The sequence below is a fragment of the Amycolatopsis sp. NPDC005232 genome (assembly GCF_040607795.1).
Lineage (GTDB): Bacteria > Actinomycetota > Actinomycetes > Mycobacteriales > Pseudonocardiaceae > Amycolatopsis.
The window spans coordinates 1-55,167 of sequence record NZ_JBEXHL010000048.1 but is presented as its reverse complement, the minus strand read 5'-3'; the positions used below and the strand labels follow the sequence as shown (position 1 = coordinate 55,167).

General features: G+C 69.7%; 60 protein-coding genes (1 of these 60 only partly in view). 15 read left to right on the top strand and 45 right to left on the bottom strand.

Annotation, left to right across the window (positions count from 1 at the left end):
• A protein-coding gene (locus ABZU76_RS46880; RefSeq protein WP_354883508.1) for a nucleotide pyrophosphatase/phosphodiesterase family protein crosses the window boundary here: on the bottom strand, positions 1-1,023 show its 5' portion. 99 nt of this gene lie to the left of the window's left edge; the window shows 1,023 of its 1,122 coding nt (coding positions 1-1,023); it begins with the start codon at positions 1,021-1,023; the stop codon falls past the left edge of the window.
• A 44-nt stretch (positions 1,024-1,067) separates the two neighbouring features.
• Here ABZU76_RS46880 and ABZU76_RS46875 point away from each other — a divergent pair, with 44 nt between their 5' ends.
• The gene (locus tag ABZU76_RS46875; protein WP_220243781.1) at positions 1,068-1,271 is read left to right on the top strand and encodes a zinc ribbon domain-containing protein; all 204 of its coding nucleotides are present in this window, start codon (positions 1,068-1,070) and stop codon (positions 1,269-1,271) included.
• 3 nt (positions 1,272-1,274) lie between these two features.
• On the opposite strand, the gene ABZU76_RS46870 is transcribed toward ABZU76_RS46875, so the two are convergent.
• On the bottom strand, positions 1,275-2,387 hold the full coding sequence (locus ABZU76_RS46870) for a PLP-dependent transferase (protein ID WP_354883505.1): 1,113 nt from the start codon (positions 2,385-2,387) through the stop codon (positions 1,275-1,277).
• 59 nt (positions 2,388-2,446) lie between these two features.
• On the opposite strand from ABZU76_RS46870, the gene ABZU76_RS46865 reads away from it, so the two are divergent.
• Positions 2,447-2,932, top strand: coding sequence for an Lrp/AsnC family transcriptional regulator (locus tag ABZU76_RS46865; RefSeq protein WP_220243783.1), 486 nt, complete (start codon positions 2,447-2,449; stop codon positions 2,930-2,932).
• Here the strand turns inward: ABZU76_RS46865 and ABZU76_RS46860 are convergent.
• Positions 2,913-3,725: a hypothetical protein gene (locus ABZU76_RS46860; protein WP_354883502.1), complete on the bottom strand. Its 813-nt coding sequence runs from the start codon at positions 3,723-3,725 to the stop codon at positions 2,913-2,915. The two genes, ABZU76_RS46865 and ABZU76_RS46860, sit on opposite strands and share 20 nt — an antisense overlap.
• Before the next feature lie 180 nt (positions 3,726-3,905).
• Here ABZU76_RS46860 and ABZU76_RS46855 point away from each other — a divergent pair, with 180 nt between their 5' ends.
• The gene (locus ABZU76_RS46855) at positions 3,906-4,085 is read left to right on the top strand and encodes a hypothetical protein (RefSeq protein ID WP_220243785.1); all 180 of its coding nucleotides are present in this window, start codon (positions 3,906-3,908) and stop codon (positions 4,083-4,085) included.
• A 102-nt stretch (positions 4,086-4,187) separates the two neighbouring features.
• On the opposite strand, the gene dhaM is transcribed toward ABZU76_RS46855, so the two are convergent.
• From dhaM to nucS, 7 genes are all read right to left on the bottom strand, one after another.
• Positions 4,188-4,862 (bottom strand): dihydroxyacetone kinase phosphoryl donor subunit DhaM, encoded by a 675-nt coding sequence (gene dhaM, locus ABZU76_RS46850; protein WP_354883498.1) that lies wholly within the window; start codon positions 4,860-4,862, stop codon positions 4,188-4,190.
• On the bottom strand, positions 4,859-5,485 hold the full coding sequence (dhaL, locus tag ABZU76_RS46845; protein WP_354883495.1) for a dihydroxyacetone kinase subunit DhaL: 627 nt from the start codon (positions 5,483-5,485) through the stop codon (positions 4,859-4,861). Before dhaL ends, dhaM begins: the two co-directional genes overlap by 4 nt.
• The gene (dhaK, locus tag ABZU76_RS46840) at positions 5,485-6,486 is read right to left on the bottom strand and encodes a dihydroxyacetone kinase subunit DhaK (protein WP_354883492.1); all 1,002 of its coding nucleotides are present in this window, start codon (positions 6,484-6,486) and stop codon (positions 5,485-5,487) included. Before dhaK ends, dhaL begins: the two co-directional genes overlap by 1 nt.
• Before the next feature lie 71 nt (positions 6,487-6,557).
• Positions 6,558-7,538, bottom strand: a complete 981-nt coding sequence (locus tag ABZU76_RS46835; RefSeq protein ID WP_354883489.1) for a hypothetical protein — start codon at positions 7,536-7,538, stop codon at positions 6,558-6,560.
• A gap of 47 nt (positions 7,539-7,585) precedes the next feature.
• A complete protein-coding gene (locus ABZU76_RS46830; RefSeq protein WP_354883486.1) occupies positions 7,586-7,882 on the bottom strand; it encodes a hypothetical protein in 297 nt (98 codons plus the stop codon).
• Positions 7,883-7,895: 13 nt separating this feature from the next.
• A complete protein-coding gene (locus ABZU76_RS46825; protein WP_354883483.1) occupies positions 7,896-9,596 on the bottom strand; it encodes a sodium:solute symporter family protein in 1,701 nt (566 codons plus the stop codon).
• A 275-nt stretch (positions 9,597-9,871) separates the two neighbouring features.
• Complete coding sequence (gene nucS / locus ABZU76_RS46820) at positions 9,872-10,531, bottom strand: endonuclease NucS (RefSeq protein ID WP_220243791.1); 660 nt, start codon at positions 10,529-10,531, stop codon at positions 9,872-9,874.
• Positions 10,532-10,568: 37 nt separating this feature from the next.
• Here nucS and ABZU76_RS46815 point away from each other — a divergent pair, with 37 nt between their 5' ends.
• Positions 10,569-11,108, top strand: a complete 540-nt coding sequence (locus ABZU76_RS46815; RefSeq protein WP_354883480.1) for an NUDIX hydrolase — start codon at positions 10,569-10,571, stop codon at positions 11,106-11,108.
• A 16-nt stretch (positions 11,109-11,124) separates the two neighbouring features.
• Here the strand turns inward: ABZU76_RS46815 and ABZU76_RS46810 are convergent, their stop codons facing one another.
• Together ABZU76_RS46810 and ABZU76_RS46805 are read right to left on the bottom strand one after the other, a co-directional pair.
• Positions 11,125-11,898 carry an enoyl-CoA hydratase-related protein gene (locus tag ABZU76_RS46810; RefSeq protein WP_354883477.1) on the bottom strand — a complete coding sequence of 258 codons (774 nt, stop codon included), beginning with the start codon at positions 11,896-11,898 and terminating at the stop codon, positions 11,125-11,127.
• Positions 11,871-12,869, bottom strand: coding sequence for a helix-turn-helix domain-containing protein (locus tag ABZU76_RS46805; RefSeq protein WP_354883474.1), 999 nt, complete (start codon positions 12,867-12,869; stop codon positions 11,871-11,873). Before ABZU76_RS46805 ends, ABZU76_RS46810 begins: the two co-directional genes overlap by 28 nt.
• 72 nt (positions 12,870-12,941) lie before the next feature.
• Between ABZU76_RS46805 and ABZU76_RS46800 the strand changes: the two genes are divergently transcribed.
• Positions 12,942-13,484: a cysteine hydrolase family protein gene (locus tag ABZU76_RS46800; RefSeq protein WP_354883471.1), complete on the top strand. Its 543-nt coding sequence runs from the start codon at positions 12,942-12,944 to the stop codon at positions 13,482-13,484.
• On the opposite strand, the gene ehuA is transcribed toward ABZU76_RS46800, so the two are convergent.
• From ehuA to ABZU76_RS46770, 6 genes are all read right to left on the bottom strand, one after another.
• Positions 13,481-14,245 (bottom strand): ectoine/hydroxyectoine ABC transporter ATP-binding protein EhuA, encoded by a 765-nt coding sequence (ehuA, locus tag ABZU76_RS46795; protein WP_220247071.1) that lies wholly within the window; start codon positions 14,243-14,245, stop codon positions 13,481-13,483. The two genes, ABZU76_RS46800 and ehuA, sit on opposite strands and share 4 nt — an antisense overlap.
• A 7-nt stretch (positions 14,246-14,252) precedes the next feature.
• A complete protein-coding gene (gene ehuD, locus ABZU76_RS46790; protein WP_354883468.1) occupies positions 14,253-14,909 on the bottom strand; it encodes an ectoine/hydroxyectoine ABC transporter permease subunit EhuD in 657 nt (218 codons plus the stop codon).
• Positions 14,906-15,616: an ectoine/hydroxyectoine ABC transporter permease subunit EhuC gene (gene ehuC / locus ABZU76_RS46785; RefSeq protein ID WP_354883465.1), complete on the bottom strand. Its 711-nt coding sequence runs from the start codon at positions 15,614-15,616 to the stop codon at positions 14,906-14,908. Before ehuC ends, ehuD begins: the two co-directional genes overlap by 4 nt.
• Before the next feature lie 13 nt (positions 15,617-15,629).
• The gene (gene ehuB, locus ABZU76_RS46780; RefSeq protein WP_354883464.1) at positions 15,630-16,523 is read right to left on the bottom strand and encodes an ectoine/hydroxyectoine ABC transporter substrate-binding protein EhuB; all 894 of its coding nucleotides are present in this window, start codon (positions 16,521-16,523) and stop codon (positions 15,630-15,632) included.
• Positions 16,524-16,660: 137 nt separating this feature from the next.
• On the bottom strand, positions 16,661-16,951 hold the full coding sequence (locus tag ABZU76_RS46775; RefSeq protein WP_354883461.1) for a DUF6191 domain-containing protein: 291 nt from the start codon (positions 16,949-16,951) through the stop codon (positions 16,661-16,663).
• A 15-nt stretch (positions 16,952-16,966) separates the two neighbouring features.
• The gene (locus ABZU76_RS46770) at positions 16,967-17,530 is read right to left on the bottom strand and encodes a hypothetical protein (protein WP_354883459.1); all 564 of its coding nucleotides are present in this window, start codon (positions 17,528-17,530) and stop codon (positions 16,967-16,969) included.
• A gap of 121 nt (positions 17,531-17,651) precedes the next feature.
• On the opposite strand from ABZU76_RS46770, the gene ABZU76_RS46765 reads away from it, so the two are divergent.
• Positions 17,652-18,278, top strand: a complete 627-nt coding sequence (locus ABZU76_RS46765) for a LysE family translocator (RefSeq protein WP_354883456.1) — start codon at positions 17,652-17,654, stop codon at positions 18,276-18,278.
• A 20-nt stretch (positions 18,279-18,298) separates the two neighbouring features.
• Positions 18,299-18,925: a LysE family translocator gene (locus ABZU76_RS46760; protein ID WP_354883453.1), complete on the top strand. Its 627-nt coding sequence runs from the start codon at positions 18,299-18,301 to the stop codon at positions 18,923-18,925.
• Here the strand turns inward: ABZU76_RS46760 and ABZU76_RS46755 are convergent.
• A complete protein-coding gene (locus ABZU76_RS46755; protein WP_354883450.1) occupies positions 18,922-20,139 on the bottom strand; it encodes an alpha/beta fold hydrolase in 1,218 nt (405 codons plus the stop codon). The genes ABZU76_RS46760 and ABZU76_RS46755 overlap by 4 nt on opposite strands.
• Positions 20,140-20,230: 91 nt before the next feature.
• Between ABZU76_RS46755 and ABZU76_RS46750 the strand changes: the two genes are divergently transcribed.
• Positions 20,231-20,833 carry a TetR/AcrR family transcriptional regulator gene (locus tag ABZU76_RS46750; protein ID WP_354883447.1) on the top strand — a complete coding sequence of 201 codons (603 nt, stop codon included), beginning with the start codon at positions 20,231-20,233 and terminating at the stop codon, positions 20,831-20,833.
• Here the strand turns inward: ABZU76_RS46750 and murA are convergent, their stop codons facing one another.
• Positions 20,834-22,108 (bottom strand): UDP-N-acetylglucosamine 1-carboxyvinyltransferase, encoded by a 1,275-nt coding sequence (gene murA, locus ABZU76_RS46745; protein WP_354883444.1) that lies wholly within the window; start codon positions 22,106-22,108, stop codon positions 20,834-20,836.
• A gap of 61 nt (positions 22,109-22,169) precedes the next feature.
• Between murA and ABZU76_RS46740 the strand changes: the two genes are divergently transcribed.
• Positions 22,170-22,736 (top strand): cob(I)yrinic acid a,c-diamide adenosyltransferase, encoded by a 567-nt coding sequence (locus tag ABZU76_RS46740; protein WP_354883441.1) that lies wholly within the window; start codon positions 22,170-22,172, stop codon positions 22,734-22,736.
• A gap of 4 nt (positions 22,737-22,740) precedes the next feature.
• Here the strand turns inward: ABZU76_RS46740 and ABZU76_RS46735 are convergent, their stop codons facing one another.
• From ABZU76_RS46735 to prmC, 16 genes are all read right to left on the bottom strand, one after another.
• Positions 22,741-22,902, bottom strand: a complete 162-nt coding sequence (locus ABZU76_RS46735; protein WP_354883438.1) for a hypothetical protein — start codon at positions 22,900-22,902, stop codon at positions 22,741-22,743.
• A gap of 20 nt (positions 22,903-22,922) precedes the next feature.
• Positions 22,923-23,357, bottom strand: coding sequence for a DUF2550 domain-containing protein (locus ABZU76_RS46730; RefSeq protein WP_220243810.1), 435 nt, complete (start codon positions 23,355-23,357; stop codon positions 22,923-22,925).
• Between the two features lie 25 nt (positions 23,358-23,382).
• Complete coding sequence (locus ABZU76_RS46725; protein ID WP_220243811.1) at positions 23,383-23,748, bottom strand: F0F1 ATP synthase subunit epsilon; 366 nt, start codon at positions 23,746-23,748, stop codon at positions 23,383-23,385.
• 114 nt (positions 23,749-23,862) lie between these two features.
• Positions 23,863-25,290, bottom strand: coding sequence for a F0F1 ATP synthase subunit beta (atpD, locus tag ABZU76_RS46720; RefSeq protein WP_354883434.1), 1,428 nt, complete (start codon positions 25,288-25,290; stop codon positions 23,863-23,865).
• A complete protein-coding gene (locus ABZU76_RS46715; RefSeq protein ID WP_354883431.1) occupies positions 25,290-26,225 on the bottom strand; it encodes a F0F1 ATP synthase subunit gamma in 936 nt (311 codons plus the stop codon). Before ABZU76_RS46715 ends, atpD begins: the two co-directional genes overlap by 1 nt.
• A gap of 11 nt (positions 26,226-26,236) precedes the next feature.
• Positions 26,237-27,874 (bottom strand): F0F1 ATP synthase subunit alpha, encoded by a 1,638-nt coding sequence (gene atpA, locus ABZU76_RS46710; RefSeq protein ID WP_354883429.1) that lies wholly within the window; start codon positions 27,872-27,874, stop codon positions 26,237-26,239.
• A 62-nt stretch (positions 27,875-27,936) separates the two neighbouring features.
• On the bottom strand, positions 27,937-28,761 hold the full coding sequence (locus ABZU76_RS46705) for a F0F1 ATP synthase subunit delta (protein WP_354883426.1): 825 nt from the start codon (positions 28,759-28,761) through the stop codon (positions 27,937-27,939).
• Between the two features lie 6 nt (positions 28,762-28,767).
• Complete coding sequence (locus ABZU76_RS46700; protein WP_220243816.1) at positions 28,768-29,325, bottom strand: F0F1 ATP synthase subunit B; 558 nt, start codon at positions 29,323-29,325, stop codon at positions 28,768-28,770.
• Between the two features lie 35 nt (positions 29,326-29,360).
• Positions 29,361-29,615 carry an ATP F0F1 synthase subunit C gene (locus ABZU76_RS46695; protein ID WP_304504310.1) on the bottom strand — a complete coding sequence of 85 codons (255 nt, stop codon included), beginning with the start codon at positions 29,613-29,615 and terminating at the stop codon, positions 29,361-29,363.
• A gap of 58 nt (positions 29,616-29,673) precedes the next feature.
• Positions 29,674-30,471, bottom strand: a complete 798-nt coding sequence (atpB, locus tag ABZU76_RS46690; protein ID WP_354883422.1) for a F0F1 ATP synthase subunit A — start codon at positions 30,469-30,471, stop codon at positions 29,674-29,676.
• 521 nt (positions 30,472-30,992) lie between these two features.
• Positions 30,993-31,442, bottom strand: coding sequence for a hypothetical protein (locus ABZU76_RS46685; RefSeq protein ID WP_354883419.1), 450 nt, complete (start codon positions 31,440-31,442; stop codon positions 30,993-30,995).
• Between the two features lie 666 nt (positions 31,443-32,108).
• A complete protein-coding gene (locus ABZU76_RS46680; protein ID WP_220243819.1) occupies positions 32,109-33,266 on the bottom strand; it encodes an MraY family glycosyltransferase in 1,158 nt (385 codons plus the stop codon).
• A gap of 94 nt (positions 33,267-33,360) precedes the next feature.
• Positions 33,361-34,011, bottom strand: coding sequence for an L-threonylcarbamoyladenylate synthase (locus tag ABZU76_RS46675; RefSeq protein ID WP_354883417.1), 651 nt, complete (start codon positions 34,009-34,011; stop codon positions 33,361-33,363).
• Positions 34,012-34,075: 64 nt separating this feature from the next.
• Entirely contained in the window at positions 34,076-36,082 is a 2,007-nt protein-coding gene (locus ABZU76_RS46670) for a M6 family metalloprotease domain-containing protein (RefSeq protein WP_354883414.1), read from the bottom strand.
• A gap of 214 nt (positions 36,083-36,296) precedes the next feature.
• Positions 36,297-36,695 carry a VOC family protein gene (locus ABZU76_RS46665; RefSeq protein WP_354883411.1) on the bottom strand — a complete coding sequence of 133 codons (399 nt, stop codon included), beginning with the start codon at positions 36,693-36,695 and terminating at the stop codon, positions 36,297-36,299.
• A gap of 31 nt (positions 36,696-36,726) precedes the next feature.
• Complete coding sequence (gene prmC / locus ABZU76_RS46660) at positions 36,727-37,593, bottom strand: peptide chain release factor N(5)-glutamine methyltransferase (RefSeq protein WP_220243823.1); 867 nt, start codon at positions 37,591-37,593, stop codon at positions 36,727-36,729.
• A gap of 204 nt (positions 37,594-37,797) precedes the next feature.
• On the opposite strand from prmC, the gene ABZU76_RS46655 reads away from it, so the two are divergent.
• From ABZU76_RS46655 to ABZU76_RS46640, 4 genes are all read left to right on the top strand, one after another.
• Positions 37,798-38,865 (top strand): glycosyltransferase family 2 protein, encoded by a 1,068-nt coding sequence (locus ABZU76_RS46655; protein WP_354883408.1) that lies wholly within the window; start codon positions 37,798-37,800, stop codon positions 38,863-38,865.
• A complete protein-coding gene (locus tag ABZU76_RS46650) occupies positions 38,865-39,302 on the top strand; it encodes a GtrA family protein (protein ID WP_354883405.1) in 438 nt (145 codons plus the stop codon). Before ABZU76_RS46655 ends, ABZU76_RS46650 begins: the two co-directional genes overlap by 1 nt.
• Positions 39,299-40,561, top strand: a complete 1,263-nt coding sequence (locus tag ABZU76_RS46645) for a hypothetical protein (RefSeq protein WP_354883402.1) — start codon at positions 39,299-39,301, stop codon at positions 40,559-40,561. Before ABZU76_RS46650 ends, ABZU76_RS46645 begins: the two co-directional genes overlap by 4 nt.
• A gap of 92 nt (positions 40,562-40,653) precedes the next feature.
• A complete protein-coding gene (locus ABZU76_RS46640) occupies positions 40,654-42,096 on the top strand; it encodes a hypothetical protein (RefSeq protein ID WP_354883400.1) in 1,443 nt (480 codons plus the stop codon).
• A gap of 57 nt (positions 42,097-42,153) precedes the next feature.
• On the opposite strand, the gene prfA is transcribed toward ABZU76_RS46640, so the two are convergent.
• The 8 genes from prfA to argS all read right to left on the bottom strand — a co-directional run bounded on the left by prfA (position 42,154) and on the right by argS (position 52,631).
• Positions 42,154-43,224: a peptide chain release factor 1 gene (prfA, locus tag ABZU76_RS46635; RefSeq protein ID WP_354883397.1), complete on the bottom strand. Its 1,071-nt coding sequence runs from the start codon at positions 43,222-43,224 to the stop codon at positions 42,154-42,156.
• Positions 43,225-43,326: 102 nt separating this feature from the next.
• Positions 43,327-43,551 carry a 50S ribosomal protein L31 gene (gene rpmE, locus ABZU76_RS46630; RefSeq protein WP_220243829.1) on the bottom strand — a complete coding sequence of 75 codons (225 nt, stop codon included), beginning with the start codon at positions 43,549-43,551 and terminating at the stop codon, positions 43,327-43,329.
• 219 nt (positions 43,552-43,770) lie between these two features.
• On the bottom strand, positions 43,771-45,834 hold the full coding sequence (rho, locus tag ABZU76_RS46625) for a transcription termination factor Rho (protein WP_354883393.1): 2,064 nt from the start codon (positions 45,832-45,834) through the stop codon (positions 43,771-43,773).
• Between the two features lie 418 nt (positions 45,835-46,252).
• Positions 46,253-47,161: a homoserine kinase gene (thrB, locus tag ABZU76_RS46620; protein WP_354883390.1), complete on the bottom strand. Its 909-nt coding sequence runs from the start codon at positions 47,159-47,161 to the stop codon at positions 46,253-46,255.
• Complete coding sequence (thrC, locus tag ABZU76_RS46615; RefSeq protein ID WP_354883388.1) at positions 47,158-48,213, bottom strand: threonine synthase; 1,056 nt, start codon at positions 48,211-48,213, stop codon at positions 47,158-47,160. The genes thrB and thrC overlap by 4 nt, the downstream gene beginning before the upstream one ends.
• Positions 48,210-49,520, bottom strand: coding sequence for a homoserine dehydrogenase (locus ABZU76_RS46610; RefSeq protein WP_220247074.1), 1,311 nt, complete (start codon positions 49,518-49,520; stop codon positions 48,210-48,212). The genes thrC and ABZU76_RS46610 overlap by 4 nt, the downstream gene beginning before the upstream one ends.
• A 12-nt stretch (positions 49,521-49,532) precedes the next feature.
• Positions 49,533-50,963, bottom strand: a complete 1,431-nt coding sequence (lysA, locus tag ABZU76_RS46605) for a diaminopimelate decarboxylase (RefSeq protein ID WP_354883385.1) — start codon at positions 50,961-50,963, stop codon at positions 49,533-49,535.
• A 3-nt stretch (positions 50,964-50,966) separates the two neighbouring features.
• Positions 50,967-52,631, bottom strand: a complete 1,665-nt coding sequence (argS, locus tag ABZU76_RS46600) for an arginine--tRNA ligase (RefSeq protein ID WP_354883382.1) — start codon at positions 52,629-52,631, stop codon at positions 50,967-50,969.
• Between the two features lie 252 nt (positions 52,632-52,883).
• Here argS and ABZU76_RS46595 point away from each other — a divergent pair, with 252 nt between their 5' ends.
• Positions 52,884-53,708 (top strand): DUF3105 domain-containing protein, encoded by an 825-nt coding sequence (locus tag ABZU76_RS46595; protein WP_255638744.1) that lies wholly within the window; start codon positions 52,884-52,886, stop codon positions 53,706-53,708.
• Between the two features lie 7 nt (positions 53,709-53,715).
• Complete coding sequence (locus ABZU76_RS46590) at positions 53,716-54,435, top strand: DUF305 domain-containing protein (RefSeq protein ID WP_354883379.1); 720 nt, start codon at positions 53,716-53,718, stop codon at positions 54,433-54,435.
• 46 nt (positions 54,436-54,481) lie between these two features.
• On the opposite strand, the gene ABZU76_RS46585 is transcribed toward ABZU76_RS46590, so the two are convergent.
• Positions 54,482-55,087 (bottom strand): flavin reductase family protein, encoded by a 606-nt coding sequence (locus ABZU76_RS46585; protein WP_354883376.1) that lies wholly within the window; start codon positions 55,085-55,087, stop codon positions 54,482-54,484.
• Positions 55,088-55,167: the final 80 nt, after the last annotated feature.

Here is a 55,167-nt window from a genome sequence, read left to right as displayed (position 1 = left end):
GACCATGCCGAACGTGCCCTGGGCCGCGGCGACGACGTCGCCGATGCGGGGGCGCACGCGGTCGCTCACGGTGCCGAACCAGCCTTGCGCGATGGCCTCGTCGCGGGGCAGGACCCAGGCGCGCGGGCCGAGGACGGACTGCCAGGCCGCCAGGACATCGGCAGCCGCGCCCGATTCGGTGTAGACGTGGCGGGCGCGGACCTCGCCGCCGAAGGCGCGGACGCCGTCCAGCAGCTCCGGGGTGTCCTCGAGGTCGAGTTTGTCGTCCACGGTCACCATGCCGTGGTCGGCGACGACGGCCAGCAGCGCGCCCGCGGGGAGTCCGTCCACAATGGACTCGACAAGGCGGTCGACGTGCCGAAGCTGCATGCGCCAGGCGGTGGAGCCGGGGCCGTAGAGGTGGCCGAGCAGGTCGAGTTCGCTGTGGTAGGCGTAGCAGAACGACGGTGCCGCGAGCACCTCCAGCGTCCGCGCGGCGAGGTCGCCCAGGGCGTGGACGCCGGCGTAGCGGGCGCCGCTCTGGGTGGCGCGGGTCAGGGCCGTGTCGGAGAACTGGGCGGAGGACACGACGGCGGCGTCGAGGCCGGCCGCGGCGGCGCGTTCGAAAGTCGTCGGAAGCGGCTGGACCGAGCGGGGCGGGAGGGCGCCGCGCAAGTCGCTGCCGTCTTCGTGGGAGCGCCAGCGCAGGGCGTTGAGCACGCCCGTGCCCGGCACCTCGAACGTGTACCCGACCATCCCGTGCTCCCCCGATGCCAGGCCGGTGCCGATCGCGGCGACGCCGGCCGCCGTCGTCGACGGGAAGCCAACGCGCAACGGGCTCTTCGCGAGCTCCGTGAGCACGGGCGCGTCGGCCGCGTGCTCGGCGAGGAGCTGCCAGCCGAGGCCGTCGATGAGCAGCACGCACGCACTGCGCGCCTCCGGCAGCGCGAGCGAACCCGCCTCGCCCGGCACGCCGAGCGCGCCCAGCACCGCGGGGACGACCTGGCCGAGGTGCGGGAGGTCCGTGATCTGGGGAACGTCCACGAAGACAGCTTCCCACCCGCCTGCGCGGCAGCGATAATCGACGCATGCCCACTTACGCCTACCGCTGCCGCGACTGCACCGACACGTTCGAGCTGCAACGGCCGATGAGCGAATCCGGCGCGCCGGCGCCGTGTCCCGAGGGGCACACCGACACCGTGAAGCTGCTGACCACCGTCGCGCTCACCGGCTCCGCCGCGAGCCCCGCGCCGTCGGGTGGCTGCTGCGGCGGCGGGTGCTGCGGCGGCTGACGGTCAGCAGGCCTTCAGCGCCTGGTCGAGGTCGTGCCAGAGGTCCTCGACGTCCTCGAGCCCGGCCGAGAGCCTGATCAGCCCGTGGGTGATGCCCGCCTCCTCGCGGTCGCTCTCGGCGACGACCCGGTGCGTGAGCGACGCCGGGTGCTGGATGAGCGTGTCGACGCTGCCGAGGCTCACCGCCGGCGTGACCAGCCGGACGGCGGCGATCAGCGCGTGCGGATCCCCCGCCACCTCGAAGGCGACGAGCGGGCCGCCCAGCTTCGGGTAGTGCACGGCGGTCACCGCTTCGTGCCTCTTGAGCCGCTCGGCCAGCACGGCGGCGGTGTCGCTGGCCGCCGTCACGCGCAGCGGGAGCGTGGAAAGCCCGCGCAGCAACAGGTACCCCGCCAGCGGGTGCAGCACGGCGCCCGTGGCGAACCGGATTCCCCGCAGCCGCGCGGCTTCCTCCGCGTCGCAAGCCACAACGCCGCCCATCACGTCGCCGTGGCCGCCGAGGAACTTCGTCGCGCTGTGCAGCACGAGGCGCGCGCCGTGGCGGCCGGGGCGTTGCAGGACGGGCGTGGCGAAGGTGTTGTCAACGAGCACGGGCACGTCGCCGCACGCGTCGACGAGGGCATTGACGTCGAGCTCGGTGAGCGTCGGGTTGGCGGGTGTCTCGACGAAGACCAGGCCGGTGTCCGGCCTGAGCGCCGCGGCGACCTCACCGGGCGCTGCCCACGTGACCTCGGTGCCGAGCAGCCCGGACGTCAGCAGGTGATCGGTCGACCCGTACAGCGGCCGGACGCCCACGACGTGCCGCTTTCCTTGCGACGCGGCGGAAAGCAGGCACGCGGACACCGCCGCCATCCCGCTCGCGAACGCCACCGCGTGGTCGAACCCCTCCAGCTCGGCCAGCGCCCGCTCGAACCGCTCGACGGTCGGGTTGCTGACACGGCCGTAGATGCCGGAGACCTCGCCGCCGGTCGAGAACTCGTCGATCCTCAGAGCCTCGGCCGCGCTGTCGCGGGACGGGTACGTCGTCGAAAAATCGAGGGGTACGGCGTGCAGGCCCAGGTCGGTCAGGTCGTCGCGGCCGGCGTGGACGGCTCGGGTGCGCAGCGCGTTCGTCATGGCGCTGAGCGTCGGCCATCGTGCGGTTTTGCCGCAACGCTTTCGGATATCATTCGCGGATGAGCGATTCCGTCGAACTGAGCACGGTGGACCTCGAGATTCTGCGCGTGCTGCAGAACGATGCCCGGACGTCGAACAAGGACCTCGCGGCCGCCGTCGGCGTCGCGCCGTCCACCTGCCTCGACCGCGTGGCCCGCCTCCGCTCGACGGGCGTGATCACGGGCCAGCACGCCTCCGTCGACGCCGCCAAACTCGGGCGGCCCCTGGAGGCATTCCTGTTCGTGCAGGTCCGGCCCCACCGGCGCGAGCTGGTGGACCCGTTCGTGTCCGACCTGCTCGCCCTGCCCGAGGTGCGCGCCGTCTACCACCTCACGGGCCCGGACGACTTCCTCGCCCACGTGGCCACCAGCTCAGCCGCCGAACTCCAACGGCTGGTGCTGGACGAGCTGACGGCCCGCGACGAGGTCGCGCGGGTGCACACGAACCTGGTGTTCCAGCACTGGAGTGGCGGGCCGTTGTTGCCGCCTACTCCGTCCGCACCTTGACGGGGTGCCGCGGGTCGGTGGGGCACAGGAAGATGTTCAACGCGCCCTGCTCGCCGAACTCCCAGTCGGCTTCCTCGTCGTCCCTCCGCTCGCACCCGCAAGGCATCTCGTCCTCCTGCGTCGCCAGCGCGATCGCCTGACGCAGGCGCGCGCCGCACTCGCGACAGCTCAGGTCTTCCGGATCCCCGGCATACCAAGCCGTCCAGCCGCCGACTTTCGAGAACTGGCCGAGCTCGTACTCGACGTCATCGCGGCTCGTCGGCAACCCCAGCTGCGCGCGGCGGTCCGGGGAGAACTCCTCGACGTAGGCGAATTCCCGGAGCCGGCACGGGTGCAGGACGCGTGGCTGGGGCAGGAACATGTCGTCCGCTTCTTCGGGTGGCTCCGGCGCTTCGGCGACTTCGCCGACGGTGCTCGAGTCTCGCCAGAGCAGGCGCACGGCGGGGCCGTAGTGGTGCTTGCTTTCGTGCAGAGTCGGGCACAACAGCACCTGCGCGAGATCCATGCCATCGGGGAACGGCAGCTCCGGGAAATCCCGGCGGTAGAACTGGGCGGCACCGACCATCGCGGGCACCGGCTCGTCGTCCGGGTGCCCGCCGGTCCAACCATCGTCGGTCGCCTCGGGCTTCGCCGGCCAGGTGACGGGACACGTCGGCCACGGTTCACTCGCGGGCCACAGCAGGGGGCCGCCGAGGTGGCTTTCGCCGACGGCGGGCTCGCCGTGCACGGGGTGGAGGCGCACCGCGGTGCGCGCGTGCTCGATCAGAGCGCTGAACTCGGTGGGGAGGTTCACCGCGCGAGGGTATCGCTCGGCACCGACAACTCCGGAGAACAGCGCGAATACCGACCGCGACGATTCCTTTCGATCGGGAATCGGTCAAAAACCCGGTCGTCGATTCCGGTAACGGAGAACGCGGCCGGCCCGACGTCCGGACCACAAAGGATTTGCCGGTCGAGGGACGGAGGTAGCGGCATGACGAGCACGACCGGACCGGCCGCACAGAATTCCCAGGACTACTGGGGCCCGCCCACGCAACCGATGCGACTGCCGCGCCAACCGGGGCAGATCAGCACGGTGATGTTGCTACTCGCCGCGCTGTGCGGGGCGGCCGTGATCGGGGCGATCTGGCTGGGGATCGCGCTGGCGGCGTGAGGGGATTCCGGTTTGTGAATTGCCGGAATGCGCGAGTGGGCGGTGGCGGAGAACGGTGATCCGCCGCCGCCCATCGCAGCAAAAGAGTCCACAATAGACCCGCTACTCCCCGAAGTTCGACTCCACCAGACCGGTCACCGTGGCGAGCGCGTCCGAAGCCTCGGGCCCCCGGGCGCGCACGACGATGTGGTCGCCCTGCCGGGCGCCGAGGGACATGAGGGCCAGGACGCTGTGGGCGTCGGCTTCCTGGTCGCCCAGGCGGATCGTCACCTCGGCTTCCAGGGAGGCCAGGCTGCGCACCAGGACGGCGGCGGGGCGGGCGTGGAGGCCGACCTCGTTCGTCAGCGTGAGTTCCTTCTCCTGGGCATCACCAGGAGAGTCCACCGCGGCGAGGTCCGGGGCCAGGCCGGCGCCGGCAGCGGCCGAAGCCACTGCCTTGCGGTCCGCTCCGCCCTGAGCAGCGACGGCGGCCGCGATGGCGCCCTCCACCAGAGGACCGTCGGCGACCACGGCGGCAAGGCCGCCGGAAAGAGACTCCACCGCGAGCTCCGCCGTCATCTGCGCGCTGCCCAGGTCGTAGAGCAGCACCACGCCGTCGCCGGAGTCGGCGCGTTGGGTGGCGGCCACGACTTCGTCGTAGTCGGTGCCGATGCCGCCGTCGTCGGGGAGGCCGCCGGCGGGGATGATGCGGACGTCGGGGGCCATTTGGGCGGCCAGGTCGGCCAGGCCTTCGGCCAGTTTGGCGCTGTGCGAGACGAGCACGATCCCCACGGTCACCGGGCAGCCTCCGCGAACGCGCGCAGCAGCAGGGCCGTGGAGCGGGCGCCGGGGTCCATGTGGCCGACGGCGCGTTCGCCCAGGTACGAAGCCCGGCCCTTGCGGGGCACCAGGTCCACTGTGGACTCGGCGCCGCGGTCGGCCGCGTCGGCCGCCGCGGTCAGCACGTCCGCGATCGGAGCGTCCGCAGGGCAAGCGGCGGCCGCGGAGACGGCCGGGATGAGCGCGTCGACCATCGTCGCGTCGCCGCCAACCGCTTTGCCGCGCGCCTGCACACCGTCCAAAGCGGCCTGCAGAGCGGCCACCAGCAGCGGCACGTCGATCGAAGCCGCGTCGCCCAGTTTCGTCGACGCACGCAGGAAAGCCGTGCCGTACAACGGTCCCGCCGCGCCGCCGACCTTCGAGATCAACGTGGTGGCCGCCAGTTTGGCGACGCCCGCCGGGGTGGCGGGCACCTCCGTCTCCAAGGCGGACACGATCGCGGTGAACCCGCGGCTCATGTTCTCGCCGTGGTCGCCGTCGCCGATGGCGCGGTCGAGCTCCACCAGCTCGGAGCGGTGCTCGGCCACGACTTCGGCCGCGGCTCGCAGCGCGGCCGCGACTCCTTCGGAAGAACAACCCATCAGATCCCCCACCGCAGCGCGGACGTCCACACGGGCGCGTCCCACAGCTCGGTCAGCTCGTCGTCCAGCTTCAGCAGCGTCAGGCTCATCCCCTGCATCTCGAGACTCGTGATGTACGGTCCGACCAGCCTGCGTTCGACCACGATCCCACGCTCGGCCAGCAGCCGCTCGGCGATGCCGTGCGCGAGGTAGAGCTCCAGCAACGGCGTGGCACCCATGGAGTTCGTGAACAGCAGCACCTTGTCGCCCGCCTCGTACGGCAGATCCGACGCGACCGCCTCGACCATCCGCGCCACCAGCGCGTCGGCGGGCTCGGCCGGGATGCGCTCGCGGCCCGGCTCGCCGTGGATGCCGATGCCGAACTCGATCTCGTCCGGTCCCAGGTCGAAGCTCGGCTCGCCGACGTGCGGCACGATCGGAGCGCTCAACGCCACCCCGATCGACCGCACCTGCCCGACGACCTTGCGCGCCAGCGCCTCCACGGCGTCGAGCGAGTCGCCCCGCTCCGCGGCCGCGCCCACGATCTTCTCCAGCAGCACGGTCCCGCCGACGCCACGGCGGCCGGCGGTGAACGTGGAGTCCTTCACCGCGACGTCGTCGTCGATCACGACGCTGCGCACCTCGAGGTCCTCGGCCGCGGCCAGCTCGGCGGCGGTCTCGAAGTTCAGCACGTCACCCGTGTAGTTCTTCACGATCAGCAACGCACCGGACGGCCCGGTCGTCGCGGCGACCGCGGCCTGCACCCCGTCCGGCGTCGGGGACGTGAACACCGCGCCGGGCACCGCCGCGTCGAGCATGCCGCGCCCGACGAACCCGCCGTGCAGCGGTTCGTGGCCGGAGCCGCCACCCGAGATGACGGCGACCTTGCTCGGCACCGGCGCGTCGGCCCGCACCACGACGGCCGGATCGTCCTGGACACGGAGGATGTCGGCGTGGGCCACGGCGAGGCCTTTCAAGGACTCCGCGACCACTGTCGCCGGATCGTTGATGATCTTCTTCATGGCAGACCTCCGACACATCGGCGTGGTGGATGTCACCAACCTAGCCGCCGACACCGGCCCACCGCCAAGCTTCAGGCCCTCGGCAGGTTCCCCGCGACGCTTTTCGCCAGCGTCGTCGCCGTCGCGCACGGGTCGCTGGTACCCGGCTTGAGGTCGTAGTCGGTGAATCCCACCTGGACGACTTCCACGTGGTCACCCTGCCACGGCCGGTGCTGCCACTCGACCTTGCAGTCTGTCCCGGCGGTGCCCTTTTTGGCGTACGCCTGGTTCGCACCGCCGACGTCGGCCTTCAGCCAGCCGTCGCCTTCCAGCGGCGGGAGGGCCGGGAAAAACATCACCGTGATGTTCGGGCTGTTGCCCCATTGGCAGCTGTGCAGCCCGGTCGCCCCGCCCTTCGTGCCCTTCAGCACGGCGTCCACGGCGGACTGGTCGAGCACCGCGCACGCGTCGGCTGTGAGCACGGATCCCTTGACGTCCGGGTATTTCAGCGGGGAGTTGTGCACCTTGTCCACGGCGGGAGCGAGCAAGGTTCGTCCCGCACGACACGGATCGCCACCCGGGTAATCGATCTCGAACGCGATGCCGAGACTCGGATCGCGCGAGGTGAGCGCACTGACCTCGCACGAACCGCCGGTGGTGTCGGGCACCTCGACCTGCGGCAGGCCGCCGACCTGGCCCGTGGTCTTGTCGGAGGCGAACAGCACGATCGCCCCGAGCTGCACGTCGACCGAGAGCTCCTTGCCGCCGGCGTCGCGCACTTTGGCGCTGCACTCGTCGAACCGGACGCTCGACGCCGTGGGCTCGCCCTCGGGAGTGCCCAGCGCCGAGAGCGACGCGTTGTCGAGGAACTGGCACGGCAGCACCTGGCGCAGTGCCCCTGCCGCGACCGCGGCGTCGGTGATCGGCCCGCTGCCACCGTCCCCGCTCGCGGCGGGGACGGTGGTGCGGGGGAAGTTCTCCTTGCCCAGCTGCGGACCGCCACAGGCGGTCAGGAGGAGGACACCGGTCACCACCAGGGGAAACAGCCGGCCGAGTTTGAGATCGCGCGCCACGCGGAGCACGGTAGCGGCAGCCGGCCCCGGCTGTCCGGACAACCCGCCTATCCGGCTGCCGGCGGTTCGGTGGTCTCGTCCTCGTCGGGCTGCTCGGTCTGGTCCAGCACGACGATCGGGCGCAGTCGCGCCCACAGGATGAACAACGCCGTGAAAATCAGCAGGGCGATGCCGGCCCACAGGTTGATGTTCACCCCGGACGACTTCACGCGGTCGGCCTCGGTCTCGAACGCGGCACCCATCACCGTGAGGATGATGCCGTAGACGCCGGTCAGCAGGGCGATGATCAGGCGGATGTCGAACGCGCCGGCCTTGCGCGCCTGCGGTGTGGATTCGGTTGCCATGGCGGCCGTCCTCCTAGAAGACGAAGTTCAGGACGAGCGTGAGGACGGCGGCGATACCGGCCAGCAGCACCGGCTTGCGGTACCAGCCCGCGTCTTCGCCGGTGGTCTCGTGCTTGAGCGAATCGCGCGGCGTGAGCGAGTAGACCAGGCCCACCAGCTCCGACTCCGGCTTGGGCGGCGTCAAGTACGTGACGCCGACGCTCACCACGATGTCGACGACGAACGCCGCGATCGCGGCCACGAAGCTCGCGCCCTGCCCCGGCAGGGAAAAGATGTCGGTCTTGTCGAGCACGAACACCACGATCGCCGCCGCCGTACCGAACACCAGGCCCGACCAGCCGGCCGCCTTGCTCATCCGCTTCCAGAACATGCCGAGGATGAACGTGGCGAACAGCGGCGCGTTGAAGAACGAGAACAGCGTCTGGAGGTAGTCCATCAGGTTCGCGTACGTCGACGCGATGAACGCCGTGCCGATCGCCAGGACCGTCGCGACCATGGTCACCACGCGGCCGGTGTTCAGGTAGTACTTGTCCGGCCGGTTCTTCACCATGTAGGTCTGGAAGATGTCGTAGGTGAACACGGTGTTGAACGAGCTCAGGTTCGCCGCCATGCCGGCCATGAACGACGCGAGCAGGCCCGCGATCGCGACGCCGAGGATGCCGTTCGGCAGCACGTCACGCATCAGCAGCAGGAGCGCGTCGTTGAACGTCGCGCCGCTGGGGGCGGGCTTGCCGTCGAGCAGGGCCTGCTTGTTCGCGCCCTGCAGCTCGGTCACAGTCACCGCGGCGACCATGCCCGGGATGATCACGAGGAACGGGATGAACATCTTCGGGAACGAGCCGATGATCGGCGTGCGCCGCGCGGCCGACATGCTCTTCGACGCCATCGCGCGCTGGACCTCGACGAAGTTCGTGGTCCAGTAACCGAACGAGAGCACGAACCCGAGGCCGAACACGAGACCCAGCACGGACAGGAAGTTGCTGCCGAAACCGGTCAGCTGGTTGCCGGGCCACGAGTGCGTCTGCGCGGCGCCGCCCGGGCTGTTGGTCACCTTCTCGATGAGGCCGTTCCAGCCGCCGACCTTGTACAGGGCGACGATCGTGAGCGGGATCAGCGCCGCGAGGATGACGAAGAACTGCAGCACCTCGTTGTAGATGGCCGCGGAGAGGCCACCGAGCGCGGTGTAGGTGAGCACGATGACGGCCGCGATGATGATCGAGACCCAGATCGGCCAGCCCAGCAGCAGGTTGACGACGCTGGCCAGCAGGTACAGGTTGGCGCCCGCGATGAGGATCTGCGCGAGCGCGAAGCTGCTGCCGTTGACCCAGTGGGCGGCGGGGCCGAAGCGCCGGAGCATGAACTCGGGAACGCTGCGCACCTTGGAGCCGTAGTAGAACGGCATCATCACGACGCCGAGGAACAGCATCGCGGGGATCGCGCCGATCCAGAAGTAGTGCGCCGTCGGCAGGCCGTACTCGGCGCCGTTGGCGGACATGCCCATGACCTCGATCGCGCCGAGGTTGGCCGAGATGAACGCCAGGCCGGTCACCCACGCCGGGAGCGAGCGCCCGGAGAGGAAGAAGTCGAGACTGCTCGACACCTGCTTGCGGGCGAGATAGCCGATGCCCAGCACCAGCACGAAATAGAACGCCAGCTCGATGTAGTCGATCGCACTCGCGTCGAGCCGCAGGTTCGCGTCGGCAAGGACCTCCACGCGAGCCACCTCCGAATTCAACAATTTCCCACAGGAAACACCAGCGTCCTGTTAGATCCGGACAGTACTGCATGAATTCCGGAGCGGCACCCCGACACGGGCGATCTTGGAAAACGCCTTCTCGCCACGGCGATGAGCTGGGGAAACGCGGGCGTTCGGCCAATGTGATCTTGACGGCTCGCGCACCGGTGACCGGTACCTCACGAACGCGCAGATGCGCCCACAAGGCACCACATCGTCCACTCAGGACGGTCGTCGAGGGTTGCGCCGGCGGCTCAGAACAGCCGGAACTCGTCCGATTCGATGCCGCGCAGGGCGTCGTAGTCCAGGGTCAGGCAGCGGATGCCGCGGTCTTCCGCGAGGGTGCGGGCCTGGGGCTTGATGATCTGCGCGGCGAAGACGCCCTGAACGGGGGCCAGGAGCGGGTCGCGGTTGAGGAGCTCGAGGTAGCGCGTGAGCTGCTCGACGCCGTCGATCTCGCCGCGGCGCTTGATCTCCACGGCGACGGACTTGCCATCCGCGTCGCGGGCCATGATGTCGACCGGGCCGATCGCGGTGGGGAACTCGCGGCGCACGAGGGTGTAGCCGTCGCCGAGGGTCTTGATGTGCTCGGCGAGCAGTTCCTGCAGGTGCGCCTCCACGCCGTCCTTCTGCAGGCCCGGTTCGGCGCCGAGCTCTTGCTCGTGGTCGTGGTAGATCTCGTCGAGCGAGATCACGAGCTTCTCGCCCTGCTTGTTCTCGACGATCCACAGGTTGCCGTCCTCGATGAGCCAGCAGGGCGGGCTCATCCAGTTCAGGGGCTTGTACGCGCGGTCGTCCGAGTGCACGGACACCGAACCGTCCGACTTGACGAGGAGCAGGCGCGTGGCCATCGGCAGGTGGGCGGTGAGGCGGCCGGCGTAGTCGACCTGGCAGCGAGCGATCACGAGACGCACCCGCCGAGGGTAGGACAGGCTCGGCGATACTGGGCGAGTGGACCCCATTCAGCGTGTCGCGACCCGCGAGGTGTATCGGAACAACTGGATGACGGTGCGGGAGGACGCCATTCGCCGCACCGACGGCAGCGAAGGCATCTACGGTGTGGTCGACAAACCGACCTACGCCCTGATCATTCCGATGGACGGCGACCGCGTGCTCCTGGTCGACCAGTTCCGTTATCCCGTCGGCGAGCGCCGCTGGGAGTTCTGCCAGGGGACGGCTCCCGACCTCGCCGAAACGCCGCCTGCCGAGCTCGCGTGCCGGGAGCTGCGCGAGGAAACCGGCCTGCGCGCCGAAACCGTCACGGAGATCGGGCTGCTGGAAGTCGCGCCCGGCATGTCGAGCCAGCGCGGCCACGTCTACCTCGCCACGGACCTGACCGAGGGCGAGCCGGAACGCGAGCTCGAGGAACAGGACATGACCACGGCGTGGTTCACCCGCTCTGAGGTCGAGAAGATGATCTCGACGGGCGGCATCACCGACGCGCAGTCGATCGCCGCGTACACACTCCTGCTGCTGCACGAGCGTCGTTGAAAGCGGCTGGGACTTCTCAGTCCGGCCACTCGGCCTTGCGCTTCTCCAGGAACGCCGCCATGCCTTCCCGCGCGCCCGGCAGCTGCGACGCCGAGGCCATGACCTCCAACGCGATGGCGTAGGCGTCGGCTTCCGGGCGGTCGAGCTGGGCGTACAGCGTCTGCTTGCCCATGGCCTTGCTCGCACGGCTGCCGCGCGTGGCCCGCGCGAGCAGGGCGGCGATGGCGTCGTCCAGCTCCTCGTCCGGGACGACGGAGTTGACCAGACCCCAGTCGAGCGCGGTGGCGGCGTCGACGACGTCGCCGGTCAGAGCCAGCTCCATCAAGCGTTTGCGGCCGATCGAGCGCGCCACCGGGACGGCCGGGGTGTGGCAGAACCAGCCGCCTTTGCCGCCGGGCAGGGCGAAACCCGCGGAAGACGCGGCGACGGCGAGGTCGCACGAGGCCACGAGCTGGCAGCCCGCCGCGGTCGCCAGGCCGTGCACGCGCGCGACCACGATCTGCGGCAGCGATTGCATGGTGCGCATCAGCTCGGTGCACAACGTCAGCAGCTCGCGCACGCCCATGAGGTCGCGCGCGGCGACGTCGCCGAAGTCGTGGCCCGCGGAGAAGACCGGGCCGGCGCCGGCGAGGACGATGCCCGTCGCGTCGGTGGTGCCGGCTTCGCGGAACGCCGCGAGCAGCTCGGTCAGGTGGTCGGCGGACAGCGAGTTGCGCCGCGCGGCGCGGTTCATCGTGATGGTGATCGTGTCACCGTCGCGCTTCACGAGGATGTGCTCGTACTCGGCCATACCCCGACCGTAACGCCGCCGGGCGCGGAACGGAACGTCCGCCGGTACGAATCGGGCCCGACGCCGACCTCCGCGCGCAGCCGACGGCGCAGGTTCGCGGCCGTGCCGAGCCCCGACCGCTGTGCGACGCGCTCCACCGGTAGCTCGGTGGTCTCCAGCAGGCGTTGCGCCAGCCGCACCCGTTGCCCGCGCAGCCACCGCCCCGGCGTGACGCCCGTGGCCGCGGCGAACTCGCGGTGGAACGTCCGCTCGCTCATCCCGGCGTGGCCGCACAGGTCCGCCACACCGATCTCCTCGGCCAGCCGCGCCAACGCCCAGTCCATAGTGGACGACAGACCCGGCCGGGCAGGCGCCGCGGGCAACGGGTTCTCGACGTACTGGCGCTGGCCGCCCTCGCGCGCGGGCGGCATCACGAGGCGCCGCGCGAGTTTCGCCGCGACGTCCGCGCCGTGGTCGCGGCGCACGAGGTGCAGGCAGAGGTCGAGACCGCCGACCACGCCCGCCGAGGTGAGCACGCCGTCGCACTCTGTGTAGAGGACGTCGCGCTGCAGCTCGGCTCTCGGCGCAGCGACGGCGAGTGCGTCGAGGTCCCACCAGTGCGTGGTCGCGGGGCGGCCGTCGAGCAGGCCCGCGGCCGCGAGGGTGAACGCGCCGGAGCACAGGCCCGCCACGGTCGCGCCGGAGCGGTGGACCCGGCGCAGCGCGGCCGACGCGGCGGGCGGCACCGGAGCGTGCGGATCGTCGCGGCCGGGCGCGAGGACGAGGTCGCAACCGTCGAGTCCGGTCAACCCGTGCGTCGGCGTGACCTCTCCGAACGGGGACAACAGGGTGCGCCGCCGGCCCGCCCCGCACAGCCGCACAGTGAACGGGCCGATGCCGCTCTCGCTGCGGTCCTGCGCCCAGACCTCGGCGATCACCCCGAGGTCGAACGCGCGCGTACCCGGCAGGAGCAGCACCCCGATCGTCCGCATGGCAGAAAAGTACCGGATCGCGCGCCTTCTGCCACTCCCCTCGGTACCCGCGGCCCGGCGAGACTCACCGGTATGACCGCACTCATCCTCATCGACGTCCAGCGCGGGTTCTCCGACGAGCAGTTCTGGGGCCCGCGCAACAACCCCGGCGCGGAGGCCAACATCAAGGCCCTGCTCGACGCGTGGCAGCAGCGCCGCCTGCCCGTGGTGCTGGTGCACCACGACTCCGTGCACGCCGATTCGCCGCTACGGCCCGGCCAGCCGGGCAACGACTTCCTGCCCGAGCTCGACGGCGCCCGCCCCGACCTGGTCTTCGGCAAGAAGGTGAACTCGGCCTTCCTCGGCGACGTCGACCTCGACGCGTGGCTCAAGACCCACGGCATCACGAGCTTCGTCCTCGCCGGGATCCAGACCAACTTCTGCTGCGAGACCACGGCCCGGATGGGCGGCAACCTCGGCTACGACGTGACCTTCGCGCTCGACGCGACCTTCACGTTCGACCTGCCCGCCCTCGACGGCACGACCGTGACGGCCGACGAGCTTTCCCGCGTCACCGCGGCGAACCTGCACAACCAGTTCGCGACGGTGCGGTCCACCAAGGAAATCCTGGGCTAGCGCCGGTCGATCACCGCCCGCAGGAACTCCTTCGTCCGCTCGTGCGAAGGAGCGGTGAACAGCTTCTCCGGCGGCGCCTCCTCCAGCACCCGGCCGTGGTCGAACATCATCACCCGGTCCGAAACGTCCCGCGCGAACTGCATCTCGTGCGTCACGCACAGGATGGTGATGTCCGTGGTGGTCGCGATGTCGCGCAGCACTCGCAGGACGTCGGCGACGAGCTCCGGGTCCAGCGCCGAGGTGACCTCGTCGAGCAGCAGCACGTCGGGCCGCATCGCCAGGGCCCGGGCGATCGCGACCCGCTGCTGCTGCCCGCCGGAGAGCCGCGTCGGATGCGCGTCGGCCTTGTCCTCGAGCCCGACCAGGCCGAGCAGCTCACGCGCCCGCTGCTCGGCCTCGGCCGCCGGCACCCCGAGCGAACGCACCGGCGCTTCGGTGATGTTGCGCAGCACGTTCATGTTGGGGAACAGGTTGAACTGCTGGAACACCATGCCGATGTGCCGCCGCATCAGCCGCAGGTGCTTCTCGTCCGCGGGCACCAGCCGGTCGCCGCGGCGAGTGTGGCTCAGGCACTCGCCGCCGACGTCGATCGTGCCGCCGTCCACCTTCTCCAACGTCATCAGCAGCCGCAGGATCGTCGTCTTGCCCGATCCGCTGGGACCGATCAGCGAGACGAACTCCCCCGGCGCCACGGTGAAGCCGAGGTCGTCGAGCACGACGTGGTCACCGAACTTCTTGACCACACCGGAAAACCGGATCATCGCGGTGTCAGGCTCGTTCGGCACGGCGTTCCAATCGTCGGGCCAGCAGTGACGAGGGCAGGCTCACCAGCAGGAACAGCACCCCGGCCAGGGTGTAGGGCTCGACGACGCGGAAGGTCTCCGCACCGACCTCCTTGGCGCGGTTGAGCACGTCCAGCACGCCGATCGCCAGCAGCAGCGGCGTTTCCTTGAACATCGAGATCGTGTAGTTGCCCAGCGCCGGCACCACCCGCGGGATCGCCTGGGGCAGCACGACCGCCGTCCACACCCGCGGCCGTGGCAGGTTCAGCGCCACCGCCGCCTCCCACTGTCCTTTCGGGACGGCTTCGATCCCGGCCCGGTAGACCTCGGCGGTGTAGGTCGCGTAGTGCACGCCGAGCGCCACGACACCGGTGACGAACGCCGACATCGTGATCCCCGTCAACGGCGGAACGAGCCAATACAGTACGAAGACCTGGATCAGCAGCGGCGTGCTGCGGATGAACTCGATGAAGAACAACACCAAGCGCGAAAGCACCGGGATCCCGGCCCGGCGCAGCAAGGCCAGCACCAAGCCGAGCGCGTACGCGACGGCCGAACCGAGCAGCGTGAGCTCGACCGTGACCAGCAATCCCTTCAGCAGCAACGGGATCGCGTCGGCGGCGGCCTGCCAGTCCCAGTTCATCCGGTACCTCCGCCCCCGACCGAGAGCACCGGGGCCGTGCTCGCCACCGGTGCGCGGCCGAGCCGGCGTGCCGCCCACCGCTCCAGCGCCCGCATCCCGGTCGTGATCAGGATGGCGAGCAGGAGGTAGAGCACCAGCTCGGTGCCGTAGATCCAGCCGATGTCCGCGCCGAACACCGGCCGCAACAGCTCACCGCGTTCGGTGATCTCGCCCGCGGAGATGAAGGACAGCAGCGCGGTGCTCTTCAGCAGCTGGATGAACAGGTTGTTGAAGGGCGGCAGCATCTCGGCGAACGCCTGCGGCAGGAGCACCCGCACCATCCGCTGCACCGGCGAGAAGTTGAGCGCGACAGCCCCTTCGTACTGCTCCTTCGGCACCGACCGCACGGCGCCGCGCACGACCTCGGCCCCGTATGCGCCGTGGTTCAGGCCAAGGACCAGGATGCCGGCGAACAACGGCACCAGCTGGAGCCCGACGAGCACCGGAAGCACGAAATACAGCCAGAACAGCTGGACGACCTCGGACGTTCCGCGGAAAACCTCGACGTACACCCGCGCGACCGCCCGGACGGGCCACCTCGGTGAGAGCAGGGCGAGCCCGGCGATCAGCGCGACGACGATGGTGACGAGGATCCCGCCGACCGCGGCCTCGATCGTGATGCCCAGCCCGGCGAGGATGGACGAGATGATGTGCGGCACGTTCGACACGGCGCGCCGCCCGTCACGCGGCGCAGAGCTTCTCGGTCGTCACGTCCGGCTTCGGCAGGTTCGCCTGCGTGAAGCCGAAGGGCGCGACGATCCTCGTCCACTCCCCACTGTCGTGCAGCTTCTTCAGCTCGGTGTTGAACGCGTCGACCAGCGGCTTGTCGGCCGTGCGGAAGACGAACCCGCCCGCCGAGATCACCGGCACGCCGTTTTCGACCGGGTCGAACCCGGGCGTCACCTCGGCGGCGGCGCCAGGGTTCTTCTTCAGCACGTCCTTCAGCGAGATGTCGGTGAGCGCCGCGGCGTAGACGCGGCCGTCGGTGACCGCGCGCAGCATGTTGTCCTGGGAGTCCAGCGTCTGGATCTGGTCTTCGGACACACCGGCGCTGGTCGCGTAACCCTTCTCGACCGCCGCGGACAGCACCGCGACCTTGACCTTCTTCGCCGCGATGTCCTGGAACGTCAGCACCTGCTGTGGGTTGCCCTTCGGCACGAGCAGCGCGGTCAGCGCCGAGTAGTCCGGGATGGAGAACGCGGCCTGCCCGCAGCGTGCCGCCGTGATGTTCATGCCCGCCGCCACCACGTCGTACTGCTTCGCGTTGAGCGCCGGGATCAACTGGTCGAAGGAGACCGCGCTCGCCTCGACGTTGTCGATCCCCAAGTTCCGGAATACGACTCGCGCTACTTCAGGGGCCTCGCCCGTGACTTTTCCGCTTTGATCGGTGTATCCGTAGGGGGATTCGTTCGCGATTCCGATTTTGATCTTCTTGGCGGACTGAGCCGCCTGCAACGCGTCACCGGACGACGTCGACGTACATGCGGAAAGAAACACCGGACCACCCAGTACGGCTGCTCCCACCAGCGCGGATCTCCGGAACAACTGCCGTCGCGACCATTCGTCGTGCTTCATCACAGCACCTCGTTTCGATCACATTTCCGTGCGTCGAACGTAGGTGTCGACCGGGTACGAGGCACGCCGAGCACAGCCGATAAGCGCCAGCCGTTACCGTAAATTGACCGGCCGGAACAATGCGTGTTCGAGAGCTTTCAGTCCGTGGCCCGTTTGTCCTGGTTCACCGGACGCACGATCGCCACGCCGCGGTCCAGGTCGATCATCCCCAGCGGCGGCGCGCCCTGAGCGTCCTGGTCGAGGGTCATCTCCACGGAGTCGCGGTGCTCGAGCTCGTTGCGCTTGGTGCCGTAGAGGAACGAGGTGACCTCGTCGAGGTACGTCGACGACAGCCGCCGCTTCAGCCGCGACGGCTTGCGGCCCGGCCGCACTTCCCACGCGCCCACGATCACGAGCAGCAGCGTCGCGGCGGGCAAGGCGATCGACATGATGACCTGCACGTCTCACCCAACGTGCGACGGGCGGGCCGCGTTCCGCGCGATCAGGTCGGCGAGCTGGGCGGCATCGCGGACGGCGACCAGTTCCGGCAGCATCGGGTGCCACGCGGGCCGGGGCCGGTACTCCTGGTCCTTGACCCACTCCCACCAGGTCGGGCGGAAGTCGATCGTCCCGAGGCCGTCGCCGAGGTCGTGCACGCGGGGCGCCCGGAGAGCCGCGAGCGGCACCCAGCGGAACTCCGAGCCCGACCCGCCGTGGGCGACGAACACGAGCCGGCGGTCGGTGACGAAGTAGGTCGTGATGGCGAGCAACGCGCGGCGTTCCTTCGGGCGCTCGACCGCGAACCCGGCCACGAGCGCGAGCACGATGATCCACGCGTAGAAGGCCGCGTTCAGCACGTCGAACCAAGCGATCACGAAGCTGCCGCCGAACGCGAGGACGGCGAGCACCACCCACCAGTAGTAGTCGCGGAACCGCCGGTGGTAGCGCTGCGGCCGGCCGGACCACAACACCGTCTCGCCCTCTTCGATCGGAAACAACACCGTCTCGCCGTCGTCAATCGGATTCATCGTGCCCTCCCTCTCCCGGGATGAGCACGCCGTCCGGTTCGCCGGGGTTGTCCCGCGCGGCGAAGTGCTGTGACCGAAATCCGCGAGACTCCGCCGTGAGCGGCGATTACCGTGGACCAACGTGACTTGGAGTGGGTACGGCAGTTATCTCGTCATCGTGGTCCTCATCGTCCTGGCGCCGGGGCCGGACACGATGGTGATGCTGAAGAACGCGCTGTCCGGCGGCGCCCGCGGCGGGCTGCTCGCGACGGCCGGCATCTTCGCCGGCAACGCGTTGCAGGGCACCGCCGCGGCGCTCGGGCTCGGCGTGGTCATCGCCCGGTCCCAGCCGGTGTTCATCACGCTCAAGTGGCTCGGCGCGGCGTACCTCGTGTTCCTCGGGTTCCAGGCCCTGCGCGGCGCGTGGCGCGGCAACTACGCGGAAGTCGAGGAGACCCAGCGCAAGCGCACGAGCGGCTTCCGCCGCTGGCGCGAAGGGTTCCTGTCCAACGTGACGAACCCGAAGGTCCTCGTGCTGTACCTGTCGGTGCTGCCGCAGTTCCTCGACCCCGTGCGCACCACCACGTGGGACGCGCTCGTGCTCGCCTACACCGTGGCGGTGCTGGGCACGGTGTGGCTGCTGGTGCTGCTGTTCTTCGTGCACCGCGTGCGCGCGTGGCTCAAGCAGCGCAAGGTGCGCCGCGCGCTCGACGGTGTGACCGGCACCGCGCTCGTCGGCTTCGGGGCGGCCCTGGCCCTGGAGTCCTGACCCGGGTTAACGTTCGCCGCATGACGTGGGGTGTGTACGGCGGGTTCCTCGCCATGATGGTGGTGCTCGCCGTGGCGCCCGGGCCGGACAGCATGGTGGTCCTCAAGAACGCGCTGTCGGGCGGTGCCCGCGGTGGCGCGTGGGCGTGTGCCGGGATCGCCGTGGCCAACTTCCTGCAGGGCACCCTCGCCGCGCTCGGCCTCGGGGCCGTGATCACGAGCTCGCGCCCGATCTTCGAAACCGTGAAGTGGCTCGGTGTCGCCTACCTCTGCTACCTCGGTTTCCAGGCGCTGCGCAGCGCGTGGCGTGGTGACTACCAGTCGCTCGCCGAGGCGAAACGCGCCCGCCAGAGCGCGTTCCGCCGCTGGCGCGAGGGGTTCCTCTCCAACGTGACCAACCCGAAGGTGCTGGTCCTCTACCTCTCGGTGCTGCCGCAGTTCCTCACGCCCGGAGTCACCACCACCGGCGACGCCCTGCTGCTCGCCTACACCGTCGCCGCCGTGGGTGCGGTCTGGCAGATCCTGCTGCTCCTGCTCGTGCACCGCGTCCGCGGCTGGCTCGAGCGCCGCCGTGTGCGCCGCACCCTCGACAGCGTGACCGGCACGGTCCTCATCGGCTTCGGCGTGGGGCTGGCACTGGAGGCCTAGAGCGTCTCGTCGAGCCAGTCGAAGACGCGGGCCGTCGCGAGCCGCTGCGCGCCGACGTGGCAGTGGGCGTCCGCGCCCTCCTCGGCGGTGAACGAGAGCAGCGTCTTCGGGCCGGTGAGCCGCTCGTAGAGCCGGCGGGGCTCGGGCTGCGTTTCGCCGTCGCCGTTGAAGAACAGGTCGTCGGCGGCCTCGCAGACGAGTGCCGGGCACTTGATCCGCTCGGCCACACCGCCGTCGAGCGTGTAGGCCAGGTACTTCGCGAGGAACTCGCGGTCGGTCGCCGCGCCCATCACGTACCGGCCATGGTCGGTGGCCCAGCGCAGCGTGGGGCTCGCGGCGCGGCCGGCGGCCAGCAGCTTGTCGAGCTCCTCGTCGTGCGGTGCGTTGGCACGGCGCTCGATCTCCGCGCGGTCCCACGGCAGGAAAGCCGTGACCGCCGAGCCGGCGTCGAACACCCCGTCCACGGCGACGACCGCCTTGATGCGCTCGTCGAAAGCCGCGGCGCGGGGCGCGAGCATGCCGCCGAGACTGAGTCCCAGCAGCGCGACCTTCTCCGGGTCGACGCCCGGGTCGGCGAGTACGAAGTCGAGCACCGGGCCCACGCCGTGCTCCCAGTCGGGCCGGAAGACGAGCCCGTCGCGGTGGATCGCGCTCGGCTGGCCGGGGCCGTCGAACGCCAGCACGTGGTATCCGCGCTCCTGTCCCCCGGCCGCGCCGAAGAAGTGCACCTCCTCCGCGCTGCCGTCGAAACCGTTGTGCGCCACCAGAATCGGGCGACGGCCAGTGCCGGGCGCGCGGTAGAAGTAGCCGCGCAGCACGTGTCCTTCATACGGAATCTCGACACGCTCGACGCCCGTGAACCCCTCGATCGCGCGGTGGAAGCACTCGACGCTGCGGTCGTAGGCGTAGGCGATGCGCGGGTCGGCGGGATTGCCGTGCAGGAAGAACTCCGCCGAGCGGTAGTAGGTGGACGCGCGCAGGTACGCGTCACGGGCGCTGATCGGGTGCGCGGCGGCCACCCCGTCGGCTTCGGCCGCCAGGCGCTCGGCCGCGGCGAGCCACTCGTCGTGCCAGCTGTCGTAGTCGCCGGGCTTGATGCGCGAGGCGGTGACGACGACCTCGCCGAAGTCCGAACCGCCGTAACTCGCGTGGCCGAACACGCGGAGCGTCTCGAACCAGAACTGGGGGTCGTCCTCGAACAGCAGCTGCTTCATCGGGCCCTCCTCCTGAACGGACGATACGGTGCCGTCCCGACGTAAAATTACATGGAACGGTACCGTCTCGTCCACCCGCTAGGATGCGATCATGACAACTCGCCGCGCGCCCACCGGGGCGGCTGTGCTGCAGCCCGACGTCACGCAGGCGATCACGGAAGCGGTACTCGACGAGCTCGCGGAAGTGGGTTACGGCCGGCTGTCGATGGAGGCCGTGGCCAAGCGCGCGGGCGTCGGCAAGAGCGCGCTGTACCGCCGGTGGCGCTCGAAGCACGAGATGATCTCGGCGGTGGTTTCGGAGTTCAGCGTGAGCCGCGCGCCGGAACCCGACACGGGCACACTGCGCGGTGACCTGCGCGAATCGGTGCAGGCGGTGTACGACTGGCTCACGCACCCGCGGTTCGCCCGGATCCTGCCGGACCTCATCGCTCAGGGCGCCCGCGACCCGGAGCCGGCCGACGACCTGCGCACTCGCATCGGCGTCCCTCGCCGCGACGCCGCACGGCCGCTGTTCGAACGCGCCGTCAAGCGCGGGGAACTCCCGGCCGACGTGGACGTGGAGCTGGGGCTCGACCTGCTCGCGGCGCCGATCTACTGGCGTCTGGTGGTACGCCGGGAGCCCCCGGGCCCCGAATTTCTGGACCGGGTCGTCGAGCACGTGCTCCGCGCACTCGACGCCCGCCCCGTGGACTGACTACGCGCGCTCGGGCTCCCCCGCCACACGCTCGATGCGCGCTCCGAGGCGGTTGAGGTTCTCGACGAAGTGCGGGTAACCGCGGTCGATGTGGAAGACATCCCAGACTTCGGTGACGCCCTCGGCGCACAGGCCGGCGAGCACGAGGCCGGCGCCGGCGCGGATGTCGGAGGCCCAGACCGGCGCGCTGGAGAGCTGCTCGACCCCGCGGACCACGGCGTGGTGGCCGTCGGTGCGGGCGTCGCCGGAGAGCCGCATCATCTCTTCGATGAAGCGGAACCGGGCCTCGTAGACGTTCTCCGTGATCATCGACGTGCCCTCGGACACGGCCGACAGCGCGACCGCGAACGGCTGCAGGTCCGTGGCGAAGCCGGGGTAGGGCAGCGTCACCCAGTCGACCGCCTTCGGGCGCTCGGGCTGCACAACGCGGAAGCCCTTCTCGTCGAACGTGGTCACGTCGGCGCCCGCGAGCCGCAGCTTGTCCAGCACCAGGTCGAGGTGGTGCGGGTTGACGCCGCGCACGGTCAGGTCGCCGCGGGTCATCGCCGCGGCGAAGGCCCAGGTGGCGCCGACGATCCGGTCGCCGATCACGCGGTGCTCGGTCGGGCGCAGCTGCTCCACGCCGTGCACGGTCAGCGTCGACGTGCCGGCGCCCTCGATCTTCGCGCCCATCTCGATGAGCATCGTGCAGATGTCGGCGATCTCGGGCTCACGCGCCGCGTTGTCGATCACGGTCGTGCCCTCGGCCAGCACCGCGGCCATCAGGATGTTCTCGGTGGCGCCGACGCTCGGGAAGTCGAGCCAGACCTGGGCGCCGACGAGGGACTCGGCGTTGGCGACCACGCAGCCGTGCTCGATCGTGCTCGTGGCGCCGAGCTTGCGCAGGCCGTTCTGGTGCATGTCCAGCGGCCGCGAGCCGATCGCGTCACCGCCGGGCAGCGCGACCACGGCCTTCTTGAGCCGCCCTACCAGCGGCCCGAGCACGCAGACGGACGCACGCAGCTTGCCCATCGCCGCCGAGTCCGCGCGGTGCGACAGCTCGGCGGGCGTGGTGATGCGCGCCGTGTCGCCGTTGATCTCGACCTCGCAGCCGACGCTGCGCAGAACGTCGCCCATCAGGGGCACGTCGAGGATCTGCGGGCAGTTCGTGATGGTGGTGGTGCCCTCGGCCAGCAGGGCCGCGGCCATCAGCTTCAGCACGCTGTTCTTGGCTCCGACCACGTCGACCTCGCCGACCAGCCGTGCCCCGCCGTGCACGTCGAAGTGCTCGCTCATGGCCGCCAATCATGCCCTCTCGCCCAGTTTCGGCACACGCGGGGCCGGTAGAGTCGAAGGCATGGTCGTTCGCATCAACCGCGTCTACACGAAGGTCGGCGACAGCGGCACCACAGCGCTCGGCGACGGCTCGCGGATCCCCAAAACCTCGCCCCGCCTGGGCGCCTACGCCGACACCGACGAGGCCAACTCCGTCATCGGGCTGGCCGTCGCGATGGGTTCCCTGAGCGACGAGATCGCCGGCGTGCTGAGGCGCGTGCAGAACGACCTGTTCGACGTCGGCGCCGACCTGTGCCTGCCGATCCAGGAAAATCCCCCGTACGAGCCCCTGCGCATCACCGAGGCGTACGTCGAGCGCGTGGAGGGCTGGTGCGACGAGTTCAACGAGCGGCTGCCGAAGCTCACGTCGTTCATCCTGCCGGGCGGCACGCCGGGCGCGGCTTACCTGCACCAGGCGCGCACGGTCACGCGGCGCGCGGAGCGTTCGGCGTGGGCGCTCGTGGAGGCGGAGCCCGACACGACGAACCCGATCGCCGTGAAATACCTCAACCGGCTGTCCGACCTGCTGTTCATCCTCGGCCGGCTCGCCAACCCGGACGGCGACGTACTGTGGAAGCCGGGCGGCTAGCGGGTCAGCGCATCTCCCGGGCGGTCCAGTACCGCTCGTAGTCGACGTCCCACGTCGAATCGGCCCCGGGCTCGACGTCCTGGGCCGTGGTCATGTCCTCGAGCCGCACGGGCTCGGGCAGCTCGGCCCACCGGCGCTTGCGCTCGGCCTGCTCCCGGGCATCCATGGTCCCAGGATAACCGCAGTTCAGGACGCGTGCGGCAGCATTCGTCCCGGCGGAGCCGACTCCAGCCAGGACAGGAACCCGGTGAGCGCACCGGGCCCCATCGCGATCTCGATCGCTTCCTGCGTGGGCGACTCACACCGCAGGACAGTGGAACCTTCAGGCACCGCGTACGCCTCTGTACCGGACGGGTCCCGCCGGTCGGCGATCTGCATGCTCTCGCGCTGGAACACACGGTCCGGGCCGGACCGGAGGCTCCAGACGCGGTACCAGACGAACTCGTCGCCCTCGTAGCGCCCGAGCCCGAGGTGCCAGCTGGCGCGCGGGTTGTCCGGACGCCACCGCAGCGCGACGCTCACGCCACCGCCGCGGCGCATCCGGATCCACCGCTGGCCGTACCAGGCCGCCAGCACGGCGAGCACGATCAGGAGCCCCAGCACCACGATGGCGATCTTCACGGCCCGGCTCCTGCTCGTCGCTCGATCAGACTGTCTGACCGGCCGCGCGGAGCTGGGCCGTTGCCCTCGTGCGCTCCGCCTCGTCGTCCGCAGTCAGGGCCGCCTTGGCCGCGTCGATGTCGATCTCGTCGGAGAGCTCGGCGCTCTCGGCGAGCACGCTCACCCCGGTGGCGGTCACCGACAGGAACCCACCGTGCACGGCGGCCGTGAGGATCTCGCCGCCAGTCGTGTTCACCTTCACCACGCCACCCTCGACGAGCTGGCCCAGCACCGGCTCGTGGCCGGGCATGATGCCGATCTCGCCCTCGGTGGTCTGCGCCACCACGAAGGTGGCGGTACCCGACCAGAGCCGGCGCTCCACGGCCACCAGCTCCACGGACATCTCAGCCACGTAGCACTCCTTCGCTCGGGGTGTCACCACCGAGTGTAATAGGTCCGGCTTCGGTTACGAGAACGGCGGGGGCGGGTGTCCACAGTGGACCCAGCCCCCGCCGCGCTCAGAGAATCACTTCTTGGTGATTTCCTTGTACTTCTTCTCGAGGTCTTCGAGGCCACCGATACCCAGGAACGCCTGCTCCGGGTAGTGGTCGAAGTCGCCCTTCGCGATGCGGTCGAACGACTCGATCGTCTCCGCCAGCGGCACGGTCGAGCCCGGGATCTGCGTGAACGCCTCGGCGACCAGCATGTTCTGCGACAGGAACCGCTCGATGCGGCGCGCGCGCTGAACGGTGAGCTTGTCCTCTTCCGAGAGCTCGTCCATACCGAGGATCGCGATGATGTCCTGCAGTTCCTTGTACTTCTGCAGGATCCGGATGACCTCGGAAGCCACGCGGTAGTGGTCCTCACCGACGATGGCCGGGTCGAGGATCGTCGACGTCGACGCCAGCGGGTCCACCGCCGGGAAGATGCCCTTCTGGAAGACACCACGCGACAGCTCGGTGGTGGCGTCCAGGTGGGCGAACGTCGCGGCCGGGGCCGGGTCGGTGTAGTCGTCCGCGGGGACGTAGATCGCCTGCATCGAGGTGATCGACCGGCCTCGGGTCGAGGTGATCCGCTCCTGCAGCTGACCCATCTCGTCGGCCAGGGTCGGCTGGTAACCCACGGCCGAAGGCATGCGGCCCAGCAGGGTCGAAACCTCGGAACCGGCCTGGGTGAACCGGAAGATGTTGTCGATGAACAGCAGCACGTCCTGGTTCTGCACGTCGCGGAAGTACTCCGCCATCGTCAGCGCGGACAGGGCGACGCGCATACGCGTGCCCGGCGGCTCGTCCATCTGGCCGAACACGAGGGCGGTGTCGTTGATGACGCCGTCCTCGGACATCTCCAGGAAGAGGTCGTTGCCCTCACGGGTGCGCTCGCCGACGCCGGCGAACACCGAGGTGCCACCGAAGTTCCGGGCGACGCGGGTGATCATCTCCTTGATGAGCACCGTCTTGCCCACGCCGGCACCGCCGAACAGGCCGATCTTGCCACCCTGCACGTACGGGGTGAGCAGGTCGACGACCTTGAGGCCGGTCTCCAGCATCTCCGTCTTGCCCTCGAGCTGGTCGAAGGGCGGCGGGTTGCGGTGGATGCCCCAGCGCTCGAGGTCGTCGCCGTAGCCGGGCTCGTCGAGGCACTCGCCGAGGGCGTTGTAGACGTGGCCCTTGACCTTGTCGCCCACCGGCACGGTGATGGGGCCGCCGGTGTCGGTGACCTCGGCACCGCGGACGAGACCGTCCTGCGGCTGCAGCGAAATCGTGCGGACGAGGTTGTCACCGAGGTGGCTGGCGACCTCGAGGGTCACGGTCTTGCGCAGCTGCTCGAACTCGATCTCGACCTTGAGCGCGTTGTACTGGTCGGGAACGTAACCACGCGGGAACTCGACGTCGACGACCGGACCGGTCACCGACACGATGCGCCCCTTGGCGCGCGGGGTTTCAGTACTGGTCATCAATCATCACTTCCTGCTGCGGTGAGCGCGTTCGCGCCACCGACGATTTCGGAGATCTCCTGGGTGATCTGCGCCTGGCGGGCCTGGTTCATTTCCCGCGTCAGGTTGCCCACCAGGTCGTTCGCATTGTCCGACGCGGCCTTCATCGCGGTGCGGCGGGCTGCCAGTTCGGACGCCGCCGACTCCAGCAGCGCCGAGTACAGGCGCGTGTTGATGTACTTCGGCAGCAGCGCACCCAGCAGCTTGTCGGCGCTCGGCTCGAACTCGTAGCTGGGGAGCAGCTCGCCCGCGGGCTTCTGCTCCTCACCCTCGGTGTACTCGACCTCGAGCGGGGCGACCCGCTTGGCGATCGGGCGCTGCGTCAGCATCGAGACGAACTCGGTGTAGACGACGTGGATCTCGTCGACCCCGGCGAGCGCGCCGGGCGCACCCGCGTCGGTGCCGGAGAGGAACGACTCCACCAGCGTCTCCGCCGCCGCGGCCGCGTCGGTGTACGCCGGCTGGTCGGAGAAGCCCGTCCAGCTGTCGACGACCTCGCGGCCCCGGAACCGGTAGTAGTTCAGGCCCTTGTTGCCGGTGACGTAGACCTCGGGCTCCTTGCCCTCCTCACGGAGCAGGGCGAGGAGTTCCTCGGTCGCCTTCAGCACGTTGGTGTTGTACCCACCGCACTGGCCCTTGTCGCTGGTGACGACGAGGACCGCGGCCCGCTTCGGGTTGGGGCGCTCGACCAGGAGCGGGTGGTCGAGGTTCGCCGCCGCACCGGCCAGCGCCGAGAGCACCTTGGTGATCTCGTCCGCGTACGGCCGGGAAGCGGCGACCTTCGCACGCGCCTTGGTGATACGCGCGGTGGCGATGAGCTCCATCGCCTTCGTGATCTTGCCGATCGACTTGGTCGCCTTGATGCGCGACCGAAGTTCCCGGAGTTGAGCGGCCATGAGCTATCAGCTCACTTCTTCGGGGCGGGCTTGTTGACCTTGACGGTCTCCTGCCCGACCTTGTCGGCGTCCATCGCGTCGGCGGTCGACTCGAGGGGCTTGCCCTCGGAGGTCGTGAACTCCTTCTTGAACTCGTTCACCGCGTTCACGAGCGCGTCGCGCGTGGCGTCCTCGAACTTGCCGCTGTCGCGGATCGCGCCGAGGACCTCGGTGTGCTTGCGGCGGGCCGAGTCGAGGAACTCGTGGTTGAAGCGGCGCACGTCCTCGGTCGGGACCGAGTCGTAGTGGCCGTTGGTGCCCAGCCACACCGTGCAGACCTGCTCCTCGACCGGGATCGGCGAGTACTGCGGCTGCTTGAGCACCTCGTACAGGCGCGCGCCACGCTCGAGCTGCGCCTTCGACGCGTCGTCGAGGTCCGAGGCGAAGGCGGCGAACGACTCCAGCTCGCGGTACTGCGACAGGTCGATGCGGAGCGAGCCGGAGACCGACTTCATCGCCTTGACCTGCGCGGCACCACCCACGCGGGACACCGAGATGCCCACGTCGATGGCCGGGCGCTGGCCGGCGTTGAACAGGTCCGACTGGAAGAAGCACTGACCGTCGGTGATCGAGATGACGTTCGTCGGGATGTAGGCCGACACGTCGTTGGCCTTCGTCTCGATGATCGGCAGGCCGGTCAGCGAGCCGGCACCCAGCTCGTCCGACAGCTTGGCGCACCGCTCGAGGAGACGGGAGTGCAAGTAGAAGACGTCGCCGGGGAACGCCTCGCGGCCCGGCGGGCGGCGCAGCAGCAGCGAGATCGCGCGGTAGGCGTCGGCCTGCTTGGTCAGGTCGTCGAACACGATCAGAACGTGCTTGCCCTCGTACATCCAGTGCTGGCCGATGGCCGAGCCGGTGTAGGGGGCGATCCACTTGAAGCCGGCCGAGTCGGAAGCCGGGGCGGCGACGATGGTCGTGTACTCCATCGCGCCCGCGTCCTCGAGCGACTTCTTGACCGACGCGATCGTGGAGCCCTTCTGGCCGATCGCGACGTAGATGCAGCGGACCTGCTTCTTCGGGTCGCCGGTCTCCCAGTTGGCCTTCTGGTTGATGATCGTGTCCACGGCGACGGCGGTCTTGCCCGTCTTGCGGTCACCGATGATCAGCTGGCGCTGGCCACGGCCGATCGGCGTCATCGCGTCGATGGCGGTGATGCCGGTCTGCAGCGGCTCGGACACCGGCTGGCGCTCGACCACCGAGGCGGCCTTGAGCTCCAGCGGACGCCGGGTCGTGGTCTCGATCTCGCCGAGCCCGTCGATGGCCGCGCCCAGCGGGTCGACGACCCGGCCGAGGTAGCCGTCGCCGACCGGCACGGACAGGACCTGACCGGTCCGCTTGACCTGCTGGCCCTCTTCGATCGTCTCGAAGTCGCCGAGGATGGCCGCACCGATCGAACGGGCGTCCAGGTTCAGCGCCACACCGAGGACGCCGCCCGGGAACTCGAGCAGCTCGTTGGCCATGGCCGAGGGGAGGCCCTCGACGTGGGCGATACCGTCACCGGCGTCGGCGACCACGCCGACCTCTTCCCGGTTCACATCCGGGGCGTAACTCGAGACGTAGTTCTCGATCGCACTGCGGATCTCGTCCGAGGAGATCGTCAGCTCCGCCATTTCGTTCCCGCTCTCGCTTCTGTTCTGTCCAGTGTGCAAAGTCTGTGGTGCGGGCGCACCCGTCAGGCGCGGCTCAGCCTGCGGCGCACCGCCGCCAGCTGGCCGGCCGTGCTGCCGTCGATGACCTCGTCGCCGACGCGGACGACGAGCCCGCCGCCCAGCCGGGGGTCCACCTCGACGTGCAGCGCGAGGGGCCGCCCGTAGATGCCGTTGAGCTTCGACCCGAGCTGGGCCTGCTGCTCGTCGGTGAGAGCGTTGGCGCTGGTCACGTATGCGACCGAACGCTCACGCCGTTCCGCGGCCAGCGCGACCAGCTTGTCGAGCCCGTTGCCGACCCCGCGCCCCTTGGCGCGGCGCACGACCTGCTCGACGAGGGTCTCGGTGACCACGTCGACCTTGTCCGCGAACAGCCCGCGGACCAGGGTCCGCTTGGCGTCGGCGGGAGCGGCCAGGTCGGACAGCGCGGCCTCGAGCTCCGAGGAGCCCGAGACGATCCGTGCGACCTGGAACAGCTGGGACTCGACGGTCTCGACGTTCCCGGTCTTCTCGGCGGAGGTGAGCAGCGCCGAGCGGCCGAGGGACTCGATCCCGTCCACCAGCTCACGAGGGCTTGACCAGCGGCTGCCCGCCACGGCGTCGAGCACCTTCAGGGCCGGTTCGCTCAGCTTTCCGTCGAACAGCCGGCGGACGAGGCCCTGGCGGCTCTCCGGGCTGGCCGAAGCGTCGCTGACCGACCGGCGCAGGCCGATTTCGCGGTCAAGGAGGTCGACGACCGAGAGCAGCTCGTCCCCGGCCGTCGCGGGGTCGGTACCCGCGTCGGCCAGAACCTCGCCGAGACGGGTCTCGGCGAGGTCGAGCGCTTCACGGCTCGCAGCATGCAGCGTCATCTCTGGTTACTTCCCCGCTCCATTGGTGGCCGACGCGGTCTCGAGCTCCGTCAGGAACCGGTCGACGGTGCCGCGGCGGCGCGCCTCGTCTTCGAGCGACTCGCCGACAATGCGGCTCGCCAACTCCACCGCGTTGCGGCCCATGTCGGCCCGCAGCTCGGCGATGATCTGCGCCCGCTGGGCCTGCAGCTGGGCCTGCCCCTGCGCGACGATCCGCTGGGACTCGGACTCGGCCTCGGCCCGCAGCTCCGCCTTGATCTGCTCGGCTTCGAGCCGGGCGTCGTCGCGAATCTTCGCGGCCTCGGACCGGGCCTCAGCCAGCTGGGCCTTGTACTCGGCCAGCGCGTTTTCGGCCTCGGCCTGGGCCTTCTCGGCCTTCTCGATGCCGCCTTCGATCTTCTGCGCCCGTTCCTCGTACGCAGTCTCGAAACGCGGGACGACGTACTTCTTCAGGATGAACAGCAGGATCAGGAAGGCGACGATGCCGAGGATCAGCTCCGGGATGTCCGGAATGATCGGGTTGGTGTGCTCTTCGGCCGCCAACACCAAGTCACTCTTCAGCACGACGTCTCCTTAGTGATGAGAGATGAGCGGTTCGCTCAGGAGGCGATGAAGAAGATGACGATACCGATCAGGGCGAGCACCTCGGTGAGCACGAAGGTCGAGAAGCCGATGCCCTGCAGCTTGCCCTGGGCCTCCGGCTGACGCGCGGTGCCGTTGATGACCGCGGCGAAGATCAGGCCGATGCCGATACCCGGGCCGATCGCGCCCAGGCCGTAGCCGATGGCGGCGAGGCCGGGGTTGATGTTGGTCGCGGCGTCGGCGGCCTGGGCGAGAACGATGTTGGCGCTCACTTGCGTTTCCCTTCACTTCGGTCCGCGCACTCGCGCGGATCGGGGGCTTGTGTGTTTCTCAGTGCTCCGACGCCAGCGCGGCGCCGATGTACCCGGCTGACAGCAGGGCGAAGATGTAGGCCTGCAGGACCTGGATGAAGGCCTCGAGGAAAGTCATCAGGATCGCCAGGACCCAGCCGAGGATCGACACCGGCTTGAGAGCCCAGCCCGTGGTCTCCGTGAGCAGGAAGGTGCCGCCCAGGGTGAACACGATGATGATCAGGTGGCCGGCGAACATCGCGGCGAAAACACGGATGGCCAGCGTGATCGGGGTGATGAAGAACTTCTGCATGAACTCGATCAGGCTGTACAGCGGAAGCACGAACTTCGGAATCCCCGCCGGCGTCAGCTGGTTCTTCAGGTACCCGCCCAGGCCGTACTTCTTGATGCCCACGTAGTGGTACACCGGGTAGACCACCAGAAGCGACATGGCCAGCGGGAAGCCGATCCGCGCCATGGTCGGGAACTGGAAGAAGGGAATGATCCCGAAGAGGTTGTTCACCAAGATAAAGGTGAACAACGCGAGAACCAGCGGGATGAACGGCTTGAACTCTTTCGAGCCGATCTGCTGCCGCGTGATGTTGTTGCGGCTGAAGTCATAGACGGACTCTGCGATGAACTGTCCCTTGGTGGGCACGATCTTCAGCTTGCGCGAAGCCACCAAGAAGTAGCCGGCGACGATGATCAAAGCGATGATCACCAGCAGCTTCGGCTTGTTCAAGCCCCACTCGCCAGACCCCAAAAACGGCGGCAGCTCGAAGGCATCAGTACCAGGGGGCGTGAAAACAGCACCCTCGGTCAGTACCAGCGCGATCACTGCGCTCCTCCCGGTTCTCCCGGCCGGCGTTCACTCCGCCGGGGGAATCGTCACGATCTGGACTTAACGTACCCGATACGCACGAGCACGCCGGAGGCGGCCAGCCCCACCGCGCAGTGAATGATTCTCATGCCCTGCACAGAGGTTGGCTCGCAAGAGCACTGCCCTGCAATCCACTTCGGACCAGCGGCTGAGGGGCGGAACCATCGGGTCGCCACACTGCTGGTCGCGGTTCGTTTGAGGGAGTGCGCGGGCGAGGCCGCCACCCTTGAAGCGGACCCTACCAGCAGGTCAATCGGTGCCGTACACGCGTACTTCATACCAACCGATCAGCTCAGGACTTAGGTCCCGAGTCCATCCAGGACCCAAGTCCGGGACGCGCGCGACCGGTTTCGCAACACCACAGGTGAGCGCCTCGGCGAGGTGAGCCACCCACCCGAAAGTCGGCTGGTGTGTTTCAGGTCACACACGGATGCCGCAGCGCGCTCTCACTGTCGGTAGCCGAGGGTGCCGGGTTCGCGTCAGGACGGGATGATCGTCGGGATCTTCGTCTTGCGGAAGGCCACGAACTCGGCCGCGGCGGACACCATGATCGCCACGATCATCGTGATGCCGAGCGACAGCGGGTGCAGCTCGGTCACACCCTTGAGCAGCTTGAGCGCGATGAACAGCACCACGACCTTGATCACGTACCCACCGAGCGCGATCACCATGACGAACATGGGGTCCTGGCCCGCACTGAAGCGCATGAGCCCGAGCGTCGACAGGGCCGCCAAGATCGCGAGCACCGCGCCGACCAGTGAGCCGAGGAAGCCGTGCAGTCCGTAGACGATGCTGAAGACGGCAATGCACACAACCACCGCCGGCAGCGTGACCAGCAGCGAAGCCTTCGTCATCGCGCGAGCAGCCTGCAGCACCACCTTGGCGTGCGGGTTCTCCGTCGCATCGGTCGAGGTTTCGGTTTCGCTCACAGTTGGGCTCCCTACTCGGTTCGGCATCGAGTGTAGAGAACCTGGTGACCTGGTCTCCTGACCCCCGGCCTGCGGCCAGCAGCACAAGCGGCTGCCCCGGGTCCACGCCAGCGCGAACGCGGGGCGGCCGAATTCATTTCCGCGACGGAATGGTCGGTCGCGGAAATGGACAAGAATGACCCGCGAGACAACTGCCGCGGCACATTCATCGGAAACGGTTCACGCAGCCCGGGGACGGCAGGGATTGGTGCACGCCAGCGCGATCCCGCCGAGACTGGTCGCGGTCACGATGCCGACCGAAACCGTCCGATGGGGACTGACTTGGCCGAACGCGTTGCGGGCTGGGAAAAGCGGGCCGAGAACCCGCACCGAGCGGCCGTCGCTCGGGCCATGCCGGCGGCACCGAGTCCGACCACTTCAGCGCGAGCGACTCGCGTGCCCGATCGAGGACGCCTGGTCCACAGCACCGTTTTTCGTGATTCGGCCGGACTCGCCCCCGTCGACTCGGCAGCGACGCCAGCCCCGGGAAAGGTCGCCATCATCGAACCCTCAGCCGACAGGACCACCGCGATTTGGCGCATTTTCACCTCACTTCCTCGCCCCACCGGACATTCACAAGGAGGTGACGGAGATGTCGAGAGGAGGTGAACCGGAATTCGCGAACACTCAGCCCGCGGAACGGCGCCGTGCCCTCAACCGCGGCACCAACGACACCAGCACGGCCACCACCAGACCCGCCCCGATGACCCAGAACACGGCCGTGTCGTCGAAGAGCGTCACGGACACCGCGCCGAAGGCCAGGATGCCGGCCCACAAGTAGATGAGCAGGACGGCGCGGCGCTGGGAGTGGCCGATCTCGAGCAGGCGGTGGTGGAGGTGCATCTTGTCGGCCGCGAAGGGGCTTTCGCCGCGGCGGGTGCGGCGGATGACGGCCATCACGAGGTCCAGGACGGGCACGAAGAGCACCGCCACGACCACGACCAAGGGCGACAGCAGGGCGAGCGCGTCGGAAGCCGAGAAGCGCGTGTAGCTGACGCGGCCGCTCGCGGACGTGGTCGCGCCGGCGAGCACGAGGCCGATCATCATGGAGCCGGAGTCGCCCATGAATATCTTGGCGGGTTGGAAGTTGTAGGGCAGGAAGCCCAGACACGCGCCCGCCAGCGTCGCCGCGATGAGGGCCGGCGGGTAGGTGCCGAAGTCGCCGCCGGTGCTGTCGAGCAGGCCCAGCGAGAACGCACACGTGGCCGTCGCGGCGATGAAGCCGAGGCCGCCCGCGAGGCCGTCGAGGCCGTCGACGAAGTTCATCGCGTTGACCATCACCACGACCATCACCACGGTCAGCAGCGCGCCCTGGTTCTTGTCCAGCACGAGCACCGAACCGAACGAGTCGCCGGTGCCGCCCCACGGCACCCAGAACGACACCCACTGCACGCCGAAGAGCACGAGGATCCCGGCGCACATGACCTGGCCGGCGAGCTTCGTCCACGCGTCGAGCTCGAACCGGTCGTCCAGCGCGCCGATGAGCGAGATGACGCCGGCCGCCAGGAGCACGCCCACGGAGTCCAGCGAAGCGTCGAAGCCGTGGCTCAGCGCGGGCAGCTGGTGCGCCAGGCCCATCGCCGCGGCCACGCCCAGGTAGATGCCGACGCCGCCCATGCGAGGGATCGGCGTCACGTGGACGTCGCGGGCGCGCGGGTTGGCGATCGCGCCGATGCGGATCGCGACGCGGCGGACCACGCCGGTGAGCAGATAGGTCACCGCCGTCGCGGTCAACGCGACGAGGAGGTACTCCCGGATGGGGAGAAGTCCTTGCACAGGGGGCATGACCGCGTCACGCCTGCCGGGGGGTCCGAGTCACCGCGTCACGCTACCGCGACCGGATGTGACGCGGTTTGGCGGAGCCTCCCCTGTGGACCGCTCAGGCGAGCGACTCGGCGGGCACGCCCATGACCTCGGCGATCGCCGCGCGCGTGACCGCGCCTTCGCGCAGCACCACCGGATTCTCGCCCGTGAGGTCCACGATCGACGACGCCACGGCCTCGCCGCTCGAACCGCCGTCGAGGTACACCGACACCGAGTCGCCCAGCTGGTCCTGCGCCTCGGCCGCGGTGGACGCGGGCGGGCGGCCGGAGACGTTGGCGCTCGACACGGCCATCGGGCCGACGTCGCGCAGCAGCTCCAGCGCCACCGGGTGCAGCGGCATCCGCAGCATCACGGTGCCGCGCGACTGCCCGAGGTCCCACTGCAGGCTCGGCGCGTGCGGGAGCACGATCGACAGGTCGCCCGGCCAGAACGCCTCCACGAGCGCCCGCGCCTGCGGCGGCAGGCCGAGCACAAGACCGTCCACTGTGGACCACGAACCGACGAGCACGCCCACGGGCATGTCCGGGCCGCGGTTCTTCGCGCGCAGCAACGCCTGCACGGCGCCCGCGTCGAAGGCGTCGGCACCGATGCCGTAGACGGTGTCGGTCGGCAGGACCACCAACCGGCTCGACCTCACCGCTGACGCCGCGGCGGCCAGCCCTTCGGCCCGGGACTCGCGCTTGCTGCAGTCGTACACCGCACTCATGCCGCGAAGCCTAGCCCTCGTCCCCGGCACCTGAATGCGGTGGTCAGGTGCCGGGGACGCCGGGTCAGAACCCGATGGCCGTGCAGGTGGTGGTGCTCGTCTTCGCCGGATCGCTCACCGACGTGGCGGTGAGCTTGACCCGCGCCGTGTACGGCGCGCCCGGTGTCCGTTTCGCGTAGGCGGCGATCTGGGCGGTCTGCCCGAACTTCGCCGTCGCCAGCTCGTTGGGCAGCCGGACCTCCCAGCCCTTCGCGTCGGTGCTCGCGCTCAGCCGGTAGGTGTCGCTGTCGTACGGCGCCTTCGCCCCGCGCGCGGAACCGGTGTTGAGCAGCCGGAAGTCGCACGTGGCGAGCCCGCCCTTGGTGAACGCGGGCAACGCCGGCCACAGGTGCGCACCGCGCGCCTGCGGTCCCGCACCGTCGAGCGAGGCGACGGTGACCGTGTACGACAAGACACCGCCGCGGTCACGCGCGAGGTCGGTGACCAGGAAGTGCAGCCGGTTGGCCTCGTCGGTGTACTCGTACGCGCCCGAGGAGCCCGTGCCGGCCTTGAACGCCGCGTCGTTGAGCTGCCGGTAGTCGCCGACGGTGATCTTCACCGGCGTGCCGTCCGGCTTCACGTAGTCGGTGAGGCCGATGTCCTGCGGGTTCGCGTCGACGATCCACTCGAACGGCGCCGCGTCCTTGTTCTTGGTCTTGGCCAGCAGCACGCCGGAGTCGGGCGCGAAGGAGTCCGAACCCATCCGGTCGACGACCTCGAGTGTGTAGTTGTCGTAACCGCCGCCGTCGCACAGCGGGTCGGTGTTGCGATCGCACTTCGGGGACTTGTCGCCGCCCGGCAGCGCGATGTTCAGCCCCGTGTACGCGCCCGGTTCCGGCGCCGCCTCCCGCGCGGTGATCCGCGCCGTCACGGGACCGGTTTTCGCGAGCTGGTCGCGGTCGAGCTGCAGCACGTCGGCGGGGTCGACGATGCCGAGCTTGAGCTTGTTGCGCAGCATGTGGTGCGCGCCCATCGAGCCGCCCTCGGTGGCCGGGATCTGCCAGCGCGTGTGCGGGCCGCCGGGACCGTTGAAGCTGCCGCGCGAAAGCATCTCCCACGGGCCGGTGTACGCGCGCTGCGGCGGGACGCCGAACGGGTTGTTGTAGTTGTCGCCGATGCCCAGGATGTGGCTGAACTCGTGGGCGTAGGTGCCCTGGCCGGACGATTCGGCCTGCGTCGAGGAGCCGTTCTGCGCGTTGGGCCAGATGCTCGACGCCGACGCCCACGACGTCCACGGGACGTAGCGGGTGTCGGCCCAGTTGGGCAGGTTCTCGTCGCCGGGCGGGCCGAACTCGTCCGGCACGGCGTCCTGGCTGCCGAACTTCATCTCGCCGAACTCCTGCCACGTCGAGCTCTCGTCCTGGCCCGCGGAGAGGAAGAAGACGAAGTCGAACTGGTCGGCCAGTGCGCCGACGTCGGCCTTCCACGCGGCGCGCGCGTCGGTGCGCAGGTCGCGGTCGCACGTCGAGCCCTGTGGGCACGCGTTGTCCTGGAACTCCATGCCGTACTCGAAGGACTTGCCCGGCATGCGGTAGGGCCCGAACGCGGTGAGGTCCACGCCGAAGCGGCCGCCGGAGTCCTCCATCCAGTACTCGTTGATGGTGTGGCCGTGGTTGAGGGTTTCCGGCTTGTTGAGGAAGTCCTGGTAGTACTGCGCCACGTTCTCGCGCGCGAGATTGCTGGCCGACGGACCGGGGTTGCCGAAGACGGTCGAGTGCGGCGCCTTCGTGACCACGAAGTCCTCGTCCGGGTAGTCCGCGAGCACCACGGCGCCCTTGAACGTGCGCTCGGTGGGCTTGAGCGACGGGTCGGCCCAGTTCGTGCCGGGGACCTTGCGGTAGTCGTTCCACGTCATGGCCGCTTGGTCGGCCCAGTGCGCGGAGTCCAGCGGCGCGGGCCAGCCGCGGGTGAACGTGTCGGCGTTCGCCGTGCCGGCGGTCAGCCCGGGCAGCAAGGCGACGGCCGCGACGACCGCGGCCACCTTCGAGACACGCCTTGTCGTGCGCCGGACAGGGATCCAGGAGGGTCTCATCCACACTCCCCTTCACGATCGGGCCGCCCCGGGGCGGGCGAGCCCGAAGATCGACGGTATTCAGTCGACCGCGGATCGTTAGGGTTGCGAACGAAATCCGCCCCATTGCCTCACGACGAAAGTCGGACAGAGGTGGCGTACCGGCCGAACCTGTCGTTCGAACGGCAGACGGGACGAGCCGGGCGCGGGTTCGAGATGGCCGCTCCAGCTCGGTTCAGCCGGCGGTGCTTGGGCTCTCCACCGCGTCGACCCGGCGGCGGAGCAGGCAGAACTCGTTGCCCTCCGGATCGGCCAGCACGTGCCAGGACTCCTCGCCGGTCTGCCCGACGTCGGCCGGGCGCGCGCCCGCGGCGAGGAGGCGCTCGAGCTCGGCGTCCTGGTCGCGGTCGGTCGGGTTGACGTCGAGGTGCAGCGGCAGTTTGCCGCGCTTGGGCTCATCGCTGCGGCTGAGCACGAGGGTCGGCAGCGGCCCGCCGAAGCCGCCGGACGGGCCGATCTCCAGGTCGTCGCCCTCCCAGCCGAGCTCGACGTAGCCGAGGACCTCGCACCAGAAGTCCCCCAGACGCTGGGGGTCGGCGCAGTCGATGACGAGTTCGGTGATCCGGCAGGCCATGGTCCGAGACTAGGCGAGCGGTCCAGCCGTTTCAGCCCAGCCGGCGAGCCGTCACGTACCGGGCCCGGCCCGTGAAGTCGGGGTGGTCCTCGACCGCGGTGAGCACGCGGCGCGCCCGCACGAGCGCCGGCACGGCCGACCCGTGGGTGTCGTCGTGCTCGATCGCCAGGCCACCGCCGGGACGCAGCAGACGGGCACCCGCCGCGATGGCGTGGCGGATCACCGCCAGGCCGCTCTCCTCGGCGAACACCGCGCGCGCCGGGTCGTGCTCGGCGACCTCCGGGGGCACGGGCGTGCCTTCAGGGACGTACGGCGGGTTGCAGAGCACCAGGTCGACGAGGCCGTCGAGCTCGGCGAACATCGTCGGGTCGGCGATGTCGCCCGAGTAGAGGCGAACGGGGGTGTCGCCGGCGTCGGAGTGCACGTCGGCGTTGTGCCGGGCCCACGCGAGCGCCTGGGGGTCGACGTCCACGGCGTACACGACGGCGTCCGGCCGCTCGTGCGCCAGCGCCAGGGCCAGCGCGGCGGACCCCGTGCACAGGTCGACGACCACGGGGAACTCGCGTCCGTGGAGGAACTTCAGGCCCCAGTCCAGCAGCAGCTCGGTCTCCGGGCGCGGCACGAACACGCCGGGGCCCACGTTCACCGTGATGTTGCCCAGCGCGGCCCACCCGGTGAGGTACTGCAGCGGGATCCGCTTCGCGCGCTGCGCCACGAGCTGCCCGATCGCCTCGATCACGGGTGGATCGACCAGCGGCACCATCGGCAGCCGCCCGCGATCGACCCCGAGCACGTGCGCGGCGATCAGGTCCGCGTCCGTCCGCGGCGACTCCACGCCCGCCTCGGTGAGGATGCGGGTGGCCTCCATGATGGCCAGGCGCAGCGGCTGCCGATTCACAAGTTTTCCCTCACGTCGAAAATCCTCCGCCCAGCGTATCGACCTCCGGCGCGCTTCCGGAGCCGCCTGGCCGCAGGCGGGCCCGGATGCGGGCCCGAAGAAGCACCGTGAGCGTGATCTCTTAAGATCCTGAGGTCCTCCGGGCCGCGGATCAGCGCGTTCGCCCGATCCATTGAGTCAAACGGGAGTCCCGTCATGATTGGCGTGTCTTCGGAGCCCTCGAGCGACAGACGCCGGATCGCGTTCGTCTTCCCCATCTTCAACGAGGAAGGCAACATCGACCTGCTCCACCGGACCGTGGACGAGGTCACCAGGCCGCTGGCCGACCGGTACGAACTCAGCTTCCTCTACGTCGACGACGGCAGCCGCGACAGCTCGCTCGTGCTGCTCACCGAGCTGTCCCGGCGCGACGAGCGGGTGACCGTGATCGAGCTCGCGCGCAACTTCGGCCACCAGATGGCCGTGACCGCGGGCCTCGACCTGGTCGACGCCGACGCGACGATCATCATGGACAGCGACCTGCAGGACCCGCCGCGCGTCGCGCTCGAGCTGATCGAGCGGTGGGAAGAGGGCTACGACGTCGTTTACGCGCAGCGCCGCTCGCGGCAGGACAGCGCGTTCAAGAGGTTCACCGCCGGTGCCTTCTACTGGTTCCTGCGCAAGATGGCGGCCGTCGACATCCCCAAGAACACCGGCGATTTCCGGCTGATCGACCGCAAGGTCGTGGACGAGCTGCGCAAGTACCGCGAGCGCGACCGCTTCCTGCGCGGCCTGGTCTCCTACATCGGGTTCCGCCAGACCGCGGTGCTGTTCGACCGCGACAAGCGCCACGCGGGCGTCACCGGCTACCCGCTGCGCAAGATGCTGCGCTTCGCCGCCGACGGCATCCTCGGCTTCTCCGTCACGCCGCTGCGCATGATCAGCCGACTCGGCTACCTGATCTCCGCGCTCAGCTTCGTCGGCGTGCTCTACGTGATCGGCGTGAAGCTGTTCGCGCCGGCGACCGCGGTGCCCGGCTGGGCGTTCATCACGATCGCGATGTTCTTCCTCGGCGGCATCCAGATCATCATGCTCGGCGTGCTCGGCAGCTACATCGGCCGCACGTACTCGCAGGTGCAGAACCGGCCGCTGTACGGCGTCGCCTCGGTGCGGACGGGTCTCGCCTCCGACGCTCGTGTCACCTCGAACCCGACCGGGCGCGCTCTGGACCCCATGGACACCATGGACACAGTCGACACCGTCGATGCGGTCCAGGCGGAGAGCAGGGCCTGATGAAGCTCCTGACCCCGCAGCAGATCCGCTTCGGTGTGGTCGGCGTCGCCAACACGCTCGTCGACGCGGTGGGCTTCGCGCTGCTGTACTCCAGCGTCGGGCTGCCGCTGTTCGTCGCGAACCTGTGCTCGACGACCGCCGGCATGCTGCTGAGCTTCGTGCTCAACCGCAACTTCACCTTCCGCGCCAAGGACGGCGACGTCCGCAAGCAGGTGCTGCTGTTCTTCGCCATCACCGCGTTCGGGCTGTGGGTGGTGCAGGCGGCGGTGATCTTCGCGGTCGGGTCGCTGCTGCCCCACGTCACGGTGCTCGTGCCGAAGTTCGCCGGCATCGCCGTGGGTCTGGTGTGGAACTACGTGCTCTACCAAAAGGTCGTCTTCCGGCAGCGGACCCCGGCCCCGGTTGCCGCCACCGAACAGCCGGGAGGCACGGTATGACCGCCACGGTGTCCGCCGAGGAGCTCACCTCCGAGGACGAACCGAAGCAGCCCGTCGCGGTTTCGCGCGTGCCGCGCTGGCTCACGGGCGACTTCGCCCGCGTGCTGGCCGTGGTGCTCGCGTGGAACGTCGTGCTGATCGCGGTGGCGTGGCTGTTCGGCCCGTCGTCCCCGGTGAGCGAGGGCGTGCCGAAGACGGGCATCGGCTCGACCTGGAGCCTGCTCGCGCACACCTACCGCTGGGACGCCGGCAACTACGGCGACATCGCGCAGCACGCCTACACCAGCAGCTACGTGCCTCTGCGCGCGTTCTACCCGGTGTTCCCGATCTGCGTGTGGCTCGTGCAGACGATCAGCTTCAACCTGATCGGGATCCTCGTCGCGGGCTTCCTGGTGAACGTGGTCGCGACGTGGCTCGCCACCACGGCGCTGCTCAAGATCGCCCGCTTCTACTTCACCGGCGCCCGCGCCCAGTGGCTCGTGGTCGCCGCGTTCCTCACCGCGCCCACGGCGTTCTTCCTGCACTCGTTCTACAGCGAAGCGGTCTTCTGCGCGCTGGGCTTCTGGGCCTACCTGTTCGCGCTGCGGCGCCAGTGGCTGTGGATGGGCCTGTGCCTGATCCCGCTCACGGCCTCGCGGATCACCGCGGCGGTGTTCGTGGGCCTGTGCTTCCTGGAGTTCTGGCGCTCGAAGGACTGGAAGGTGCGCGGCCTGCTGAACTGGCGGCTGCTGTGGTTCCCCGCCGCGTTCCTCGGCCTCGGCGCGCACATGCTGTACATGAAGATCCAGACCGGCAGCGCCATGGCGAGCTTCAACGCGCTCAAAGGCGTGGCGACCTGGTCGTACCACAAGTTCAACCCGAACATCTTCGCCACCGGCTGGACCGAGGCGAAGCTGACGGCCCACGCGCTGCTCGGCGACATCCCGATGGACGGGTGGACGCTGATGAGCCACGTGCTGCCCACCATCGGGCTGGTGCTGCTGCTCGTGTCCTCTGTGTACATCTTCGTCGCCCTGCGCGCCAAGGGAATCCCGCTCGCGCTGTTCGGCATCGCGTCGATCGTGATGCTGACGATCAACAACAACGTGGTGTCGGTGCACCGCTACCTGTTGCCGTGCCTGGTGATGTACGTGGCGCTGGTGCTGTTCGCCGAGCGCAGGCCGAAGCTGCGCGGCGTGGTCTACGGCGTGCTGTACGCGAACACGACGATCGGCGCGCTGATCTTCCTGCGCTTCGTGTCGGGGTACTGGGCGGGCTGAGCACGACGGGCGCCCCGGCACCGGCCTGGTGGCGGTGACCGGGTTGCCCGCACACACTGCGGCCCGGCACCCCCCTGCCTACACTCGGCCGGGTGCGAACCAAAGACCTCCGCTTCGGTCTCGCCATCTTCGGCGCTTCCCTCGCCCTGCTCCTGGTCCGCTTCCTCGTCCCCAGACCCATCGGCATGGCCGACAACGGCGACGGCTGGCGGCTGCTGTGCAAGCTCGGCGGCAAGCAGCTCGACCGCCCGTCGGAGGGCTTCGTCCGCTTCAGCTACGGCACCGGGGTCCCCTGCACGAGCGACTACGTCTCGAGCCAGAACTGGCTCGACTGGCTGGCGAGCAAAGCCGGCCACTTCTTCGGCTCGAACGCCATTCTGAACCTGCTCGTCCTCGGCGTCGGCACCTGCGTGCTCGTCGCGGTCGCCATCACCGCCGCCGTGGCCGGGCTCGACCTGAAGCACCGCGGCCAGGTCATCGCGGCGGTCCTGCTGCTGCTCGTCACGGGCGACTCCGCGTTCTTCGGCTACTTCGCCTCCACGCTCAGCGAGGGCGCGGCCTTCCTCGGCATGCTGCTGATCTGCGGCGGCCTCCTGCTGATGCACCGCGACCGCGGCCGGTGCTACGCCGGCGCCGTCATCACCGTCCTCGGCGGACTGATCGGTATCAACGCGAAATCGCAGACCCTGTTGTTCATCCCCCTTTTCGTGCTTGCCGTGCTGCTGGTGAAACCCAACGGCGTGCACGGCAAGGCCCGCTGGCCGCTGCTGCTCGCGGTGCTCGCGCTCGTGGGCGGCGGGACGCTCGCGGTCCAGTCGCAAGGCGACCCGGCCAACGCGGAGTACCGCGAGGCCAACGTGTACAACGCGATCTTCGACTCCATTGTGGACGGCAAGCACGACACGAACGCCGACCTGGCCGCACTCGGGCTTCCACAATCGTTCGCGAAGTACGTCGGCACCGGCTGGTGGACTCCGGGCACGGCCAAGACCGACCCGCTCTACCCGCGGTACCGCGACAAGATCAGCCGCCGCAACGTGGTGGGGTACTACTCGACGCACCCCGAACGCGTCGCGCAGATCCTGCAGCAGGGCGGCGTGAACACGCTCACCGCACGGCCGGACAACCTCGGCAGCTTCGGTGAACTCTCGGGGCAGGCGTGGCTGTCGAAGGAGTACCGCGTGCCGGTGTTCTCGGGACTCGCCGCGCTGGCCGCGCCCGCGGGGCTGTTCGTGCTGGTTCCCCTGTGGCTGCTGATGATCTGGGCCGCCGTGCGCGCGTTCCGGCGGGGGCGGCGCGAGTACGGCCTCGTGGTGCTGATGCTGACGTTCTTCGCCGTCGGGCAGCTCGGGCTGTCCGCGCTGGGCGAAGGCGTGGAAGGCGTGAAGCACCAGCTGCTCACGCTGTTCCCGACCGTGCTGGCGCTCGCGTTCGCGATCCTCAGCCTGCTGCCGCGCGCCGAAGAGGCGCCGAAGCCGCAGGGGGAACACGAGGATGACGAGACGCTGACCGAGGAGATCGCGGCCGTCGTCTGAGGCAGCGGGGCAGGCCCAGCCGGAAAGACTCAGCCGTAGAAACCCAGCCGAACAGGCTCAGCCGGACTGCGCGGCCAGCCGCTCTTCGCGGTCGGCCGTCGCCAGGGCGTCGAGGACGCCGTCGAGGTCGCCGTCGAGGACCTGGTCGAGGTTGTAGGCCTTGTAGTTCACCCGGTGGTCCGAGATGCGGTTCTCCGGGAAGTTGTACGTGCGCACGCGCTCGGAGCGGTCGACGGTGCGGACCTGCGAACGGCGGGCGTCCGAGGCCTTCGCGGCGGCCTCTTCCTCGGCGACGGCCTGCAGGCGGGCCTGCAGCACCTGCAGCGCGCGGGCGCGGTTCTGGATCTGGGACTTCTCGTTCTGGCACGAGACGACGATGCCGGTCGGCAGGTGCGTGATGCGCACGGCCGAGTCGGTGGTGTTCACGCTCTGGCCGCCAGGGCCGGACGAGCGGAAGACGTCGATCCGCAGGTCGTTCGGGTCGATCTCGACCTCGACCTCTTCGGGCTCGGGGTAGATCAGCACACCGGCGGCAGACGTGTGGATACGGCCCTGCGACTCGGTCGCCGGCACGCGCTGCACGCGGTGCACGCCGCCCTCGAACTTCAGGCGCGACCAGACGCCGTTGACGTCGGCGGTCTTGCTCTTGATCGACAGCGTGACGTCCTTGAAGCCGCCGAGGTCGGACTCGGTCGAGTCGAGGACCTCGGCCTTCCAGCCGTGGCGCTCGGCGTAGCGCAGGTACATGCGCAGCAGGTCGCCCGCGAACAGGGCGGACTCCTCGCCGCCTTCGCCGGACTTGACCTCCATGACCACGTCGGAACCGTCGTACGGGTCGCGCGGCAGCAGCAGTTCCGTGAGGCGGGACTCGAGGTCGGGGATCTTCGCGGCCAGCTCGGCGGCCTCTTCCGCGAACGTCGAGTCCTCGGCCGCCAGCTCTTTGGCCGCGGAGAGGTCGTCGCGCGTCTGGTCAAGCTCACGCACGGCGCGCACGACGGGGCTCAGCTCCGCGTAGCGGCGGCCCAGCTTGCGAGCCTTGGCCTGGTCGGCGTGCACGGCCGGGTCCGCCAGCTGCTCTTCCAGCTGGGCATGCTCGGTGAGCAGCCCCTTGAGCGAAGTCGAATCCACTTCCGTGCCTTCTTCCGGGCCTAGTACCACCAACGACAGAATTTCACCGACAGACAGCAAACGGCGCCCACTCGCACGTGCGAGTGGGCGCCGTGGGCGAAGCTACTTGGCGTCGTTCTTCTGCCGCTTGCCGTAGCGCTTCTCGAAGCGCGCAACCCGGCCACCGGTGTCCATGATCTTCTGCTTGCCGGTGTAGAACGGGTGACAGTTCGAGCAGATCTCGACGTGGATCGCGCCCGAGTCCTTGGTGCTGCGGGTGGTGAAGCTGTTCCCGCAGTTACAGGTGACCTGAGTCGTCACGTACTCAGGGTGAATGCCGCTCTTCATGGTGTCCTCTCTTGTTGGCCCCGGGTCCCCAGGATCGGGGTGAACCGGTGCCGGACTTCAGCGGGTCATTGTGCCAGACGGGCTGACGGTGAGTTCAACCAACCCTCCTGGCCTGGTATTCCTCGCACCAGGAGCCGTCAGCCCCAGACGCCGTGAAGGGCACCGTGGGGGAATCGGATTCCCTCACGGTGCCCTTCACGGACGGTGAAACGGTGGAGCTCAGTCCTCGTCGTTCGCGCCGAGGGCCGTCTTCGAGACCTGCATGAGGAACTCGATGTTGGTCTTCGTCTTGCGCAGGCGCGAGATCAGCAGGTCGATGGCCTGCTGCGAGTCCAGCGCATGGAGCACGCGGTGCAGCTTGTGCGTGACGGCGAGCTCGTCCGGCGAGAGCAGCAGCTCTTCCTTGCGGGTGCCGGACGGGTTGACGTCGACCGCCGGGAACACGCGGCGCTCGGAGATCTTGCGGTCGAGCTTGAGCTCGGCGTTGCCGGTGCCCTTGAACTCTTCGAAGATCACCGTGTCCATCGTGGAGCCCGTCTCCACCATCGCCGTGGCGAAGATGGTGAGCGAGCCGCCGTTCTCGATGTTGCGCGCGGCACCCAGGAAACGCTTCGGCGGGTACAGCGCCGTCGAGTCGACACCACCGGACAGGATCCGGCCCGACGCGGGCGCGGCCAGGTTGTAGGCGCGGCCGAGGCGGGTGATCGAGTCGAGCAGCACCACCACGTCGTGGCCCATCTCGACCAGGCGCTTGGCGCGCTCGATCGAGAGCTCCGCGACCGAGGTGTGGTCGGCCGGCGGGCGGTCGAAGGTCGAGGCGATGACCTCGCCCTTCACGGACCGCTGCATGTCCGTGACCTCTTCCGGCCGCTCGTCGACCAGCACGACCATGAGGTGGCACTCAGGGTTGTTCGTGGTGATCGCGTTGGCGATGTCCTGCATGATCGTGGTCTTACCGGCCTTCGGCGGCGACACGATCAGGGCGCGCTGCCCCTTGCCGACCGGCATGATCAGGTCGATCACGCGGGTGGTGAGCTTGTGCGACTCGGTCTCGAGGCGCAGGCGCTCGTTGGGGTAGAGCGGGGTCAGCTTGGTGAAGTCAGGGCGGCGCTTGGCCTCGTCCGGCTCCAGGCCGTTGATCGAGTCGACGCGCACCAGCGGGTTGAACTTCTGCCGCTGCTGCTCGCCGTCACGCGGCTGGCGGACGACACCGGTGATGGCGTCACCGCGGCGCAGGCCGTACTTGCGGACCAGCGAGAGCGACACGTACACGTCGTTCGGCCCGGCGAGGTAGCCGGACGTGCGCACGAACGCGTAGTTGTCGAGCACGTCCAGGATGCCGGCGACCGGCAGCAGGACGTCGTCCTCGCGGATCTCGGTGTCCGGCGAACCGCCTTCGACGCGACCGCCCCCGCTGCCCCGGCGACGGCGGTCGCGGAAGCGACGGCCGCGACGGCCGCCCTCTTCGTCGTCCTCCGGGCCCTGCGAACGGTTGTCCTGCTGGCCGCGGTTGCCGCTGTCCTGCTGGTTGTTGCGCTGGCGGTTGTCGCGGCTGTCCCGGTTGTCCGAGCCGCCGCGGTTGTTGTCGCGGCCGCCCTGACGCTCGGCGCGGTCACCACGGTCGGCGCGGTCACCACGGTCGCCACGCTGCTCACGGTCGCCACGCTGGCCACCGTCACGCTGCTGGCCACCGTCACGCGGCTCACGCTGCTCGCGCGGCTCACGCTGCTCGCGCTGGCCGTCGGGCGCGCCCGCGGCACGGTTCGAGCCACGGCGACGACGGCTGCGGCCGCCTTCCTCCTGCTGCCCGTCGGAGTTCTGCTGGCCGCCGTCGCGGTCCTGGCGCTCCTGCTGCGCGGGCTTCTCTGCCGGCGCCTCGGCTGCCGGAGCCGAACCGTTGGTCTCGGCCTTGGGAGCCGGCGACGCCTCGGCGCTCGGGGTCTCCTCGCGCTTCTTCTCGGCCCGGGCCGGCTCTTCGGTCTTCGCGGCCTTCGAGGCCTTGGGAGCCGGAGTGTCGCCGACGCCGTCGAGCGGGAGAGTCTCCGCCGTGGCGGTGCGCTTCTTGGTCTTGCCCTGCCGCTCGCGGATCGCGGCGATCAGGTCACCCTTGCGCATCCCCGTGGTCTCGCCCACACCCAGTTCGCCCGCCAGCTGGCGGAGCTCGGCGATGACCATCCCCGACAGGCCCCCGGTGCGGCGCTTCGGAGCGGCCGCGGCCCCATTCGTCTCAGCGGCCGCGGCGGGGGTCTCCACGTCGCCGCTCAACAGATCGGTGTTGCTCACACATGTCCTTCCTGACCGATCCACGCCTCCAGGTGGATCAGCGGACTGCCGCCGATCGCGTCTGATCGCGAAACGGCATTTGCTTCCGATGCGGGCGAGTCGCGCCTAGCCGTGCGGAACACAGCGAGAGCGTCGCCAGCACAGGGATGTTTGCCTCCCCCAAACGGAGGAAACGGAATTCGGCACCGCCGAAACCGGAAACCCGCCTGCGTCCCTCCGCGTCCCGCTTGCCAGGCGGCGCAGAGCTGGCGGATCGACGAAGGATGCGGACCGGAGGCTCGCGAGGAGCGAACAGGACCGGCATCGGGTGCGGAAACGCACGGTGATCGAACGCCCCCGAGGGTAGACCGCCCTGTGGGCGGGTGCAACAACCACCCCCCCGCGTGGCGCACGTTCCGCCCGCCACGAGACCGGGGCTTTACTGAGCCGCAACCTGAACACCCGTCAGGTCCACGCCCAGCTCGGCGACGTCGAACCCTTCAACGTCGCATTCCGGCGGCAATATTCCCGTCGTGGTGAGGGCGAACACAGTGGGACCGGCGCCGGAGATCGTCGCCGCCACGCCGTGAGCACGGAGTGTGCGTACCAATTCGGAGCTCGCGGGGTACGCGCTGGCCCGGTACTCCTGGTGCAGCCGGTCTTCCGTGGCCGCCAGCAGCAGCTCGGGTCTGGTCGTCATGGCGAGCACGGAAAGCGCTGTGCGGCCCGCGCTGTGCGCCGCGTCGGCGTGCGGAACGTGCTGCGGCAGCAGGCCGCGCGTGGCGTCCGTGGACGACTTCAGCGCCGGGATCGCCACCACAGGACGGATCTTGGTGCTGGGCTCCACGCGTTCGGCGTGGAAGCGCCCGTTTTCGCACCACGCCACCACGAGCCCGCCGAGCAGGCTGGCCGCCGCGTTGTCCGCGTGGCCCTCGAACTCGGCCGCGAGCTGCAAAGCCTCGTCGTCGAGCGCGACGCCCGCCAGCGCGTAACCCAGCGCCACGCCGGACACCACGGCAGCGGCCGAGGATCCGAGTCCGCGTGCGTGCGGGATCTTGTTGAAGCAGCGCAGGTGCAGGCCCGGCGGGCGCACGTCGAAGTGCGCGCACGCGCGGCGGATCGCCCGCACAACGAGGTGCGTCTCGTCGGTGGGGACGTCGGCGACCCCGCCGGCGCCGGCGTCGACCACCTCGATCTTGAGGCCGTCTTCGATCACCTGCAGCTCGACGACATCGCGGCACGCCAGGGCCAGGCCCAGCGCGTCGAACCCCGGGCCGAGGTTGGCCGTCGAGCCCGGCACCACGGCCCGGAACGACGCACCCGCCGACCGGCCCGAGGAGCTCGTCACCGCAGGTCCAGGGCCGCTGCGACCGCCGTGGGATCGACGGCGAGGGGCTCGACCTCGACGTTGCCCTCGAGCGCGGTCGCGGGGTCCTTGAGGCCGTGGCCGGTGACCGTGCACACGACCGTGCTGCCCTTCGGCAGCCGGCCGTCCGCGGCGGTGGCGAGCAGGCCGGCGACGCTGGTGGCCGACGCGGGCTCCACGAACACGCCCTCGCGTCCGGCCAGCAGGCGGTAGGCCTCGAGGATCTTCGCGTCGGTGATCGCCTCGAACAAGCCGTCGGACTCTTGCTTCGCCTTCACCGCGCTCGTCCACGAAGCGGGGCTGCCGATGCGGATCGCCGTCGCGATGGTGTCGGGGTCCGAGACCGGTTCACCCAGCACGAGCGGCGCGGCGCCGGCCGCCTGGAAGCCGAACATCCGCGGGGTGTTCTTCACCACACCGTCTTCGGCGTACTCCGAATACCCGGCCCAGTAGGCGGTGATGTTGCCCGCGTTGCCCACCGGCAGGCAGTGGATGTCGGGCGCCTGGCCGAGCACGTCGCAGACCTCGAACGCCGCGGTCTTCTGGCCCGCGATGCGCACCGGGTTCACGGAGTTCACCAGCGTCACGGGGTAGTCGGCCGAGGTTTTGCGCGCGAGCTCGAGGCAGTCGTCGAAGTTGCCGTCGACCTGCAGGATGCGCGCGCCGTGCACCACGGCCTGGGCGAGCTTGCCCATCGCGATCTTGCCCTGCGGCACGAGCACCGCGCAGGTGAGCCCGGCGCGCGCCGCGTAGGCGGCCGCCGAGGCCGACGTGTTGCCCGTCGACGCGCAGATCACGGCCTTGAGCCCGCTCGCCAGCGCGTGGGTGATGGCCACGGTCATGCCGCGGTCCTTGAACGAGCCGGTGGGGTTCGCGCCCTCCACCTTGAGGTACACCGTGCAGCCCGTGAGCTCCGACAGGTGCGCGGCGGGCAGCAGCGGGGTGTTGCCCTCGCCGAGCGTCACCACCTGCGCGCCGTCCGGCACGGGGACGCGATCGCGGTACGCCTCGATGATTCCGGGCCACGCACTCATTGGTCTTCGCCTTCCACCCGCATCACGCTGACGACTTGGTGCACCACATCGAGTTTCGCAATCTCGTCCACAGTGGACTGCAGCGCCGCGTCGGGCGCCAGGTGGGTGACCACCACGAGGCTCGCCGTGTCGTTGGCGTCGCGCTGGCGCACGGCCGCGATGCTCACGCCGTGGCCCGCGAACGCCTGCGCCACCTGGGCGAGCACGCCCGCGCGGTCGGCGACGTCGAGGCTCACGTGGTAGCGCGTGGGCGTCTGGCCCATCGGCCGCATGGGCAGCGCGGCGTGCGCCGACTCGCGCGGGCCGCGGCCGCCGATCACGCGGTTGCGGGCCACGGCGACGAGGTCGCCCAGCACCGCGCTCGCCGTGGGGGCCCCGCCGGCGCCCTGGCCGTAGAACATCAGCTCGCCCGCCGCGTCGGCTTCCACGTAGACGGCGTTGAACGCGCCGCTGACCCCCGCGAGCTGGTGGCTGCGCGGGATCATCACCGGGTGCACGCGCGCCGACACGGACTCGGCGCCGTCGTCGGCCGTCACGCGCTCGCAGATCGCCAGCAGCTTCACCGTGCGGCCCAGCACGCGCGCGGCGACCAGGTCGGCCGCGGTGACGTCGGCGATGCCCTCGCGGTGCACGTCCTTCGCCGTCACGCGCGTGTGGAACGCGAGCGAGGCGAGGATCGCGGCCTTGGACGCGGCGTCGTAACCGTCGACGTCGGCCGTCGGGTCGGCCTCGGCGTACCCGAGGCGGCCCGCCTCGTCGAGCGTCTCGGCGTAGCCCGCGCCCGTGGTGTCCATGGCGGAGAGGATGTAGTTGGTGGTGCCGTTGACGATGCCCATCACGCGCGTGATGCGGTCGCCGGCCAGCGATTCGCGCAGCGGGCGCAGCAGCGGGATGGCGCCGGCCACGGCGGCCTCGAAGTACAGGTCGACACCCGCGGCGTCGGAGGCCTCGAACAGGTCCGCCGAGTGCTCGGCGAGCAGCGCCTTGTTGGCCGTGACCACGGCCTTGCCGGCGCCCAGCGCCGCGAGCAGCCAGCCGCGCACCGGCTCGATGCCGCCGACCAGCTCCACGACCACGTCGACGTCTTCGCGGACGACGAGCGCGGCCGCGTCGTCGGTCACCAGCTCCTGCGGCAGCTCGGGGTGCTTGTCGGGGCGGCGCACGGCGATACCCGCCAGCTCCACCGCGGCCCCGGCGCGCGCCGCCAGTTCGTCCGCCTGCTCGGTGAGCAGCCGGACGACCTCGCTGCCGACGGTGCCGCAGCCGAGGAGGGCGACCCTGATCGCTCGTCCGTCCGATGGAGACACTGTGGACACTTCTCAAACCTCCAGGCGCAGCATGTCGTCCGTCGTCTCCCGCCGCAGCAGCACGCGGGCGCTGCCGTTGCGCACGGCCACCACCGCCGGGCGCGGCTGCCGGTTGTACCCACTCGCCATCGAGTAGCAGTAGGCACCGGTCGCCGCGACGGCCAGCAGGTCGCCGGGAGCAAGAGTGTCGGGTAGCCAGCAGTCTCGGACGACGATGTCGCCGGATTCACAGTGTTTTCCCACGACTCGGGACAGAGTGGCGAGAACAGGCTCGTCACCTTCGCTCGCGGAGCGGGAAACCACCCGGCAGTCGTACACAGCATCGTAGAGCGCCGTGCGGATGTTGTCGCTCATGCCGCCGTCGACGCTCACGTAGCGGCGGGTGCTGTTGTCACCCAGTGCGACGTCCTTGATGGTGCCGACCTCGTACAGCGTGATGGTGCCCGGGCCGGCGATCGCGCGGCCCGGCTCCCCCGCGATGCGCGGCACGGGTAGGTCGGCGTACGCGCACTCCTTGCGCACGATCTCGCGGATCTGTGTGATCATCTGCGCGGGCGGCGGCGGGTTGTCCTTCTCGGTGTAGGCGATGCCGAAGCCACCGCCGAGGTCCACGAGGTCGAGCTGGTCGAGCAGCTCACGGCCGTGCTCCTTGGCCAGGTCGCCCAGCAGCCCGACCACGCGGCGCGCGGCGACCTCGAAGCCGTCGGCGTCGAAGATCTGCGAGCCGATGTGGCTGTGCAGGCCCACGAGCTTGAGCGACGGCGCGTTGAGCACCCGGCGCACGGCCTCGGCCGCGTCGCCGGAAGCCAGCGAGAAGCCGAACTTCTGGTCCTCGTGGGCGGTGGCGATGAACTCGTGCGTATGGGCCTCGACGCCGACCGTCACGCGCACGAGCACCGCCTGCACGACCTCGCGGCGCGCGGCGATCTCGGCGAGGCGGGCGATCTCGTAGTACGAGTCGACCACCACGGTGCCGACGCCGGCCTCGACCGCCGCGTCGAGCTCCGTGATCGACTTGTTGTTGCCGTGGAAGGTGATCCGCTCTGCCGGGAAGTTCGCGCGCTGCGCCACGGCGAGCTCTCCGCCGCTGCACACGTCGAGGCTCAGGCCCTGCTCGGCCACCCAGCGGGCGATCTCGATGGACAGGAACGCCTTCGACGCGTAATGCACCAGCGCCGGGTCGTCGAACGCCTCGGCGTAGTCGGCGCATCGGGACTTGAAGTCGGCTTCGTCGACCACGAACAGCGGCGTGCCGTAGGTCTCGGCGAGGTCGCGCACGTCCATGCCGGCGATGCGCACGATGCCGTCGCCGGCGCGATAAGTGTTGCGCGGCCACACTTTCGCGGGCAGCTTGTCGAGTTCCTCGGCGCTCGCGGGCGGGAACCCGGAGGCGTCGGCATGGGGGTAGACGTCGGCGTGGCGGGGGCCCGCGGGGTGCGCCATTTCTTACATCCGTTCCGGAGCTGAGACACCGAGCAAAAACAGGCCGTTCGCCAGCACCTGGCGGGCGGCCTCGCACAGGGCGAGCCGGGCGAACGTCAGAGGGGTGGCCTCTTCGTCGCCCTGCGGCAGCACCCGACCCACCGTGTAGAACTTGTGGTAGGCGCCGGCCAGCTCCTCGAGGTAGCGGGCGATGCGGTGCGGTTCCCGCATCTCGGCGGCGCGGCGGACGGTGGCGGGGAACTCGCCGATGGTGCGGATCAGGTCACCCTCGGCGGGCAGGGTCAGAAGTCCGAAATCGACGTCCGCCGCGTCCTTTTCGGACCGCAGGCCGAGATCGGCGGCGTTGCGCTGCAAGGAAGACAGCCGGGCGTGCGCGTATTGCACGTAGTAGACCGGGTTGTCGTTGCTGTGCTTGCGCAGCAGGTCGAGGTCGACGTCCAAAGTGGAGTCGACGGAGTAGCGGATGAGCTCGTAGCGCGCCGGGTCGACGCCCACGGCCTCCACGAGGTCCTCCATCGTGATCACGGTGCCCGCGCGCTTGGACATGCGCACCGGCTTGCCGTCGCTCACGAGGTTCACCATCTGGCCGATGAGGACCTCGACGGTGTCCGGGTCGTCGCCGAACGCGGCCGCGGCGGCCTTCAGGCGCGCGATGTAGCCGTGGTGGTCGGCGCCGAGCATGTAGATGCACAGGTCGAAGCCGCGGTTGCGCTTGTCCTTGAAGTAGGCGAGGTCGCCGGCGATGTAGGCCGGGTTGCCGTCCTTCTTGATGACGACGCGGTCCTTGTCGTCGCCGTACTCGCTGGACTTGAGCCACCAGGCGCCGTCGGCGAGGTAGAGGTTGCCGGAGTCCTTGAGCTGCTGCACGGCGGCGTCGACGGCGCCGGACTCGTGCAGCGAGTTCTCGTGGAAATAGACGTCGAAGTCGGTGCCGAAGTCATGCAGGCTCTGGCGGATCTCGGTGAACATGAGCTCGATGCCGACGCGGCGGAACGTCTCGTGCCGCTCGGCCTCGGGCAGCGACAGCGCGCTCGGCTCCTGCTTGAGAACCTCGGCGGCGATGTCGTTGATGTAACCGCCCGCGTAGCCGTCTTCCGGAGCGGGCTCGCCCTTGGCGGCGGCGATCAGGGAACGCACGAACCGGTCGATCTGGGCGCCGGCGTCGTTGAAGTAGTACTCGCGCGTGACGTCGCCGCCCTGCGCGGCCAGGACGCGACCCAGCGCGTCGCCGACCGCAGCCCAGCGCGTGCCGCCGAGGTGGATCGGGCCGGTCGGGTTGGCGGAGACGAACTCGAGGTTGATCTTGCGGCCGGTGAGCGTGTCACCACGGCCGTAGGCCGCCCCCGCGGCGAGCACCTGGCGCACGACCTCGCCCTGCGCGTCGGCGGCGAGGCGGAAGTTGAGGAACCCCGGGCCGGCGACCTCGGCCGCGTCCACGCCGTCGGCGGCCGCCACGACCTCGGCCAGCGCCTCGGCGAACTCGCGCGGCTGCAGCCCGGCCTTCTTGGCCACCTGGAGCGCGAGGTTCGTCGCGTAGTCGCCGTGGTCGGGGTTGCGCGGGCGTTCGATGGTCACCTGCTCCGGCAGCACAGCGGCGTCGACGCCTCGGGCGTCGAGCACCTGCACGGCGGAGGCGCGGACCAGGTCGGCGAGAGCGGCGGGAGTCACTCGCCGAATTCTAGGTGTGCCCAGGTCGGACGCTTACGCCGGTCCGACCTGCGGTTGTCGCACATCACCCTGAAGTGATCGTGAGAGGCGTTCACGGTGATCAGACGTCCGGTCTCTACACTGGCCGACGGGCAGGGTCCGTCCGGATCCCTCCATCATCTCACGAGGAGATCGCGGCAAACCATGGCGAAAGGGACAACCAGTAAGAAGGGGACGTCCGCCGGCGGAGCCCGCGGCAAGTCCGCGAACGCGGTGAAGGCCGCGCGTGGCAAGTCCGTCGTGGGGAAGAAGGGCACTCCGTGGGGCACCATCGTCGGTGTCGTCGTGGTGGTGGCCCTCCTGGCCAGCGTCGTCACCTACTACATGGTGAAATCCGCTCCGCAGCGCGACCAGAAGTCCCGCGAGGAGGCGGCCTCGTCGTTCGCGCCGACGGCCAGTGACCCCGACCCGTCCAAGAAGATCCCGGGCGTCATCACCGCGACCTACACCGGTTCGGTGCACGTGCTGCCCACCGAGCGCGTGGCGTACGACCACAGCCCGCCCTTCGGCGGCCCGCACGACGGCAACTGGGCGGCCTGCAACGGCGTCGTCTACCCGACCGCGGTGCGCACCGAGAACATGGTCCACACGCTCGAGCACGGCGCCGTCTGGATCGCCTACAACCCGGACCTCGTCAAGGGTGACCAGGTGGACCTGCTGGCCGCTCGCGTCAAGGGCAAGACCTACATCTCGATGTCGCCCTACCCCGGCCTGGACAAGCCGATCTCGCTGCAGTCGTGGGGCCACCAGCTCAAGCTGGACAAGGCCGACGACCCGCGCATCGACGAGTTCATCGCCGCACTGCGGACGAACCCCAACGGCGTGTACCCCGAGATCGGCGCCTCGTGCGACGCACTCGGCCCGGGCCAGTTCGACCCGAGCAACCCGCCGCCGTTCGACCCGAGCAAGCCCGGCCCCGACGCGAAGCCGATGAACTACGGCGGCAGCTCCGGTGCCGTGCCGGAGGGCGGCATGCCGGGCACTCCCGGCCAGCCCAGCGCTCCGGTGACGGCGCCGTCGGCTCCGGCAGGACAGTGATCTCGCGGTGAGCACCGAAGCCGACTTCGAACCGGACGTCGACGAGCCCGGCGAGCGCCCCACGTGGTCCCGCTGGGTCGTCATCGGCGGGTCGATGCTCGCCGTGCTGCTCATCGGCGTGGCGATCGGCGTGTTCGCCGCGCGGCTCACCGACGGCAGCGACGCCGCGCCGGCGACCCCCGGCGCGGGTTCGGTCGAGGTCGGCTTCGCGCAGGACATGTCGACGCACCACCTGCAGGCCGTGACCATGGCCAACTGGGCCCGCGACCACAGCACGGACCCCGAGGTGCGGCAGCTCGCGTTCGACATCGAGTCGTCGCAGACCGAGCAGGTCGGGCGCATGAAGGGCTGGCTCATGCTGTGGGACCAGCCCGAGCAGGCGCCCGGCGCGTACATGACGTGGATGACCGAGCCGATGGGCCACGCGGGCATGCAGATGCCCACCAGCTCGCCGGCCAATGGCGCCCCGATGCCGGGCATGGCCACCGACGCGGAGATCGCCAAGCTGCGTTCGCTGACCGGCCGCGCGATGGACGTCGACTTCCTTCAGCTCATGCTGCGCCACCACCAGGGCGGCACGGCGATGGCGGAGTACGCGCAGGACCACTCGAACCTGCCGGCGCTGAAGGCGTTGTGCCGCAGCATCCTCGTGTCGCAGGGCGCGGAGATCAACCAGATGAAGCTGATGTTGCAGGCGCGCGGGGCGGCTCCGCTTCCGGCGTCCTGAGGTATTTCTTGCCGGGGGCCGCTCCTTCTGGGGGCGGCCCCTTTTTTCAGCGCTTGTCCCAGTCGGCGAACCGGACGCGCGGGATCTCCTTGACGTCGCCGAGGGTGCCCCACTCGTCGCCGCCGAGGCGCGCCAGCGGCCGCAGCCGCCCGATCACGGGGTGATCGCCGTCGAGCACGTCCTCGGCCACCGCGACGTGCACGACCCGGCCGAACACCACCGTCGACGTGCCGAACCCGACCGTGCTGTGCAGCTCGCACTCGAACGCCACCGGCGACTGCGCCACCCGCGGCGGCTTGACCTTCGTGCTGGGCTCGCGCGTGAGACCCGCGGCGTCGAACTCGCTGTGGTCGGGCGGGAAGTCGGTGCCCGTGTCGTTGATCTTCTCGAAGAGATGCTCCGGCGCGAGGTTCACCACGAACTGCCCGGTGGCCTCGACGTTGCGCAACGTGTCCTTCCGCCCCACCGACGTGAACTGCAGCACCGGCGGCGCGGCCGAGGCCACCGTGAAGAACGAGTGCGGCGCCAGGTTGTCCACGCCGCTCGCCGAGGTGCTCGACACCCACGCGATCGGCCGCGGCACCACGGTGGCGGTCAGCAGGCGGTAGAAGGCGAACGGGGCGACGTCGGCGGGATCGAAGTCCTTGCGCATGCCCTTTGGTCTACCAGGTGGCCGCGGGGGGGGGGGGGGGGGGCCCCCCGCCCCCCCCCCCCCCCCCCCCCGCCCACACC

Bases quoted from the DNA above. Each gene is read 5' to 3' on its own strand.
- ABZU76_RS46805 (WP_354883474.1), bottom strand. From the start codon at position 12,869: ATGCGGACGATCGGGGTGCTGCTCCTGCCGGGTACGCGCGCGTTCGAC.
- ABZU76_RS46670 (WP_354883414.1), bottom strand. From the start codon at position 36,082: ATGAGACCCTCCTGGATCCCTGTCCGGCGCACGACAAGGCGTGTCTCG.
- ABZU76_RS46755 (WP_354883450.1), bottom strand. From the start codon at position 20,139: ATGAAGCAGCTGCTGTTCGAGGACGACCCCCAGTTCTGGTTCGAGACG.
- ABZU76_RS46585 (WP_354883376.1), bottom strand. From the start codon at position 55,087: ATGCGCAAGGACTTCGATCCCGCCGACGTCGCCCCGTTCGCCTTCTAC.
- ABZU76_RS46750 (WP_354883447.1), top strand. From the start codon at position 20,231: ATGACAACTCGCCGCGCGCCCACCGGGGCGGCTGTGCTGCAGCCCGAC.
- ABZU76_RS46735 (WP_354883438.1), bottom strand. From the start codon at position 22,902: ATGGATGCCCGGGAGCAGGCCGAGCGCAAGCGCCGGTGGGCCGAGCTG.
- ABZU76_RS46865 (WP_220243783.1), top strand. From the start codon at position 2,447: ATGAGCGATTCCGTCGAACTGAGCACGGTGGACCTCGAGATTCTGCGC.
- ABZU76_RS46675 (WP_354883417.1), bottom strand. From the start codon at position 34,011: ATGAGTGCGGTGTACGACTGCAGCAAGCGCGAGTCCCGGGCCGAAGGG.
- ABZU76_RS46810 (WP_354883477.1), bottom strand. From the start codon at position 11,898: ATGGCCGAGTACGAGCACATCCTCGTGAAGCGCGACGGTGACACGATC.
- ABZU76_RS46645 (WP_354883402.1), top strand. From the start codon at position 39,299: ATGACCGCCACGGTGTCCGCCGAGGAGCTCACCTCCGAGGACGAACCG.
- ABZU76_RS46650 (WP_354883405.1), top strand. From the start codon at position 38,865: ATGAAGCTCCTGACCCCGCAGCAGATCCGCTTCGGTGTGGTCGGCGTC.
- ABZU76_RS46680 (WP_220243819.1), bottom strand. From the start codon at position 33,266: ATGCCCCCTGTGCAAGGACTTCTCCCCATCCGGGAGTACCTCCTCGTC.
- ABZU76_RS46875 (WP_220243781.1), top strand. From the start codon at position 1,068: ATGCCCACTTACGCCTACCGCTGCCGCGACTGCACCGACACGTTCGAG.
- ABZU76_RS46770 (WP_354883459.1), bottom strand. From the start codon at position 17,530: ATGAATCCGATTGACGACGGCGAGACGGTGTTGTTTCCGATCGAAGAG.
- dhaK (WP_354883492.1), bottom strand. From the start codon at position 6,486: ATGAAGAAGATCATCAACGATCCGGCGACAGTGGTCGCGGAGTCCTTG.
- ABZU76_RS46760 (WP_354883453.1), top strand. From the start codon at position 18,299: ATGACGTGGGGTGTGTACGGCGGGTTCCTCGCCATGATGGTGGTGCTC.
- ehuD (WP_354883468.1), bottom strand. From the start codon at position 14,909: ATGAACTGGGACTGGCAGGCCGCCGCCGACGCGATCCCGTTGCTGCTG.
- ABZU76_RS46870 (WP_354883505.1), bottom strand. From the start codon at position 2,387: ATGACGAACGCGCTGCGCACCCGAGCCGTCCACGCCGGCCGCGACGAC.
- ABZU76_RS46740 (WP_354883441.1), top strand. From the start codon at position 22,170: ATGGTCGTTCGCATCAACCGCGTCTACACGAAGGTCGGCGACAGCGGC.
- ehuA (WP_220247071.1), bottom strand. From the start codon at position 14,245: ATGATCCGGTTTTCCGGTGTGGTCAAGAAGTTCGGTGACCACGTCGTG.
- ABZU76_RS46800 (WP_354883471.1), top strand. From the start codon at position 12,942: ATGACCGCACTCATCCTCATCGACGTCCAGCGCGGGTTCTCCGACGAG.
- dhaL (WP_354883495.1), bottom strand. From the start codon at position 5,485: ATGGGTTGTTCTTCCGAAGGAGTCGCGGCCGCGCTGCGAGCCGCGGCC.
- atpD (WP_354883434.1), bottom strand. From the start codon at position 25,290: ATGACCAGTACTGAAACCCCGCGCGCCAAGGGGCGCATCGTGTCGGTG.
- ABZU76_RS46830 (WP_354883486.1), bottom strand. From the start codon at position 7,882: ATGGCAACCGAATCCACACCGCAGGCGCGCAAGGCCGGCGCGTTCGAC.
- murA (WP_354883444.1), bottom strand. From the start codon at position 22,108: ATGAGCGAGCACTTCGACGTGCACGGCGGGGCACGGCTGGTCGGCGAG.
- ABZU76_RS46705 (WP_354883426.1), bottom strand. From the start codon at position 28,761: ATGACGCTGCATGCTGCGAGCCGTGAAGCGCTCGACCTCGCCGAGACC.
- ABZU76_RS46715 (WP_354883431.1), bottom strand. From the start codon at position 26,225: ATGGCCGCTCAACTCCGGGAACTTCGGTCGCGCATCAAGGCGACCAAG.
- rpmE (WP_220243829.1), bottom strand. From the start codon at position 43,551: ATGAAGAGCGGCATTCACCCTGAGTACGTGACGACTCAGGTCACCTGT.
- lysA (WP_354883385.1), bottom strand. From the start codon at position 50,963: ATGGCGCACCCCGCGGGCCCCCGCCACGCCGACGTCTACCCCCATGCC.
- ehuB (WP_354883464.1), bottom strand. From the start codon at position 16,523: ATGAAGCACGACGAATGGTCGCGACGGCAGTTGTTCCGGAGATCCGCG.
- ABZU76_RS46665 (WP_354883411.1), bottom strand. From the start codon at position 36,695: ATGGCCTGCCGGATCACCGAACTCGTCATCGACTGCGCCGACCCCCAG.
- ABZU76_RS46775 (WP_354883461.1), bottom strand. From the start codon at position 16,951: ATGTCGATCGCCTTGCCCGCCGCGACGCTGCTGCTCGTGATCGTGGGC.
- ABZU76_RS46855 (WP_220243785.1), top strand. From the start codon at position 3,906: ATGACGAGCACGACCGGACCGGCCGCACAGAATTCCCAGGACTACTGG.
- atpA (WP_354883429.1), bottom strand. From the start codon at position 27,874: ATGGCGGAGCTGACGATCTCCTCGGACGAGATCCGCAGTGCGATCGAG.
- thrC (WP_354883388.1), bottom strand. From the start codon at position 48,213: ATGAGTGCGTGGCCCGGAATCATCGAGGCGTACCGCGATCGCGTCCCC.